The organism is Streptomyces sp. NPDC057010 (assembly GCF_042673805.1).
Lineage (GTDB): Bacteria > Actinomycetota > Actinomycetes > Streptomycetales > Streptomycetaceae > Streptomyces.
In genome coordinates this window covers 75415-124056 of the sequence record NZ_JBHUSC010000016.1, presented here as the reverse complement: position 1 = coordinate 124056, position 48642 = coordinate 75415, and the positions used below count along the sequence as shown (strand labels likewise).

Below are 48642 nucleotides of genomic sequence, written 5' to 3'. Positions count from 1 at the left end.
ATCGCGCCCGTCTTTCGGGGGGTGATGTGGCTCCCTCGTGAGCCCCCCCCCCCCCCCCCCCCCCCCCCGGCCCGCTCGAAATCCAAGCTCTCCTCGGCGGCTGCTGGGACACAATCACGAGATGATCGGCAACCGGATCACCCATCGCACCGCGGACGGCGTCCGCATACCCGGAACCTGGCGGCACGCCTTCATCCGCAACGGCGGCCGCTACTACCTGACCGACCTCTTCATCTACGCCGACGGACTCATCAACTGCTGGGGCCTGGTCACCATCGAGGAGTTCGAAGAGAAACTCCGGACCGGCTGGGTGGCCACCACACTGCCCGACGGGGCTGAGGCATCCGCGCACGATCTGGCGTACTGGAAGTTCAGCGAGCCCCGGAGCTGGCTCACCCCCGATGTGCTGGTTGCCGAAGTCCGCGACACCATCGACCAGCTGAACGGGCGGCCCGATTCGACCGGCCGTTGCCTGGCCGCCGTCGACGCGTTCCTCGCCGATCGGACAGAGGAGAACCGGGCCGCGGCCCGCACCGCTTTCCTGGCCATCCCTGTCTCGCAGCGCCGCTACGCGCTGGGCGACATGGACAGGAAGGACGGGCCGCTACGGGCTCTGGTGGCAGGGCCCGGAGGCCGGACCTACCTGCCGACCGAGCCGCCGGTCACGCAGGAGCAGTACGACAGTGCCCTCGGGTACTTCGAGGAGCGGGCCCGCTGGATGGCCGAGCGGCAGACGCGGGTCCCAGCAGACGGACCGGCGGCTCCGCACGCTCCGGCCGTCCACCTGTACCAGGTGTACCCGAATGAGCCGCAGGCAGACCCCGGCCGGCTCGGTTTGCGCAACGACTACCCCGCCCCGATCACCGTAGGTGAGGCCGTCTACCCCTCCGTCGCCCACGCCTACTGGGCCCTGTCGGTCGCTCAGCCAGGGCTCCGCGCCGCGATCGCGGCGGCGGACACCTTTGCCGAAGCACGCGAGATCGCGGCCGGAGCCCTGCGCCTCGAGGGCTGGGAGCACGCCCGCACCGCTGTCATGACCAGCCTGCTGCGCACCAAGTACGACCAGCATCCCGAGCTGGCCGAGATCCTGCTGGCGACAAACGACGCCACCGTGATCTACGACGACGCGGACTCGACCTTCTGGGGTGACAATGCCGGCCGAGGCCGCAACTGGACGGGACGTCTCCTCGAACTCGTCCGCTCCGAACTGCATCTGCGGCGAGCCGGGATCCCCGGGCTGTGACCGGTCCAGCTGTCAGCCGCGCGGCGGAGCCGGATCCATCCCCGCGCACGCGGGGGCCGGGAGCGGCTCTGCTCCTAACGCGGGCCATCCCCGCGCACGCGGGGCAAGCCGTGAAGATGACGTCGAGTCCGGCGTACAAGGGGCCATCCCCGCGTACGCGGGGAGTTGCTGAAGGCTTGGTGAGAACACCTCCGACGGGCCATCCCCGCGCAGGCGGGAGGTATTGCACCGGCCGAGACTAGCGCCCCGCGGCGCGGGACGGCCAGGCTGCGAGGGTGCCGGGCGTTACGCGAGTCCGGCGGCAGCCCCCGTATGAACTGCACTCCTCGGGCACCCGCCTGTCTTAGGCTGGAGGAGTCTGTGGGCGAGCGCAGGCGTGCCTGACTTCGGCAATCCTGGCTGCTTGCAGGAGCGTCCTCCCACCAGGTGGCCCCTGACCCGTGGCGACGAGTCAGGGGCCGGGTGAGAGTGGCGACCTCGGCTGCTGCTCGGCGTTTTGGGTACGTCGAGCAGCAGCCGTCACCACACCGCGTCGACCAGCTTGGCCATCACCGCGGAGATGAACCCCGCGACGACGATGGCCAACAGCCACACGACGCCGGTCCGCACAAGCCGACGTACGTCGGACTTCCGCAGCCTCTCCCTTAAGCGAACCCGCATGTCGGATGCCTTCCTGTGCTGAAAGGTCCTCCCAGGGTGGGCAGGACTTGCCAGCGCAGGACGCTCCTCCATGAGGGGTCTCATCCTCATGGAAGCACGAATTGGCTTGAGGTGTGGGCCACTTGAAGCAGTGAGCAAGAGGACATCACCTCCGAGTAAGCCCAAGTACTCGGATGTGTTGTGGCTACCGGACGGTGTCACTGCTGTGCGGATGCTGCTTCAGAATCGGCAGCGTGAGCAGGGCAGCGCGCCGCCGCTGCGGGTGGGAAGAGCAGGAGGGGATGACGATGATTCCGGAGAACCAGGGTCTGGCCTTCTCGCGGGATCTGCTGAGGCTCTACGCAGCCGCAGGCGGGCGCTCCGCGTTCGGGTACCAACGCCTCATTCGCCTCGGCGAGCAGGGCGGCTTCAAGGTGACCACCTCCAGCCTCAGCGAATGGCTCAAGGGTGACTCGGTGCCCCGGAAGCCGAGCAACGTTCACTACGTACTGAAGGTGCTCATCCCCTTCCTCGAAGGCCAGGCAGCCCAGCGCTCCCCGGAGCACCGGCGCACGGGCAACGAAACCTGGCGCGTCAGCCTCGCGGCGGCACAGGCCGTCAGCAAGAGCGGACAGGGAGGCCGCGGCCCGCGCGTCGGCGCCGCGTCGCCCGGCCGGCTGTACGGAATGCCCTCCCAGGCCCTTCAGGATGTGCTGCCGTACGAGTTCGTCGGCCGGGACGAGGAACTGGACGCACTGGCGGCCTTCGCCGCCGCCCCGGACGGCGCCCCGGGATACATGGGGTGGCAGGCGGATGCCTGGGCTGGCAAGACCGCCCTGCTCGCCTGGTTCGCCACACGTCGCCTCCCCGCCGGCGTCGATGCCGTTCACCACTTCGTCGCCGGTCGCCTGGGCACCAACCGCAGGGAGGACTTCCTCCTGGCGATCGGCGAGCAGCTCGCTGCGGTGGCCGGCAGGAAGCTCCGGGCGGCTGAGCGCGGGCAGCCGGGGCCCCTGCCCGCCCTGTACGAAGAGGCCGCCAAGGCCAGCGCAGGCCGCCACCGGCGCCTGCTGCTGATCGTCGACGGCCTCGACGAGGACGCGGACGCAGGCCCCAGCCGCCAGAGCATCGCGGCGCTCCTTCCCAAGCACCCCCCGCACGGCATGCGCGTCATCGTGTCCGGCCGCGCCCACCCACAGGTCCCGCATGACGTCGCCGACGGCCACCCGCTGCGGGATCCCGGCATCGTCCACCGCCTGGCTTCCTCGCCCGCCGCCCACGTCATCCGGGACACCGCTCTGCGGGAGCTGGACGCCCTGCTGGACGACGAGCGCACCGGCTCCCCACTCCTCGGCCTGCTCGTCGCCGCCCAGGGCGCCCTCACCGGCGCCGACATGGCCGCCCTTGCCGGCGTCAGGCCGTACGACGTCCAGAAGAGGCTCCGCAGCGTCGTCGGCCGCAACATGGCACCCACCGACACCGACCACCTCACCATGGGCGCACAGGCGCAGGCCGACGCCGAAGCCGGCCGGCAGACGTTCGTCCTGGCCCACGAGGAGCTGTACCGGGCCGCCGCCGAAGCCCTCGGCAAGGCCGAGCTCGACACGTACACACAGCGCCTGCACGCCTGGGCCGACGACCACCGCGACAAGGGCTGGCCCGAGGACACCTCGAACTACCTGCTCACCGGCTACACGCGGCTCGTGCGGCACAGCGGGGACACCGACCGGCTCGCGGACCTCGTCCTCGACCCGCGGCGCCAGCTCCGCCTCGTCCAGCGCTCCGGACCGGACGTCGCCCTCGCCGATCTCGCCCTGGTCGCTGCGCCCGATACGGGCCGCACGCCGCCGAACCTGGTCACGGCGGCGAGGGTGGCCGTGTCCCGGGAGTGGCTTCTCCCGCACACGCGGCCCCTGCCGCGATCCGTTGCACGGACGGTTGCCCGGGGTGGTGACGTCCGGCGGGCCAGGGCGCTGGCGGGGGCGTCCCCGCACGCCTCCGCGAAGGCGGTGCACTTCGCCGACGTGGCCCGCGTACTGGCGGAGATGGGACACAAGGAGGCGGGCGGTGCCGCGCGGGAGGCGGGGGAGTGGGCGCGTACGGCCCTTCGCCAGGCGGGACCCTTCGGGTACGCCGGCGACGAGGCGGAGGCGGCTACCGGCCAGGCAGCGCTCGCCCTGCTGGCCACGGACCAGGTGGAGGCAGGCCTGGAACTCCTCCGCACGACCCGCGGGTTGAGCACCACCCGGTACGAGGCTTGGGCGGCGGCGGCCCGCTTGCTGGGGCCGCACCGACCGGAGTCCGCGGCACACCTGCTCGACGAACTGGAGGAGCAGGCCGAGGATCTGGCCGAGGTGCTGGGGGAGGGAAGTGCGGTGGCCGTCCAGATCTGGGAAACCGTCGCGGCGGCGGCTCCGGACCGCGCGGACCGGCTCCACGACCGCGTCATGGAGCACGCCCGGGCGGTGTGGGAAGCGGCTCCGACTTTGGAGAACGTCTCCGTACTGGCAGACGCGGCCTCGGCAGTGGCGCAGGAACGGCCGGACGAAGCCGCGCGCCTCGCGAAGCTCGCCCGCGCCCACGTCGAGGCGCTGCTCCTCACCGGCACCACTCCGATGTCGGCGGCGGACGCCTTCCACCTGGAGTTCGGCTTCCACCACTCCATCGCCCGGCTCGGCCGGGCATTCACCGACACCGGTATGCCGACGGAACAGATCCGCCGTGTCCTGGAGCCGCTGGAACAGCTACTCCCCGGCGCACCGGGTGACCTGCCGGACCCGGACCACGTCGACCCCGTGGACGGAAACGAGGACTGCTCCGAGGCCGTACGACTGGCCGATGAAGCCTTTCGTCTGGCGGACCTCGGAAACGACGGTGAAGCCAAGAGCCGCTTGGAGGAGGCCTTGGCGCTCCTACCGGTGGCGGGGCTGGGCACGGATCGCGCGCCCCGGTGGATCCCGGCCCTGGCCGGAGCACTCGTACGGATCGATGCCGCAGACAGTGCAGAGTCCCTGCTCGATTCGTTTCCGGAACCGGAAGCCCGGGCTCGGATGCACGCCGCCATGGCAGTGGCCTACGCGGACGCCGGCTTGCTCACCGCCGCGCGCAGGCACGCGCACCAGGCGGCTCAAGCCTCGGGTGGTCCTGCCCCCGACGGAGCCTGGGCACACGCCGCGCAGGCGCTGGCCTGCGCGGGAAAGGCGGAGGCTGCGGAGGGCCTCCTGCGTCGGCACGTGGTCCCCGCCGACCGCAGCAGGAAAGCGGAGTGGAGGAAGGCCGACCGGCTGGCCCGCATCGCGGTGGCCGCAGGGCTCGCGAAGCACGATCCGCGGAGGTCGGGCGAGTTGAGCCTCCAGCTCCTCGAGGATCTGCACGCCGGCAGGAAGGCGCCCCGAGGGCTGTCCGCCCTGCTGGCGCGCTTCGCCGACCTCGCTCCGGCTACCGGCGACACCGACCCGTACGAGCCGCTCCTCCACGAGGTGAAGGAGGCAGCACTTGCCTACGCGGAGAAGGCGCCGGAGACATGGCTGCCCGAAACGGTCCTGGTGCACGCCCTCCTGCGCATCGGCGCGGGCGAGGACGCCGGCTCACAGCTGGACTGGCTGGCCCGCGACATGGCGAACCGGGGGCCCGACCACTTCCCCACGGCCGGATTCGCTGTGGTCCACGCGGCACGGGGCGACGTGGTGGCAGCCCGCCGGGTGGCCGAGAGGCTGACCGATCCACGGAGCCGAGCGGCAGCGCTCGCAGCGGTGGCGGGCCAGCTCGCCCGAGTCCCGGTTCACCCGCTGCCCGCGATCGACCCTGCCCAGCCGGACGACCCCTTCACGCGCACCGTCCAGCACCTGGCCCTGGCCGCAGTCCCGCACGCACCGGCCGACGAACGGGCGGCCATCGAGATCCTCCACCAGAGCCTGAACACCCCGGGCTGGTACCACGCCCTGCCCGCCCTGGCCCACATCACCCCCGAAGCGGTCGCCGGCATCCGGGACATCGCAGTCGTCCACGCCGTCCAGGTCCCGTGCGGTCAGCGACCGGACGTCGCGGACCTGGAGGTCTTGTGGGCGCGGGCGCGTGGAGGTGACCGACAGGTTGTCGAGCGGACTGACCGTGTGCCCGGCGATGCGCAGGGCCTGGGTGAGGGCTGAGCCGATGAAGCCGGAGCCGCCGGTGATCAAGATCTTCAAGGGTGCCTCCGGGGAGGTGCGGGCAGCGTAACGGCCCAGTGCCGTCCGCCTGCTGCCGACACCGTCCTACACGGCGCGCCGTGCGGGAGGGGGTTCGGCTCCGCTCGCACGCCCTGTCGCCGTGCGGCGACAGGCAGTGGTGTCGTGCGTCCCCGTCAGTGCGCAGGAGTTCGCCGCACTGCGTCGTGTCGAGCAAGAGGCTGCGCAAGAGGGTCCGGCGCCCGGCGCTGCGGGCGCTGACGTCGAGCCTGCTCTACAGTCCGGCACGCCTGCCAGGCCTTCGGGGGTTCGCCGTGCGTACCGGAGCCGTACTCGCCTGAGCCACCCGAAGCCCTCCCAGCGCCCGGGCACCCCCGCGGGGCACCGCTCCCGCTCCGGTCCTGCGGGATCTTGACCGCAGCCTTGCTGGGTCGTGACCGCGGCCCCGCCACGTCCCGCATATCACGTTGGAGGACGGGGCCGGGGTGCTGGTAGCGTCCGTCTGCTGATCGCCAGTCGGCGACACAGCGGTGTACAAGGGGGGAACAATGGCAACTCGTCGTGCCCTGCTGGCCTGTGCCGCAGCGCTGGCCGCCGGGAGTCTCGTACTGGGCGGCACCACGGCCGCGCACGCGGACAGCGGAGTCACCGGCATCACGGTCCAGGAAGCTCACAACGACTGGACCAACAACGGCAAGATCGTCCTGTCCTTGACCGCGCCGAGCGCCGTCAAGAACGTCAAGGTCAGCCTGTACTCGATGGAAACCCAGCAGACCGTGGCCACGGTGGGGAACTTCGAACTGACCTCCGGCACCGCCCAGAACGGTACGTGGAAGAACCGCGGGCGCATCCAGTTGCCGGCCCTGGGCAGCTACCGCATCGACGTGTCCGCCTCCGACGAGGGCGGCGACACGCTTTCCGCCGCCGGCGTGGGCTATTTCTACTACGCCGTGCAGACGAACATGAACGACACGAAGGTCGACCGCACCACGGTTGACTACCAGCACCGCAGCGTCACCATCAGCGGTCACCTGATGGGCCAGTGGCCGGGTTCCGGCGCCATCACCCCGATGGGCGGGCTGACCGTGGCGGTCAACTCGTACATGGAGTACGCGGAGGTGACGACCGCGGCGGACGGCAGCTTCTCCGCCACGCTCCCGGTAACCGACCAATACCAGAACGGCATCGAGGCGGCCTTCCGGTACGACCCGAACCACGTCTTCTACAACCAGTCCTCCTCGAAGACCTTCCCGATTACGGTGAAGAAGACCGCCACCAAGATCGTCGAGACCCCGAGCGAGCGGAAGGTCCCGTTCAAGGGCACGGTGAACTCGACCAGCGCCACCCTGCTCTGGAACTCGCCCACCGGCTGGCAGCCGCTGGCCGGCAAGACGATGAGCTCCAACTCCTTCGGCGACTTCGTCCAGCGCACCACGGACGCCGGCGGCAACGCGCTCTTCCCGGCGACCGAGCCGCTCTGGAGCAACTCCTCGATCGCGGTCGGCTGGCGCAGCGACGACCTGTTCCTGGCCGACGCCCTGGCGAGCGTCGACATCATGGTCGTGCAGCCCGCCGCGTTCCGGTCCCTCACCGCGACCCGCTCCGATGCCGCGACCGTGGAGGTCGGCGGCAGCATGAGGTTCGAAGGCAACCTGACGCCGGGCACGATCCCAGTGAACATCCAGTACTCCGCCACCGGCAAGGGCGGCTGGACCACCGTTGCCACCGTGCCGAACGCCAGGGGGAACGGTGAGGGCTACGCCTTCTCCACCACCGCCCCGCAGGCAGGGGCGGGTTACTGGCGTGCGACCTACACCGGCGCGCCGCAGTTCGAGAACGCCGTGAGCCAGGTCGTGTACGTCGCTGCCGCTCCCTGACGGCCCCGCGCGCCGGTCCGCGAGCACGGCAGGGCGAAGGCCCCGCCTGCGGTTGGGTTGCAGGCGGGGCCTTCGCGCGTCCCGCCGTCCCGCTGCCCGGGGGCGACGGCGCAGGACCTCAGAAGCCGAGATCGGTGAAGAACTGGTGGCCGGTGGGGTCGCCGGCGTCTGCCAGGCGAGGCCCTGGAGGAAGAAGCAGGCGATCAGACCTGGGGAGAGGTGGCGGTGGTGACCGTGACCGACACCGAGCGGTACGGGACGGCGACCGCGCAGGCCTGGGACCGGCTACACCCCCGGCTGACGCGCCGGGCGGCGTGGGGTGATCACGACGGCCCCTTGCCCATCATCGAGGGCACCGTGATCAGGTTGACGGTCGCGAAACTGCCCAGCGGCGGGGTGAACAGCCCGTCTGGCTCTGGTGGTCCCGCACCGGCGCCCGCCCCGAGGGCGTCGACCGATGCCGGCAGGCCTTCCTGCGAAGGTTCGACGTGGAGCACACCTTCCGCCTGCTCAAGCAGACGCTCGGCTGGACCCGACCCAAGCTCCGGGACTCCGCCGCGGCCGACCGCTGGACCTGGCTCGTCCTGGCCGCCCACGCCCAACTTCGGCTCGCCCGGCCACTCGCGCGCGACCTCCGTCGGCCGTGGCAACGGCCAGCGGAACCGAACAGGCTCACCCCCGCCCGAGTCCGCCGGGGGTTCAGGAACCTCCGCGCGAAGACGGGCACGCCAGCCCGTGCACCGAAACCCACTCGACCGGGCCCCGGCCGCCGGCCCGCCACCCGATATGACGTCGGACGCGTCCTCGCCACAGGCGAGTCATACGCCCGACCCTCACCTCACAAGGTCGGCACCAAATCTTGACGAATCGGATAGCCGGCAGGCTCAGGCGTTCCACCACTCGTCGGTGCCACATCCGACCTCGTAGTGCCACCATCCCTCTGTCTGCCCCTGTGCCAGGAGAGTCTTGATTCCGGCGAAGTCCGCGCCTGCCGGTGCGGTGAAGGCCACCATGGGAAAGTCCTCGCTGAAGACCTCGCCTCCGAGCTCGAACACTGAAAGGCGCTGATGCACCGCCTGCGGACTGCGTCCCAGGAGACCGGTGGGCACAGGTACCACACGGATCGTGCAGTTGCCGGACGAACTGACCCGCCCGACAGCCCAGTGGAGCCCGTCGGCGTCGGTCTGGTATCGCACTACATCGCCCTCGGCGACCCCATTCTGGAGAAACGGGATGTTCTGCACACACGCCGTGTCATTGCCGAGCGGCGTCGCCCACAGGCCCTCGGTGTCCTGGGGGAACCATCCCTCGCGAGGGACGAACCGGAACCAGACCTTGATCTTCTCGACTACGTTCTCCATGACGGCCATCATGCGCCGACTGTCAACGAGGCCTCGCACCGGTCCTGAGTTAAGGACAAGCTCAGCAAGGTGTCCCTGCGGAGGCGATCGTCAGGTCCGCGGCGAAGTTCATCGCCTGGTCGGGCTGCACTGTGACGGTCTTTCCTCCAGCCGTCGACAGTTTTGCGTTCACTCGGGTGTTGTCTCCGCCTTCCTGGTGCGGAACGGCATGCCGAACCTCGGGCTCTGGCACTGACGGATCAGAGATTTGATCTTCATACAAGGCGAACTGCACCAACCCGCTATCCGTTACGGGGTAGGGACGACTCATAGGCGACGCGGGCCGAAGGGATCTCACCCGGCACCGGCCTCGACCTGGGCTTAGGAACAGGTACCCACGTCGGCACGCACATCGTGCACAGGCTGCAGTTCCCGCCTGCATCTAGGAGAGGGGCGACTGGTGCCGGGGCGGAGGTATCGAGCGGAGCAGCTCCCACAGGGGGCGGGAGCCGGCGGCCCACTCGGCGAGCACCCGGCGGTCCACCAGGTGCAGGCGCTGGTCCTTGGCGAAATCCACGGCGTTGCTTGTGATCCGGCCGTTGGTCAGCATGACCAGGACGTCGCCGTGGTGGACCTGTCGACCGGTGCCGTTGAGGACGTGGAGATCAGGGGTGCCGACAGGCTTCCCGGACCAGCCCGCCTTGCGGTGCTTGCACTGGATCACCCAGCGCCGCCCGTACGGATCAGTTGCCTTCACGTCCGCGCCGTTGTCCCCGCGTCCGCCGACCCGCTACGCGTCCGCGCATCCGTCCCGGTGCATGAGGTCGCGCACTGCGAACTCGAACTGCGTGTGGTGCAGACGGTCCAGCTGCTCCACCGCGTAGCGCAGGCCCTGCGCGCGAACCTGCTCCCATCGCGCTGCTTCCCTGCGACGCCACAGCCAGGCCCCGCCGACCCCGGCCGCTGCCAGAACAGCGAGGACCATCACCCAGGGATGCTCACCGAGCCAACGCAGTGCCGCGGCCGCCAGGCTGAGCGCGACCGTGGCCCCGAGAGCGGCCAGGAGCACTTGCTCCAAGCGCTGGTTCTTCCGCCGACGGGACCGGTGTACAGGCCGACGCCGCCCGCTCACCGGCCCCTCCGCGCCGACGGGGAGCCCGCTGTTTGCCGCCCGAGCCCTGCGCGGAGAGAGTCGACCGGGGTCACTGGCCCGCCTGGGATACACCGCTGACGAGCTGGCTCAGGAAGCCGGCGATGCCCTGGCCCACGTCGGTGGGGGCGAGCATGATTCCCAGCGCCAGGACGATGACTACGGTCGTCTTCTCGTCGAACCGGCTCCGGGCTTCGGTGCGCCGACGCAGCCGCAGCACAACGATGATCATCAGCAGTACTGCCACGTTGATCGTCAGCAAGCGCCCAGCCCCCCGCCAGAATCGGGGCAGTGGACGACAGCCCCCGGCTTCTTGTGTAGCGGGAGGTCAGCGGTGGTGTGGCTGTATTGCCGGGGATTGGCGGTAATGCAACGTGCTGGCCGAATTAAAGTGACCGGTCACTGTGTTCCGGGCAGGCGTGTGACGCATCGGAATCGGGGCCTCGGGACCGCCGGGAAAGGGGCCTGCCGCGGTCTCCGCAGGCCTCCGGCTGGCCTCCGACAGCGGTGCGCGATCCCTGGGCCCACGTCCTCCGAGCAGGCGCCCACCCGCCCGTCCACGCCCCCGACGAATAGGGGCTGACCTGGCATTTTCCCTAAATCCGCCTAGGCTGGGGGCTCCGTTGGAGACGCCATTGGGGGACTTCATGCGTGACGCCGCCAACCCATACGGCGCCAGCCAGATCCAGGTGCTGGAGGGGTGGGAAGCCATTCGGAAGCGGCCCGGGATGTACATCGGCTCGACGAGCGAACGCGGCCTGCACCAAATGGTGTTCGATCTCGTCGGCCGGGCAGTGAACGAAGTCTTGGCCGGCCGTGCCAGCACCGTCGACGTCGCCCTCACGCCTGACGGCGGCATACGTGTCGCCGACGACGGGCCGGGTGTCCCCGTCGAGGCCGCAGGGGACACCGGCGGTCCCGGCCTCGAAGCCCTACTGACCCAAATGCACCCTGGGGCGGAGCCAGGCGGCCGTCACGCTGTGGCCATGAGCCTCTTCGGCGTCGGACCCTGCGTCACCAACGCCCTGTCGAGCCGTCTGACAGCCGAGGTGCGGCGCGAGGGGGTCCGCTGGTTCCAGGAGTACGCGCGTGGCGTCGCGCTCACCCCACCCACCACCGCAGGACCGACGACCAGAGGCGGGACCACCATCGCCTTCTGGCCCGATACCGACATCTTCCGGCCGCCGTGCGGCGGACCGCGTCGACAGCATGGCGACGGCGGTCGTCCGACGGACGCTGGGCACACTGCGGCAGGCGCTCTTTCCCTTGTACGGCGGCAGCCGGTCAGCCCAGCACATGGCTCGCAGCCGGGCGTCACACACGGCCGACGCTCAGAAACAGGTAGGGCTTTGACTGGCATCGAACCGTATTGCCACAGAGTGCCGAGGTCGCGGTCGATCCGTCTGGCTCGCTGCTCGCCCGTGGGCGAGAAGCGTCGAGCCGGGAACCCGCGACAGCGTTCCCGAACTCGCGTTACCCGATACGTGCACATACGACGGCGCTGAACGGCTGACTCTCACATGTCGGTCGGCCACCCTGCGACTCCTGACTCATACATTCAGCGCAAAGCCCAATCGGCGTGAAGTACGGGAGGTCGATGTGCGTACAACTCTAGGGACCCTGGTGACAGCCGCGGCGACGATCGCCGCTGTCGGTGGCTTCGGCGTCGGAAACGCCTACGCGGATGACGGGTTGCTATCCGGGCTCTTGTCCCCGCTGGTATGCGGCCTGCAGAACAACGTAAACGGAGATCACAACCAGGTCAGTCAGGGAGCCACCTGCCATCAATCATCGACGCCCGCACCCCCCACCAATGGCGGCGGGCTCACCGGCTACGAGGTGATCCGGTTCGATACGGTCACCCTTACTCCGAATTCCGCTGCATTCAGGACCGGCCAGTGTCCCGCTGGCAAGCGGGCCCTGAGCGGAGGTGCATCTCCCGTGCAGGGAACCTTCACCGACCCCCGCATTATCGAAAGCGCGCCCACTCCTGACGGAACCGGTTGGAGAATCGGCGTGTATAACGAGCCACACGAGGACTCAGTTACTTGGGACCTTTACGTCGTTTGCGCAAACGTCGCCAGCTGACTCTGCCCGCCCGACCACCCGCCAATGGGTGCCAAGCGCGCCCTGTCCCGCCGAGCCCCGGCCCGCACGCGCGGGGAGGGGGCCTGGCACCGCCCCTCTGCCGCCTGCCCGAGCCATCGTCGGCCCGGACCGCCACCGCTCCTGAGGCCTGGCCGCGCTCCCTCCCGGTGCACGGCTCAGGGCGACATCCACGAAGGTCGGCACACCCAGCCCCGACGCCCCACCGAAGAACGAGGGGCCTGTGCCGCCCGCTCAGTCAGCGCCGTCTGGGTTCGGGCTGCCGCTCCGGGAATTGAGCGTGTCTGGTCCTACCGCCCGGTGACATGTGCTGGAAGCGTCATGCGGGCCCATGCGCTTGCACGCCCGCTGGACGACCCACGCCTGTCGGGCCGGGGAGCAACGGTGCAGCAGGAAGGGCCCCGGTGGGCGGGGCAAGACGGGTCTTGCCGACCTTGTGACCCCGGGGATCCGAAACAGGCACCCAGAGCAGGCCGCGGCCATCATCGGCCGGATCATCCAGGGCGCCCGTCAGGACTGAGCAGCCGCGAACCACCCCCGCCGGTTTTCCGGGAAGGGAACCGGCAGGGGCGGTCGGGGCGGGTGCATCCGACGGCCGGCTATTCGCGCCGTCCGTCCGGTCGACGCGGAGCAGGTACCAAGCTTGTCTTTTGACCTCTGGGCCGGGTTGCGTGACCCGACGGGTATTGGGCTCAGGATGGTTGTTACGGTCGGTGGTCGTGACTGAGCCGCTTCCGGAGTTCCCGTATCATCCCGATCCTTTGGCCACCGGATCGGTGGTGGCCGCCGATGCGGCGTGCGCGTGCTGCGGGAAGGACCGCGGCTACCTCTACGTAGGACCTGTCTATGCGGTCGAGGAACCTGCCGGTCGCATCTGTCCGTGGTGCATCGCGGACGGAAATGCGGCAGCGAGGTACGAGGCTCACTTCAGCGGAGGCGCCGCAGGGGACGACGCGCCGATGGAGGTGCTGCGGGCCATCGCGGAATGCACGCCGGGCTTCACCGGGTGGCAGGACGAGCAGTGGCTCCTGCACTGCGGCGACGGTGCCGCCTTCCTCGGCCGCGCCGGGGCCCGAGAACTTGAGGCCCGCCCGGATGCGGTCGAGTTTTTGCGCTCGGAGGTCAGTGACCTCGGCTGGCAGCCGGAGCAGTACCTCGCCGACCTGGACAAGGACGGTCAGCCGACCGCGTACCTCTTCCAGTGCCGGGTCTGTGCGGTCCATCTCGCCTACTCCGACGTCGTATAGCCGAGTCTCTGAAACGGGACGACTCGTTTCGACGCCAGGGACGACGCCCCGCGCATGGCTTACCTCATGGGCGCCAGCGGCAGAACGCGCCGCGGCCGGGAGCTGTGAGCTCGTACCGGTCGCATCGGGTTCGTCAACCAAAGGACCATTGCATCAAGGATGTTTGACGTGATCTAGTGTTCCCGCAGGGCGCGGAGCGCCGGACCTTGGAACCCTCACACCCCGCCTGGAGTGTTGATGAGCGATGGGTACGACCATCTTGTGAAGACCCTGGAGGTCCTCGACAAGCTGCTGTCCGAGATGGGCTTGGAGCGTGCGGACGTCCTCGATCTCAGGAAGCTCTCCCACGAGACGTGCCTGCGCGAACCGACCGTGAAGGCCCTTCTCGCCGGCCGGCGCCTTCCTGAAGTCGAGTTCCGGTACGTGGTCGTCGACAAGATCAAGTTCCTGATGGAGACCCGTCTCAAGACGACCAGGGACGCCAACGGAATCGAGCGTCTTCAGCCCTACAGTGCGGCGGAGATCGCCCGAGCCGTGTACAAGACACCTCAGTGGCTCAGTCTCCTTCTGAAGAAGGCCAGCGCGCCCAGCCTGGAGACGACGGGCATGCTGTCCAAGTTCTTCGACGTACCGTCAAGTCTCCTGGTGGAGTGGCCTCCGGAGTCCTTGGCCAGGGTTCTCGGCGATCGCGTCATTCCGGAGATTCGCGAGGCTCTCTGCTGTGGTCCCGAGGGGGAGCGTGTTCCTTCTCAGGCGATGAAACTCGCCCTGCGGCTGGGAGACACCAAGCTGAAGCCCGCTCAGGAGGATGCTCTGAATCTCTTCATCGACAGCATGAAGGCAGGCCTGTAGGAGGCCCGACCGACTGCCCGGCTCACGCCGGGACCGTGGCGGCGGCGCCGCTCTTCGATGTACGAGCTTCCGGTGGGGGTATCCATGATCAAAATGGCGGGACTGCGCGAGCTGTTCAGGGGCGGCAAGCGCCCCATGGCCCGGCTGTGCCGCGAGATCCTCGAGGGGGTCGAGCGGCCCGTCCCCTCCGATCCCGACAGCCTCTTCGAGGTCCTTCGGGTCTATGTCGAGAAGCGACGTGCGGAGAAGGACGCCATGGACGGCCTGCCCTTCCGGCCGCTCCACCTGCTGTTCCGGGAGTTCCCCCAGGGCACGGCCAGCGGCTTGTCCCTCGACCTGGAGGACAAGTGGGTGATCGTCGTCGAGAGCAACACCAGTCCCATCCACCAGCTGGTGATCCTGGCTCACGAGGTTTGGCACGTACTCAACGGGCACTGCACGGAGCACGCCTCTCACCCCGCCAACATCAGCGCCGCAGCCCGCTCGCTCGGCGGATCGCTCGGCGACGCAGAGATACAGGCACTGGCTGCCCGCGCTCACTTTGACGATCAGAAGGAGGCGGATGCCGAGGCGTTCGGCCTCTACATGGGCGATGCCTTTCGCGGCTACCTCGAGGCGGATGCCCGCCGCGTACCCGAGAAGGGCATCGCGGGCCGGATCCAGACGAGTCTGGGGATTCGTTCCTCATGACCGGGGCGGACTACTACATACCCGCAGCGCTCATGACCACGGCGATGCTGGTGAAGCTCCCGAGCTTACGACGCGACCACGGCTCTGCGACGACCCCGGCCTTCGTCGTCATCCTCGCCACATCCGCAGCCGGATTCGCTTTCGCGGCGCCCCCCACCGTGGAAGCGGTGAACCACGCCACAGGCGTGCCCAACATCTCCGCGCTCATCGTCTACTGCATCCTGTCGCTCTTCTCGTGCGCGTCTCTGGTGCTGCTGATGCACTGGAGAGGCGGGCCTGAGGGGGTGGTCCGGCGGCACACCCGCATGTGGATGGCGGCCACGGCCGCCATCGTGGTGGTCTTCTGCGTTCTCTTCGCGCTCAGCAACACACCGGTTGAACGAGCCCGCGACCTCGACACCTACTACGCGAACACCCCGTACATACGGGAAATGATCACCCTTTACCTCCTGGCGCACACGGCCACGACCCTGACCGTGATCACGATGTGCTGGGGCTGGATACGGGGGCTCGGAAGCGGCTGGACCCGACGGGTCCTGCTGGCCCTCATGGCCGGGTATGCCATGAGCCTGGCCTTCGCCGTCCTCAAGGGCATTGCCGTGAGTGCCCGCTGGTGGGCAGCCACGGATCGCTGGGACTGGCTGAGCACGGATGCAGCACCGCCGTTTGCCGGCCTGGGAGCTCTCATCTCCACGGTGGCGTGCCTGGTTTCGGAGTACGGACCGCCGATCGGGAACCGATGGAGGGCATGGCTCTCGTACCAGCGTATGGAGCCGTTGTGGCGCGCACTTGCGCCCTGGGGTGGCTCGGGCCCGCCGATGAAAATGCCTCGGTTCACGGGCATCGAGGTGCTGGAGATGCAGCGCGCCACGGACATCAGGGACCGTCTCCTGCGCTTGTCTCCTTACCTGAACACCGCCCAGCTGCAGGCAGCCCAGCGTCTGGCCGCAGTCGAGGGTCCGGCACGCGCGACCGCCCTGATCGAGGCCGAGGCCGCAGAGATCTACGCCGCCCTGGCCACCGTGCCAGTCGTCCCGAGCCGGGGTGTCCACGGTCTTTCGGACACGATTGCGCCTCCGGCATCGGGCACTGTGCCCCTGGCCGGCACCCACCGGCTCGCTGAGCTCAGCCAGGCCTTTTCGGCCCTGAGCAAGGCCCGGCCATCGACCGCCGCTTCGGAGAGCCGCTGATCATGACCCCTCTCTCCCTCCGTCCTGTGCACACCCCGGTCCGGACTGCCGGGCGGGCACAGCTGCGGGGAATCCGATGAGCACGACAGCGGGATACATCTGCTCCGCCACGTTTCTCTTCATGGCGATGCTCCTCAAACTTCGGGCCCTGCGCAGGAACCCGCAGGACAACCTGCTCCGAGCCCTGTGCGCCCTGCTGGGCGTCGCGGGGCTGCTGTTCGCGACGTCCGCGCCCCCGATGCAGCGTCTGGTCAATGCCTGGACCGGCGTCCCGAACCTTGCCACGCCGCTGGTCTACGCCGGCCTCTTGGCCGTTGACTGCGCCATCATCGTCCTGCTGATCCACTGGCGTGGCGGCGAGGACCCGACCCGGATCCGCCGTGCGACCCGGTGGTGCATCCTCGCGTACGGATCGGTGATTGCGGTCATCGCGGCCCTGTTCGCCATGGGCGACGCACCGGTCGAGCGACTCCGGGACCTGGACACCTACTACGCGACCACTCCATGGATCCGCGAGATGAACATCCTCTACCTGGTGGCGCACTCCTTCGCGGCCTTCACCCTGATGGTCCTGTGCCGGCGGTGGTCACGTCAGGTTTCGGGCATCCACCGCTTCGGCCTGCTCATCATCGCGGTCGGAAACGCGATCACCCTCGCCTACGCCATCACGAGGTACACGGCAATCGGCGCACGCTGGGCCGGCCTCGACTGGGACTGGCCCTCCACCCAGAGCGCGTTCAGCCACGCCGGCATCGGCGCCTTCTTCATGGCCGGCGGCTTCCTGCTGCCACCCGTCGGCCGGGAAGCAACCTGCCGGTGGACGAACTACCAGCGGTTTCAGCTGCTGAGGCCCCTCTGGGAGGAGATCCAGCCCGAGATCCCACCCACAAGCAGGCCCCCGCTGCACTGGTGGAATCCGATGGGCCTGCGCCTCATGCAACGCGAGCGGGACATCCACGACGCCGTTCTACGCCTGAGCCCCTACTTCGACGCGGTCACCGGCCGCGCGGTGTACCGCCAAGCCGTCGCGCAGAACACCGAAGAGCGGCAAGCGGCGAGCGAGGCGGACGCAGCCGTCATCGCGCACGCCGTCAGGACGAAAAGCCCCGACACCCAGCCGCTCCCGGTCGCGGACAGGTGGACGGTCAGCTCCACCGACTGCACCGACGACCTCCTCAGCGTATCGAGCGCCCTCGCCTCCTCCGCACTGGTCAAGGCAGCTCGGAATTCCGTTGCGCCCACTACACCCGGCTGCCGACCAGGCCCTCCAGACTGAAAGACGGTCATGAGCATCACACGACCCACCCGCGTTGAATCCATAGTCATCGGCGGCGGATACACCGGCCTGCTCGCCGCCTCGGTCCTCTCCAACGCGGGCTACGACGTACTCATCATTCCCGGCCCCACCACAAAGCCGGCGGCCCGCCCCGGCGAGGTCGTACACCTCGGGGGCCTCGACGACCTCGACGACCTGGTCCACGATGTGAGCCGCGCACTGCGTGAGCGCGGAGCCCTCTCCTTTCCGGACCGGGGCGAAGACAGCCACGGCCAGGCCGACCCGCAGGCCTGGCCGCGCCGGACCCGCCTGACGTGCAGCCACGAGCTCCTCCTCCAGGTGGTGCGAGAGACGGTCCTGGCGCGCCCTGGCCGCGAGCGCGAGACCCTGTGGTGGGACGGCTCGCAGGCAACGGGACTCGTGGGGGACGCGCAGCAGGTGCGCGGGGTCCGCATCAGCCTTGACGATGGCACCGAGCACGTCGTGGCTGCCGACCTCGTCGTTGACGCGAGCGGTGCGGGATCCTCGGCCACGGCCTGGCTGCGGACGCTGGGGCAGCCTTCGGTGGCGTCGTCGAAGCGGCCCGCAGCGCCTGCGGCCAGCCGCCTCTACCGAGCTCCGGCACTATCCGCGGACACCGGCGTCACAGAGGTTGTCGAGGGCGACCGTCGTGCCGTGCTGGTGCCCGTAGAGGACGGCATGTGGATGGTCACTCAGACCTGCCTCGAAGGCGAGGACCTCCCGGTCGCGGAAGCCTTCGAGACGGCAGCCCTGCGCTTCACCAACCCGGCCGTGGGGAAACTGGTCGCCGACGCCGAACCGGTCGGCGAAGTACGTCTGCACGCGCCGGGTTCGCTCGTGTGGCATCGCTTCGACCAGGCCCCCACGCGCGGACTGGTCGTTCTCGGAAACGCGTTCGCGGCCTTCAGCCCGCAGGACCCCGACGGGCTGAAGGCCGCACAGGCCGGAGCCAGGGCGCTCCGGGCCGCGCTCGACCAGGGCATCACCCACCCGACCCTGGCAGAACGCGCCCAACGGGCCGCAGCCGAACACCTCTTGGAACTGTGGGGCCACCCCCGTACCGGAGATCAGCCCGTCGGCAGGCACCATGGAACCCGGCTCCAGCAGGTAATCCGCACCGCTGGGCGCTTCCTGCGGGCAGGCACACCCTGATCTGACCGCCGAGGCTCAGCTCGCCACGCCCCGCCACCTCATGCGGCCCGCTGCCGCACACCCGCGTGCCCGGCCCGCACCGAGACCAGCCCGTCATCTCCAAGGGGAGCCATGAACCTGTTCACGCCGTTCGAATTGCCCTGCGGGGCCAGTCTGCCCAACCGCGTGGCCAAAGCGGCCATGGAAGAGAGCCTCGCCGTGCAGCCCGGGCAGCTGCCCGGGCGCGACATCATCGACCTGTACCGGCGATGGGCCGAGGGTGGATGCGGGCTGCTGATCACGGGCAACGTCATGGTGGACCGGAGAGCGCTGACATCCGCAGGCACCATCGTCCTGGACAGCAGTACGTCCCTTGAGCCGTTCCGGCAATGGGCGGCGGCCGCGCACACGGCACGTGCCGCCATCTGGATGCAGATCAACCATCCGGGCAGACAGGTAGCCAGCGCCATGCCCGGTATCGCGTGGGCGCCCTCTGACATCGGCGTGAGCCTCGGCAAGCACACCAAGACGTTCGCCCGTCCGACGGCGATGACCGAGGATGACATCGAGGCGACCATCGGCCGGTTCGCGGTCACTGCGGCCAGGGCCGAGGAAGCAGGCTTCGACGGCGTGCAGATCCACGCCGCCCACGGCTACCTTTTCTCGACGTTCCTCTCGCCCCTCGTCAACCGACGCTCCGACCACTGGGGCGGGAACCTCACCAACCGCGCCCGAATTCTCACCGACACCATCCGCGCGGTCAGAAAGGTGGTGTCACCCGGCTTCGCGGTCGCGGTGAAGCTGAACGCGGCCGATTTTCAACGCGGAGGCTTCGACGTCGAGGAGGCCGCCGAGGTCCTCGACCTGTTCGACGGGCTGGGGGTGGACCTCGTCGAACTCTCGGGAGGCAGCGTGGAGAGCGCGGCCACCATGGGACGGACTGCCGATCAGCGCAAACTCGACCGGGAAGCCTACTTTCTGACGCTGGCCGGGGAGCTCGTCGAGAACTCGCCGGTGCCGCTCATGCTCACGGGCGGAATCGGCCGTCTCAGTACGGCGGAGAAGGTACTGGACCGCGGATTCGCCGTAGCCGGCCTGGCGCGGGCGCTGGCCTTGCATCCGGAGCTGCCCGCCCGCTGGAAGGAGGGGGAGGACCTTCGCGTCACAGCCCCTCGACTGAACTGGAAGGACCAGGACCTCGCCGCGGCCGGGGCGCTGGCCTACACCCGGGCGCAGATGAAGCGGCTGGCCGGCGGCAAGAGACCACGCACCCGTGGGTCCGCGCGGCTGATCTTCGGCGCTGACCTCGTCCGTCAGCGTGGTCAGGTCCGCCGCTACAAGGCCTGGCTCGCCGCACATCCACTCGGGCAGGTGCCGGACGCTCCTGGCAACCGCCGCAGCGGGTGAGGATCATCCCTCCTGGGGCGGGGCCACCTGGCTCTCGCCGGTCGAATCCGGCTCCCACCGGTAAATGACCCGACCGGCCTCGGTACTGCCCTGCCGCACGTAGCGTCCGGCGCTCTGACCGTGAAGGTGCGCCGTCGCGGAGCTGCTGTCCACGTCCGGAATCTCGGTCCCGTCGAGGGGACCGCCTACGAAGCACATGGCGATCATGAGCGAAATCGTAGGCGTGTCCCTCGCGTCACCGAACCCGAATCTCCCGTCCCAGCCGCCAACTCGGCTGAGGGGCTTCCCATCAACTCCCGGACTCACCCCCCACCTTGACCATTCGTCGCTCGGATTCCGCCTTCGGCCGGCCGTCCGGGTCGCCAGAGAGAAGGGCCCATGACCTCCCACTCCGACAACCCCCGCCGAGTTCTCATTTTGGGTGGTGGCCTCGCCGGCACACTCGCAGCCGCTGCCGTCGCCTCCTACTGCGACGAAGTCGTCATCGTCGAACGGCACACACTGCCCGACACCCCCGAGCCACGGCGCGGCCTCCCCCAGGCGCGTCACGCACACATGCTGTGGTCCGGTGGAGCCGCCGCCATGGACGACCTTCTGCCCGGCACGATCGGAGTCTGGCTGGACGCGGGTGCCCACAAGATCCCGCTCCCGAGCGGCATGGTGTCCTTCTCCCCCTGCGGCTGGTACCGCCGCTGGCACGAACCTCAGTACTCCGTCGACAGCCTCTACCTGATCGGTGCGAGCCGCGACCTGATCGACTGGGGCGTACGGACCCAGCTGAAGGCCGACTCCCGGATCCGGATCGTCACCGCCGAACCCCTGCGCCTCCTCGGCGACCACAACCGGATCACGGGCGCCGTGATCCAACACGGGCCCGGACAAGAAGAGAGCCTCCACGCCGACCTCGTCATCGACGCCATGGGCCGCGCCTCACGCACCACCAGCTGGCTCAACGACCTCGGCGTACCCGCGATACCCGAAACCACCCTCGACGCCGGCGTCACCTACGCGAGCCGCCGCTACAAGGCCCCATCCGGCACGAATGACAACTGGCCTGCCATCACCATCCAGCCCGACGCCAGACTCCCGGTCCCCGGCACTGCCGGCTCGATCATCCCCATCGAGGGCGGACTCTGGCAGGTCGCCGTCTGCGGCACCCGGGGCGGCGAGCCCACCAGTGATCCTGAGCAGTTCGAAGAGTACGCGCGCCACATGCGCCACGGCCTCGTCGCCGACTTCCTCGCCTTCGCTGAGCCGGAGACCCCGGTAAGCCTCACCCGCAACACCGCCAGCTACCACAGGCACTATCTGAAGGTCCGCATGCCGGCCGGGTTCCTGGCCATCGGAGACGCCGCAACCGCGCTCAACCCCTTGTACGGGCACGGCATGTCGGTCGCTGCGCAAGGAGCCCGGGCCCTCCGCGACGTCGCATCGAAAGCGGGCGGAATCACCGCCCCCGGATTCACCCGCCGAGCTCAGCGCGCGATTGGCCGGCCCGCCGCCGCGGCCTGGCTCCTGGCAGAGGGGCAGGACAAGTTCTTCCCCGGTACACGCGGCAAGAAGCCGACCCTCGCAGATCGCATGACCAGGGCGTACACCCACCGGCTCATCCGGACTGCCGCCTCGAACTTTTCCGTCGCCGAGGCTCTGACCCACGTCATGACCCTACAGAGCGGAGCGGGGGTCCTCGCTCACCCCCGGGTCCTCCTCGGGGCGATCCGCGGGCCCCGTCTCCCGTCCCTCGAATGTCCCCCTCTCACCACGGAGGAGGACGCCGTCAGACAGGGCCGACCTTCCCCCACACACTGACTGCGAGCGGCTCATCCCGCACTCAGGACCGCCCCGGCAGTCTCAGAAACCGCCCTGCTGTCGCACGTACGCGCGCAAGACGTGTGGAGAGGCTCGAGGCGACGGGCTTGAGCCGCCCCCCGCCCAGCCGGCCCGTCTGGGGATCGGACCACAGCCGGGCGACCTCTTCGGCGATCGCCTGCTGAGCCCTGCGGGACGCCGTGGGGTGGCTGATGCCACGTCCGAGAGCCACGCGCAAGGCCCTAGCGGCGGCTTCGGCCGCCAGCGGCCCTCGCGCGTCGAGGGGGCTGAAGGTCGCCAGCGCATCCCCTATGACGACGAAGCCGCGGGGCCCGCGGATACGCTCGTACCGGTGCCAGCGCAGGGCCAAAGCGGGTGAGACGACCACGTCACCCGCAGGCTTCGCCTCGGCGATGAGCCGGCCGACGCTGGGGTCCGGCAGGGCCAGTGCGGCTTCGGCGAAGGCGTCCGCGCCGGCGATGCGCTCACGATCCGGAGCGGTCTGGGTGACAGCCCACATTCCGTCCTCCACCGGGACGAGGACCGCACTGCGGGCGCCGTCCACCACCGCTGTGAGGGGGACATCCCCCTGTCCCTCCGGCTCCAGGTAGAAGCGGCTGGCTGAGAAACCGGACGTGGCGCGTGTGGTGACCGGCACGGCGGCAGCGCCGAGTTCCCTCAGCCAAGCCGCGGTGCACGCGTCGGAGCCGCTCGCGTCGACGACGAGCTGGGCGGTGACCTCCTGCTCCGTCCCGTCAGCGAACCGCACGCGGGCGCCGAGCACCGCGGACTCGTCGCCTATGAGCCCGACGGCCTGGGCGCCATCCAGAATGGTGGTCCCGCGATCGCATGCGGGGTTGGCTATGACGACCTCGCGCAGCACGCTGGTCAGGAGGTCGCGGCTGCACGTCAGCAGCTCACGCGTCCCCCAGGCCCGCGGGCGTGTCCGGGTCAGGTGGTCGTCGGCTGGGAGGGGGAACGTTCGAGCACCACGATGCCGAAGCATCGCGCCGGACCCGTAGGCCAGATCGTTGACGTCCCACATGCCCCCGACGTGAAGGACCTCGCCGTGCTGAGCGCGTCCGGAGCCCGTTTCCTTCGTGTGGGTGGCGGGTGTGCTGCCCGCGAGCACGAGAACGTCGTAGCCGGCCAAGGCGACCATGGATGCGGCCAGCAGGCCTGCGTAACCCCCGCCGATGATCAGGGCTTCGACGTGCTTCGGGTGTGTGGTGGTCATGTCCATCTTTCTGTGAGCTTCTCTGTGCGGCGGAAGGGAAGCGGGCTCGCAGCCTGTTCGCCGTCGTCATGCACGGTGCTCGGCGCGTGCCGTGGACTGCCGCGTCGACTCCACTCGCGTAGAGCGCAGCATGGCGGCGGACAGGTTGAGGAGGTCATCGGAGTCCTCCGTGGAACTGACCGTCCATCGAAGCTCCGGCATGACCGCGGGCGCTGCGCAACTCTTCCGGATGACCGCCCGGGCTATCACGCAGGCATCGGCCTCACTGCGGGCTCGGCGGCTCTCGGAGTGCTCGGCCAAGGCGAGCGCGTAGACCTTGGCGCCGGTCGAGTGGTCGAACCAGGGCGTCAGCCGCAGTACCGCGTCGAAAATGTCCCTCTCACGCTGCATGAGGCGGTGCTCGATGGGCTGCCACCACGGCATCGGCGGGGGGCTCGTGGGAGGTATCTCCGGACGGATCTCCAGCCAGAGAGGCTCGAGATGGCGAAAGTGGCGAAGGGCCCGGTACCGGGAGGCGACGCCTTGTCCGATGGGCGGGAGGAGGAAACCGGCGGAGACGAGGAAGGCGCTGAAACCGGCGAGGGAGAAAGCGACGTTGGTACTCAGCCAGTCCCAGTTGTGGCCGAGCCAGCGGGCGACGATCGCCGTGTATTTGAACAGGTCGTAGGCGAAGGTGCCCGCCGCGCCGGCGGCGATCAGCAGCAGCCCGACCTTGAGGGTTCCGGGGACCTTCCTCGACCAACGCCAGCTGAGGACGACCATGGTGACGGCCGCCACGCTGTGCGCCGCCAGGTAGAGAAGGATCATCTCGCGGATCCAGGGCGTGCCGGCGTAGTAGGTGTCCAGGTCACGGAGTCGCTCAACCGGAGCGTCGCCGAGTGAGAACAGAACGCAGATGGCCACCATGACCGTCGCGTAGGCCGTCAGGCACAGCCGGGTCTGCCGCAGGGTGACACGCGAATCGTCGTTTCCTCGCCAGTGGATCAGCAGCACGATCGTGACGCCGTCGAACGCGGTCAGGATCGAGTACACGATGGGTGCGGCGATGTTCGGTACGCCGAACATCGCGTTAATGGTCGCCAGGTTCGGGGGCGCAGCGGTGACGAACAGGAGTGCGCCGACGAAGAGGGTCGCGGTGACGGCCCTCAGAAGCGGGTCTCGCGGGTTCTTGCGCAGCGCCCAAAGTTTGATGGTGGTGGCGACGAGCAGGCCACCGCCCGAGCTCAGGTACGCCGTTCCCGCGTTCACCGACGGCTTCCATGAGTCACGTCTGGGGGAGTGCCCGTCATCAATTGCTCTTTGAGTGGGTGGCTCCGGCGGGAAGACCGAAGTGGTGGATCTTGGAGAACTGGATACTCAGTCGGGCAAGACCGTTCGTTCCGGAGACGTGGGTGGGAATCGCCGCGCTCGTGTCGACGACGACGGGCATCTGCCCGGATGCCGGCCCCCCGGCGACCTCCGCAGCGAGCAGGGCCGCGTGGATCGTTGCCGCTTCGGCGAAGATGATGGCGGCATCCGGCTTACAGCCTTGCGAGGTGGCGTACCGCTCGGCTGCCTCGCGGTGGCTTCTGTTCAGGTGGGGTGCCAGATTGAGCAGACGGTCGGAGATCTCGGTCGACCTGGCCATCGCCCGGATTTCCAGCGACGCGGTGGCAGGAATCCGCATGGGCTTTCCCGGCCCTGCGAACGGTTCGAGCGCACGCCAGAGAGGCTCCATCGCCCGGTAGGCCCGCCAGGACACCCAGATCGACTCCAGCCGCGGCCCGACGACCGGGACCAGGAAACCGACCGTAGTCATGGCGGCGCCCAGTCCTGCAAGGGGAGGCGCCACGTCGGTGCTGAGCGAGTCCCAGGTGTCCGTACCGGCCCAGCGGGCACCGACGGCCAGGAACTTGACCAAGGCGAACGACAAGGTGAGACCGAACGCGGCCACGAGGATGAGAAGGCCCCAGTAAGTCCATGCCGCCTGGAGGTCCCGCAGTTCACGTGCCCACCGCCAGCACTTCACCGCCACCACGAGGCTCGTGGCCGTGTGCGCGGTCAGGTAGAGGATGATCATCTCGCGCACGTAGGGGGTGTTCGCGTAGAAGGTGTCGAATTCGCGCTGCTGCTCGAGGGGCACGTCGCTGAGTGAGAAGAGCACACAGTACGTCGCGATCACTGCTGCGATCGCCGTGATCCACATCCTGGTGTGCCGCCGGACGGTTTCCTCGGTCCCCCCACGCCAGTGAATGAGGAGCACCATCGAGCCGCACGACAGGCACGACAGGAGGCAGTAGACGATGAGCGCCGAGATGTTCGGGACACCGGTGATCCGGTTGACCCGCTCGATCGTCGGCGGAGCAGCGAACACGAAGCCCGCTGCCGAAGACGCGAGGATCGCGAAGATCGATTTCGACATCGGCGAGTGCCAGGTACGCCAGAACGAGGGCGACTTCACCACCAAGGCAATCGCCAGGACCATGGCGGGTACGTAGTAGTCCGTTCCGGTCATGCTCAGTGGCCCCGGCCCATGCTGGACTGGATCCGGCCCGCCAAACCGGTGATCGGCACAGAACCGGCACCTTGCAGGTGTTCCCGCAGTCTGGCGCCCAGCTGCAGCCCGAACTTCTCCGCGTCGCCCTCTTCCCGGGTGTTGACGTGGCTTCTTGCGGCGAGGGCGATGAGGTCGTCGCTTGCCAGTTCCCCACCGAGTGACCGGGCAGCGGCTGCGGCGACGTCGCTGTGGGCCCCGTGGGACAGGCATTCCCCCATCAGGGCATGCCACATCTCGTGCGCGAAGATCACGAACTGGTGAAGCGTGGTCGTCTGACTCTCGACGATGATCACGAGTCGGTCGTCGAACTTCGCGGTGAGGCCGCTGGCCGTGTCCTCGGGAAACTCCCGGAAGTACAGGTGGACCGGGCGGTACGGGAGTGCCCCGCGGTCCTCGTTGAAGCGCCGCTCGACCTCGGCCCTCAACACCTCGAACAAGCTGTCCGGATCCGAGGGAATCGGCCTGTCGAGACCCGCGAGAACCTCGTCGCAGAACCTCGCGATCCTCCGCTCGGCCGACCGCCGCGCCAGGTGGGTCCTCGGCGCAGCGAGCAGGCTCTCGGAAGGCCTCAGCCTGCCGAGAGCCGCGAGTACCCCCTCGCGAAAGTCGGTCGTCTGCCGCTCGTTCATCCGAATGCCCCCACTCTGGGTTCCCTCCGATGGGTGGTGAAGCCGAGGCCTGCCCGCCTTGCCGCTGCCTGTGACTGAAGGTCAGGTCAGTCGCCTGCATCCCCGCCCGCCCGACCTCAGGAGCCGGCGCCTTCTCGTGTGAGCGCGTCCACGAAGGCCATCAGCGCCGTCTCCAGACTCGGCGGCAGCTCTTTGTCACCGAGACGCAGCTGGATCTGCAAGGCGTGACGATTCTTCACAGCCTCGGAAGGGTTCATGAGAAACGCCATGAGCTCCGGGATGACCTTGCTGTGCAGAACCCTTTTCACGGCCTCGGGAGGCGTGTGGGTGAAGTACTCCATGGGGACGTCGAAGAACCTGGCCAGGCCTGCGCCGTGCCAGATGTTCGGCGTGCTCCGGTTCAGCAACTTGCCGTGCCACTGCGGGGTCATGCCACTGCCGGCGGCAATCTCCGCGGTGGTGTACTGACGTCGTCTGCCCGTGTCCCTGTCCACGGTCAGGCGGGTTTCCCTCAGGAACGCGATGCGGCGGGCGAGCTCGGCCGGGCCGCTTGCCGGCGGTTCGACGACCTCGCCGTCGAGCAGCCGCCGGATGTCAGCCTCCGGGAGGGAGGTGTGGAAGGAGAGCTCCTGCAGGTTGAAAACCGATGCTCTGTCGAGCCCTGCTCCCGTCCGGAGCGCTTCGACTTCTCTCACGGTCTCGGCGAGCTGCTCGTACCCGTCGCCCATAGACCCTCCGGGCAGGATGGAAGGGGAATCTGCGGTCCGGATGAGACCGCGACCTGCGCCGGTCACTAGATCATGGAAACGGTCGGATCCGCAATGAAACGATCGTTTCCTGAGACGGAAATGAGTCGGCGAGGCCGGGCGTGATGAGGGCGCGCGGAATGTCGGCCTCCCGGAGCCGTCCGGTACCGGTGCGGCTGAACCGGTGAGTCGGCAGGATCAGCCGGAGGCCGGGGTCGCGGAAGTGGCGCCATCGCCCTGGGGTGTTCCTCCGAACATGTCGGCGACCCAGCGCATGAGCTCAGCGTTCTGGCTCTCGCCCTCGGCGCCGCGGGCCACCATGGCCGTGAGGCCGATACGGGCGGTCCGCAGGCTTGCGACGACGGCCGCGACGTCCGCGTCGACGGTTTCGAAGAAGATGGCGGGCACGTCGAGGGCGGCCGCCAGAGCCTCCAGGACCTCAGGGGCGGCGTGCGTCGCCTGGCCGAGACGCAGGCTCGTCACGAGGGGACCGCTGAGGACCGTCCGCCCCACCCGCGCGTTGCCGAGATCGGCGAGTTGGGCGTCTGTGGGGCGCTCCTGCTCGGGGGTGCCCTCGAGCAGGGCGGCGATCTTCTTCGCGATGGTGTGCGGCCCGACGGGTTGCCGGACCGTGGGGTTCCGGGGCACCGCGGGGGCGTCCTCGTCGAAGGAGCGCTTCTCCGCGGCCAGGAGTTCCTCGACGCTGACGCCGTACGCTTCCGCCAGAGGCCCCACGTAGTGAGGGGCCAGTTTGCGCCGTCCCCCTTCGGCCGCCCGCACGGGAGAACACGAACTGGTCTGCGTGACGGCCGCGGTGTCTTTCTGCGTCATGCCCGCGTCGCATCGGAGATCCGCGAGAGTGGGAAGGCCGGGCCGGGGAAACAGGTCGTCCACGCGCTCGCCCAGCAGCGCCGCAAGCCGAGGCAGCTTCTCCTGAGGCGGAGACGCGTCTCCGCTCTCGTAGCGCGAGACCACGGACTGGTCCTTGATTCCGAGTGCGGCAGCCACCTGCGCCTGGGTCATGCCCTTCACGACACGTGCGCGGCGGAACCCGGGGGCGTCAAAGCGGCGTTCGGGCATCGGTACTCCACGGTGCGGGGCAGGGAATGGCTACTTTAGCTACTTGATCAGATCACTAGCTGCATATAACTTGCACTCAATGATCTGAGGGTGGGTGCCCACGTACGTCGACCTGCCACGCCATCCAATCTTCAATCGACCGTCCCCTCAAGGGGCAGAACAACCGGACCCGGCCGCAGTATCTGGCGTAGGAACCTGTCGCGGCCAGGCCCGGTGTGCGTCCTCAAATGGGAGATCCCAATGAATGTTGCACCACACATGGCCGGCGCGTCGAGGCGCGATGGACACGCACGTCCTGATGTGCCCGACCAGACGCGTGCGCCGGCCCTGATCGCCCGCCGCCGTCTGAGCACTGGCTGAGGCTGCTACCCCCCGTCACGAGTCCGACAGCTCCAGGGGCCCTCTGACGAGGTGAACTCGACGACGCCGGCCCCGATCCGTGCGGGACCTGCGCTCAGGTCGACGTCGCCCGCGACCACCCTGTTGCCCGAGCGATCCGACAACGAGCGCGTGCGGGCGATGTTCCGAGGCTCCCGTCCGGTCATCACTCGGCCGACCAGGCCCCGGCCGCCTTGCAACCTCGCCCTGGGCCTCCTGGCTGCAGACAAGTCGCCCACCTGACGCGCCTCACCACAGGACCGCCCGCCTCTGGGCCTCCCCAGCCGCTGGCTCTCCCGAGGAACCCGCCCCAACGGCCTCCCTCCTTGACTGGCCGCTCCACGGCTCCACCTACCGAAAACCCAGACCTGTGACCCGTCACGCCACAGGTCTGCTTCGCGCACGCCGAAAAAACTGGACTTCCTGTGCCCACGCCCGCTTCCTCAGACACCACCACGCACCCCGCCACCGCCACGGGACACCACCAGGTGGCCTCTCTCACGGCACTCGGCCCATTGCTCCCGCCGCTCATCTGCACCCGATGCCGGCCCGGCGCCATCAGACAGCGCACGTGCACCCACAGCCCGGCCCGACGGGCGCGGCGGCGGTGAGCGCCATGGCCCCGGAAGGCACGGGCGGAGCGCCGGCTCAACCGCCGCGTGTCCGCGCGCGGATCACCCACGAGCAGGCGGGCCCCGCGCCCCTGCGCGGTCCCGGCCGCCCGCTCGCCCTGGGTCCCGTCGCACGCGCACGGCTGGGCGGTGCCGTTCGTACCCTCATCGAGGCACACGGAGCGGTCGGTGACGCGATCCGTCTCGCCGCCGTCGTACTCGCCGCGCGCACCCCCGCGGCCACCGGACGAGTCGAGATCCGCACCCGGGAACTGGGCCGCTGGCTCGGTTTGTCGGAGTCCTACGTCGCCTCCGTCGTCATCCCGGGGTTGCGCCGAGCCGGGATCGCCGAGATCACTTCGATCGTGGGTCCCAGGGGCGAGACCCGCGGTCTGCAATGCAAACTCCTGCCGATGTGGCGGGCCCAGACCATCCCCGGCCACGCCCTGGCTCTGAACCGCAAGGAACTCGCCACCCTGCTCCGCCTCCTGGAAGGCCTCTTCGCGCCCGGCTGGTCCCACTGCGACGGCCGTGTCACACCTGCCGGCCTGCTCGGTGCCCGCACGGGACGGGGAGCCGCCACCGACCGCCTCGCCCTGTTGCTCCTTGTCCTGGAAGCGACCGAGACCGGGAGAGTCCGCATGTGCGCCGGCAAGGTCGCCCCCAAGCGAGGGCGAGCCGCCGTCACCCTTGCCCGGCGCCTGGGCTGCTCCGACTCGGCCGGCGAGCGCATCCTTGCGAGGCTCGCGGCAGCTGGGGTGATCGAGAAGCGGCGGATCCGCACCGCATCCGGCCTGGGGTCGCGGACTCATCTGATCCTCCCGGCCGTCGCCGCAGCGCACGCTGCCGGTGCCAAAAACACTCGTATTGTCCAGATATTTTCTCCCGACGGTACGGCAGGACCGGACCAGGATTCCCACACGGAGGTAAACATGCAGCTCAACACCCTGCTTGGTGCCGAAGAAGCCGTGATCGCAGACCCCGACGCTGCGGCAGCCCTTCACCCTTACCACCCTCCTGTGGCTGAGGCAGTTGATGAAAGTCCAGGTAATCGCTGCTTATCCGGCGACGCCGTCGTGGGGAACGGCCGTCTCCCGGAGCGCGCCAGCGCGCGCGAGGAAAACCGGCGCACCACGCCCGACCACCGGCTGCGGTCCGTCTCCGATGCCGGAGGCCCGCTGCGCGGGGCAAAGCACCAGCGCGGCATCGATCAGGCGGACCAGGGTCGGCAACCATGGCCGGCGCCAGGGGCAGCCTCCCGAGCGGTAGAACGGCCGCAGCGCCCCCGGACTCCTCGTCCGCCCGACGACCTCTTGTCCGCGCTCGCCCCCGTACATCCCCTCTGGCGGAAGCTCCACCGAACCGGAGCCCGACGCCGAGTGCTGTCCGCCGTCCGAGCTGAGCTGGCCGAACTCACCGGCCTGGCCGGCCCCGAGAGGGCCGCGGACCTCCTGGCCGACCGGCTGACCCGGCGCTTGGCTGAGCAGGGAGGCCCGGACACAGTCGCCGATCCGGTCGCCTGGATGCTCCGGCGAGGCCTTCCACGGCGCGGCTGCACCGATGTGCGCTGCGACGAGGGCGCCCGACTAGACGACGGCTCGGCATGCGGCCTGTGCGACCTGCGCATCTCGGCCCGCCGTCAACACCGCCGCCAGACCGCAGCCGCGGTTCGCGCCGAGAGCCACCACCTGGACACCGACCAGACGCGTGCCGAAACCGAAGCCCGCCTTCGGCGCGCGACACTCCGGGACATCGCCGAACAGCAGCTCCGCCATCACGCATTTGCCGAAACCCACATCCCCCGCAGCGCATGCAGAGAGTGCTCCGGTCGCATCCTCCTCGCCGGCGAAGCTCTGGCCACCGGCCTGTGCAAACCCTGCCGGGCAGAGCACGCCACCTACCGAGCGCCTGGTCCAACCGGCCAACTTCCTGGTCGCCGAGAGAGTGGCCGACGACACCAGCCATGAGGCTTGTCCGTCCTGCTCCGGGAGGTATCCGTCGCCGTCCAACGAGCGAAGACCTGGAAGCCCGCCGGGCAGCGCGCCCGCGACGGCGTGCTGGGGTAGCCACCGCCAGCCGACGAACCTTGAAGGACCCGCACTTGTCCAGTGGGAGAGCTCCGGCTCGGCGGCGACCGGCTCTTCGTACTGTCCGGCCAGTAGGTTCCACGCGCCAGCCATGGGGCGCAGCGCGCGAGCCCGCTCAGAGGGTGTGGCTCGGAGGAGGTCAGCTGCGCGAAGGTGACTGTCATATAGTGCTTCGATTGCAGCGTCGCCAGTTTTTGGACAACGTGGCGCGGCAGCCGCAATCGGTACCCCAAACGGGCTGACCTGCGATCGGAAAGTCTGACTGCATGAGGCCATTACTCCTGCAGTGTTTAGCTGGTTATCGACCGCAGCAGCGGGATGGTTCGTGGATCCCGTCGCACCAAATCCGCGGCCGACCCAGAACAATCCGTCGGGGCGTGCTCGATGCACGCCCCGACGGCTTTCTCTTATTGATTCGAAACGCTTCGATTCTCACCCGCAGGCACGTGACCAGCAGCGAAGCACCCGAAGAAGCGATGCCCCAAGGATTTAAGAAGAGGCGCTCCAAGCATTTCGAGTATATGCCTCACTGCAGGAAAGTTCGATGTCAGTGACTCACCAAACTATTCATCGACTGTTGCAGGAATTCACTAGTATACGACTGTCTATAGCTCCCACTCGAAAGCCCAACGGCCCTTGCTTCATCGCCATCAATCAGCCTGACATCCCCTGCGGGCGTTTCGGCTGCACCAAACTCTCCAAAATCACGCCCCGGCCATACCGGGATCGGCGAGTGGTAAATTTCGGGTTCATCAGGGAAGGCCGAGAGTAGGGTTTCATCACGCCTGACCACTTCCCACGAACCATTCAGAACCTGCGCGTCATCACTGTAGACAGGGAATTTACACGCGCTGGAATGTTGAGGATTTACGGACGTCAAGGAATCAAACTTCCCCCGGAAGAGTCCGAGCGCGACCCCGAATCTGTTGCGTGCCACCACGATCACTGCGTACCAGCCGTCGTCAGCGGGAATTGCCAGGATGTCGCCAGCTTCGGGCTTGGCGGCACTTCCTGTCGCTGCGATTGAGAGCTGAGCAACCTCTCCGCTGGACACATCCAGTAGATTCGCCGCTTCGTTATTGATGAAACGCAATAGGATGTCCGCCAGATCGGATGGGGGCATAGGGCTCCCGGTTCTCCCATCGGACAAACCGGCAAGGAGATCGGCCGCGTCGGTAAACATCGAATCGCTCAATTCGGGCACCCTGGAGCCTTCTGGGCCGGAGTAGGTCGTTCCGTCCACCAGGGTAGCCTCAAACGCGAGAGGTGCGGAATAGATGCTATTCGACGACCACTCCAAGAGCTGCAGGAATTCCTTCAACGACGGAAGACTTCCAGCTCCTTCGGAGAATTCCAATACGATCGCCGCTAGTTTGACATTTGTGCGGTCGCCATTCACGGGCATCCTCCATTCTTGAACCTCTCGTATGCCAGATAGCCGGGCGTCTTTTTCGGGTCCATAGGGTTCTGGCGATTACCCCTATAGTTGGCGCCATCCTCTCCGATGTAGGTACCGAAGAAGTCTGTCATTCGCTGTTCAAGGAGACGGGATTGACCGTAGGTCCGTGTGCCCGGAAATACGTCCATTCTGTCGCCGTTTGCAGGGTTGTATCGATTATTGTTTCCAGCGTGGCGCCCCTGAACGGACGCCGGCGTTTCGTTCGGGCCAAACATGCCGCTGTAATAAGGTACGTTATTCCGATCCACCAGCACGTAATTGCTGTACCCTGGGCGGTCATATTTATCGAGGTCGAAACCTGCCCCGCCCGCGTTGTGAACAAGGATCGGAGTCTGCCCCGCCAGCACATAGTACGTGTGGACGTTCGCGATCGTCAGGTTGTGGACGGAAGCCTGCTGGCTTCGGCGCTCGATGCGCGAGATCCGTGCCTCTGTACCGTCCTCGGTGCCCAGAGACTGGCCGGGCATCAGGTCTGCCGCGTCGACCCACTGCTTGAGGGCCGGGATCCAAAAGGGGTGCTTGTCAGTAGCGGTGATGACGTTGGAGCCGGACCCGGTATCGATAGTGATTTCGACGAGGCTCTTGGTGCCTTGGCCGCTGATCCGAGCGACAACGTCTTCCGTGGAAGTTTCTCCGGTCTCGGGGTCAGTGGCCTGTACCTGATCCCCCGGCTGGATGTCCTCGATGGCCTTCGTCGTGCCATCTGCCAAGAGGACTAGCGTATGGGGCGAGAAGCTGTTGCACGAACCTATCTTTAGACGTCCCGGACCGTGAACGCCTCCGGTCTTGCCGTGCCCCCAGAGTTCCCCAAGGAACCCTGGGATCTGGTACCAGTCGGTTTCGGTGTTGACGCCTTGGCTAGCTATCCAATTGTCGAAGTCGCCGCCATAGTCGCAGCCGGGAGCGCCAGCTCCGCCATTCCAACAGTCACCGTCACCCAACCAGCCAAACAGTGATGAGGTGTGCGCGACACTGCTGATCGCTCCGTAGAAGAGCTGATCGACGAAGGTCGAGGGAACCTTCTCCTTTTTTAGCTTAACATCCTTAATCGCTTGCTTGAGATTCTGCTTAAGCGCCTTCTTTATATTGAACCGAGCTGGTGCATATGTCTGGTAGTACCGCCGCTGGCTGGATTGACTTGCGTACGTGATCTCGTGGGAGTTGGATGCGGTGATGACCGTGTGTCCGTGGCAGTTGTAGAGCGTTCCGCATTCTTCGCTCTTCAGGCCGCTCGGGTCGGCGCCGGTGATGGGGTTGCCGCCCGAGTAGGTGTAGCCGTTCATCTGGAGGGGGTCGGTGATGTCGATGATGGGGTCGACGGAGATGAAGCGGCCGGTGGTGGGGTCGTATTCGCGGGCGCCGATGTGGGTCAAGCCCGTGGTGGGGTCGTCTACGCCGGTGCCGAGGAAGGTTCGGTTGCCGGGCCAGTCGGAGGGTTGGGTGCCGCGGGGGTTGCCGTAGGGGTCGGACTTGCGGCGGGTGATTGCCTGGCCTGCGGCCTGGTCGACGCTGGCGGTTGCGGTGTTGTGGTGGTCGGTGAGCAGGACCGAGAGCTTGTGGCCGGTGGTCTTGCCGTTGGTGCGGCGGACTGTGGTGGGGCTGCCGGCGCTGCTGTAGTAGCGGACGGCGTCGATGGCCTGGCCGGCCTTGTTGACGGTGATCTCGGCTTCGCCGAGGTAGAGGGTGCGGGAGCTGCCGGTTTCCTCGATGAGGCGGTTTCCGGAGGCGTCGTAGAGGTAGGTGGTGGTGTCGGAGAAGGTCCACTGCTGCGCGGCGGAGCCGGTTACGCAGGTGTAGATGTCGAGGTTGTTGCCCTCGGTGGCGTTGTCGTTGGGCACGGTGACGCAGGCCTTGGCCTCCGTGCTGTAGAGGGTCTTGTCCTCGGCCCGGTAGGTGAACTTCTGCGTGGCCCTGCCGTCGCAGGCGTACAGGCGGGCCTTTCCGCCTTCGGCTGTGAGGCACTTGCCGAGGGCCTGGACGGTGTCGCCGGTGATGCGCCACTGCTGGGACTTCGTCTCGTTGCAGGACAGCAATTGGACCGGGGTGCCGTCGGCCGTGTTGCCGTTCTCGACGTCGAGGCATTTGCCGGCGAGGCCGGTGACGGCCGTGGCGCCGATTCCGGGACTGGTGGCAGAGGTGAGTTGGTTGAGGCGGTTCCAGCTCAGGGTCTGGGCGTCGCCGTCGATGCGCCGGGTCTTGGTGTTTCCGGCCGCGTCATAGGTGTAGGTGGACAGGGAGTCGACGGTGGAGCCCGCCGTCTTGGTCGTCTTCTTGACCTCTGCCAGCGCGTGGGGCTGCTTCTTGACGGGCGGCTGGGCTCCTCCCCCGAGTTCCACGCCGTACTTGTACGTCGTCGTGTCGTCCAGAGACGCGTTGGTGACGTCGCGGTCGATGAGCTGGGTGCGGTTGCCGATCGCGTCGAACTGGTACTCCTGCCAGTAGCCGTCACCGTCCGGTCCTGCGGAGACGTCTGCCAGGGTGGGGCCGGTGCAGTCCGCCGTCTTCCCGGTCCAGGCCTTGGTGAGCTGGCCCATCGCGTCGTAGGAGAAGCACTCGTGCTCTGTGCGGGGGGCGGGCTGGGCGTCGGTTCCCGGCTGGGTGTTTGTGATGGTGGTCGGGTTGCCGACCGTGTCGTACTTGTAGGTGAGCGATGAGATGAGGTTGGTGGGCGCCGAAGCGGGGCTGGTGCGGGTCTCGCGGTGGCTGCTCGCTTCGGTGATCCGCCCGGTGTGGGAGTTGAACTTGTTCGTCGTCCACACCCGGTTGGGCGCATTGCCGGAGGCAGTGCGCAGGACCTGGCCGAAGGGACTGTAGATGGTGTCGGCGGTGTACCAGGACAGCCCCGACATGGTCTGCACCATGCCGTCGGTGTTGTACCGGGTGATCAGTTTCTCGGCGGCCAGGCCGCCCGGGGTGGCGGGGAGGGTCGTCGACTGGACCTTGCCTGTGGGGGTGTAGGTGGTGCTGTAGGCGTAGGTGCCGGCGAGCCCCTTCGTGGCGGCGACGTCCGGGATCGTGGTCTTCGATCCGGTGGGCCGGTACTCGGTGTCGTAGCCGGTGACTTCGCTCGTGTACGCGGCGCCGGCCCAGTAGCGGATGGAGGCGACGGGTTGTCCCTTGGCACCAGGCAGGGTGTCGTAGGTCCAGGCCGAGATGAGGGAGCCGGCCGCGGTGTCGGCACGCACGTCGGTCTTGCGGCCGAGCACGTCGTATGCGGTGAACTGGGCAGCGCCGGCGGCGTTCGTCGTGGAGACCTGCTGGTCGAGGTCGTTGTAGGTGAACTTCGACGTGCCCATGTCGGGGTCGGTGGACGAGGTCATCCGGCCGCGGGCGTCGTAGGCGTACGTCCAGTTGTTGCCGGCAGGGTCGGTGACCTTGGCGAGTTTTCCGCGTACGTCGTAGGCGTAGGTCGTCTTGTTCGCTGTGGGGTTGGTGGTGGGGTCGAGGTTGGTGGTGGTGTAGTGCGCGACCTCGGTGGTGCGGTTGAGGGCGTCAGTGGTGGTCTTGACCGCGCGGCTGCCCGAGAGCGGGGTGGCCCCGCTGGGGGACATGGCACTGCGGGTCAGGGTCCAGTCGCCGCCGTACTGGGTGATGGCGGACTGCTGGGCGATGCCCTTCTCCAGGGTGGTGGTGCGCACGGCGCGCCCCAGACCGTCGTATGCGATCTGGGTGGAGTTGTGGACCTCGGTCATCGACTGCGGGACGAAGATGGTCGTCTCCAGGCCGCCTTCGGCGTGGTAGCCGTTGTTGGTCTGGCTGACGGTGCCGTTCGCGGTGTGCAGGGTGTCGGTGATCAGGCGTCCGCCGCCGGGGGCTTCCGTCTGGGTCTGGCGGGGGCGCAGCAGGCCGTCGTAGATCGCGATCGAGGTGCTGTAGGTGCCGTTGTCCTTGAGCGCGTGGGAGGTGACGACCGGCGCCTTGAGTTCGGCGATCTGGTACTCGAACTTGTAGGCGGGCTTGTCGGTCGGCTTCTGCGACGGTGTCCGGACCTCGGTGGTGCGGCCGAGTTCGTCGTAGGTCGTGGTGACCTTGCGGTCGTTGGCGTCGGTCGCCTCCAGCACGCTTCCCCGGGCGGGATCGAGCTTGGTCGTCACCGTGTGGCCGAGGGCGTTCGTCGCGGTGACGGTGAACGCAGGTCCGGTTGCCGGGCTGAAGGAAGAGGTCGAGGGTGTGTTGGCGGCGTCGAAGGTCTTGACGGGCCGTCCCAGCGCGTCGTATTCGGTGCGCCCGGAAGTCACCCAGCCGGTGCCTGCGGCGTCGAGGCTGTCCACCTGGTAGGGGAGGCCCTTGGTGGGGGCCGTACCGAAGGCGTTCACCGCGTCGTAGGACGTACGGGCGGCGCTGAGGAGCGTTCCGGCAGCGATGCCGGCGTCGGTGCAGTCGCCGGTTGTCTCGCGGACCTCGGACGGCAGGCCGATGAGGTTGCTCGCGGTGTTGTGGACGTAGGTGGGTTTGCTGCAGGACTGCTGGATGGTGGTCCAGCCGGTGCCCTTGTTCTCCATGACATCGGTCTGCGTGGTCTTGAGCAGGCCGTACGTGTCCTCGGGAACGTTGCGGGTGCGCACCATGCGGTACTTGCCGCCGCTGACCGACTGGATCTCGTCGGTCCGGTCGACGCCCTTGCGGTAGGCCACCAGATCGGTGGTGCCGGGCCGGGTGCGCCTCGCTGTTTCCTTGCTCTGTGGCCAGGTCAGGTGGCGGTTCTCGACGGTGCCGCCGGCCTTCGTGTACACGATGGTTTCTGCGGCTTGTCCTTGGTACTGGGGCAGGTCCTCGCCGAGGTCCTCGGTTCCGGTGGAGTCCTTGACCGTGATCTTGGCGGCGGGGGTGGACATGCCGCGGAAATAGCGGGTGCGGGTCTGCGACTGCTCGGTGGCGGTGGGCTTGCCCGCGTTGGCGGTCTCGCCTTGCGTGGTGACGACGCTGGCGTAACCGTGCCACCGGCTGTAGGTGCGCAGTACGGGCTTGGTGAACTCGTCGTCCTCCTTGGCCCAGCCTGCACCACCTTCGTAGGTGTAGCTGGTGGTGACGTCTGTCTGGCGGGCGACGCGGTCCCTTTCGACCACCCGGTCCACGACGTACTTGTTGAACCACTCGATCGGGGTCTTCTCCGGTTCCAGCTCCGGATCCGGGGACCAGTGGACGGGGAAGCAGCGGGTGGTGTTCGCCTCCGGCGCGGGGTGGCTGGTGCCTACCGGGCAGGGGTCGGAGTAGTCGACGTAGATCTCGCCGCCGGTTTCCGTGCGGATGGTCTCCACGCGCAGGCGATCGAAGTCAGGCGTCGCGTCCGGCTTGCCGGTCTTCGGGTCGGTGCCCTTCGACACCCGGTTGGGCATGTCGACCTTGTTGGCGAGGAAAGAGACCGCCGGCAACGACACGCCGCTGGTGCTGTCCTTGGGGCCGTATCCGGTGCGGGTGATGGACTCCAGCCACAGCGGGGGGTGGGTGTCGGTCCGCTGTCTGGGAAGCGACTGGGTCAGGGCCCACTGATCGACCTTCGTCAGGGCCGTGGTGCCCTCGGTGCGCTGCCCGTACGTGGTGACGGCGGACAGGCGCTTACGCGACCAGAAGGTCGGCGAGGAGACGTAGCAGTTCGGCGCGTCCATCTTGCAGTGCAGGGTGGTGGGGGTGTCCCACCACCCGCGCGTGTCGTCGGCGTTCTTGGAGTCGAACTGCGCATCGCCGCACTTGGTGTCGCGGTTCTCGAAGCAGCGTTCCTCCACCTTGAACTCGACGCGGCCGGCAGGGGCTCCGGCAAGGTTGTCAGCGCGCAGGCCGTAGAGGATGCGGGTCGGGTAGCCGCCGCGGATGTAGCCGACCTTGGCGCGGTCCTTCTCCGTGAACTTCTCGTTCTTGGCGTACCGGTTTTCTTCCTTCGCCCAGTCGATGACCATGGCGTTGCCGTGCACGTCCTCGACGTAGTCGAGGTTCCAGCGCCAGGCCTGGGTGCAGGAGGAGTTTGCGTACGCCGTCTGGTAGCAGGGCTCGCCCGGGTGGTTGCCGAAGACGGGAACGGTGAAGACGGAATCGGTGACGGTCCGCGGCGAGGTGCCGTCGCCGTGCGTTCCCACGTTGTGGCGGCCGTAGTGATAGCGCATGCCGTCGCGGGTGGTGACGACCCAGTACTCGCCGTCCTTCGCGCCGTTGGTGCTGCCGGTCTTGAGCTCGACCCTGGAGCCGTCATCGGACGTGGGAATCCACTTGCCGGTTGCGGCGTCGTGGACGAGTTCGGTCGTTGCGCCGCCGAGGGACAGGACCACGTTGTCCCCGGCCCAGCAGAGGTCCCCCTTCTTCTTGTCGGTGGCGTTGTCGTTGTTGGGCTTGCTGGGCGTGGCCTCGCGGTCGTCGGCGCAGGGGCGGTAGCGGCGCTCGATGAAGCCCGGGTTGTAGTCCCAGCCGTCACCGACCCAGGAGGCCTGGCCGTTGGTCACGGACGTCTTGCCGTCGACGGCCTGGGAGGAGTACGAAAACGCGATGGAGGGCGTGGGACCGGCCGGAGCCGGGGGGACGGCTAGCGGATAGGTCCAGGAGAACCCGCCCCCGCTACCGCCGGCCGTCCAGGAGCCGGAGGGGGACAGGGACGTGGCCTTGTACGTACCACCCGCACCCGCCGCGCCATCGGAGGCGGCCAGGACCATGGTGCCCGCGGCACCGCCCGTCATCGTGCGCAGGCCCTGCACGGGCGCGCTGGTCGGATCGACGGTCGCAATGACCTTCTTCTCGGACGGCAGGTTGGTACTCGGGACGTCCCTGGAGACCGAGCACTCAGGGAGATCGGGGGTGGTCAGGAAGCACTCGGGAAGCTGCTTCAGCTTCAGACGGCTGGCCCACTCGGTGCCGTAAAGGTCCCTGAACTTCGCGTAGTCCAGCTTGACGTCGACCGGAGTCGACGCGTCGGCAGGCGGAGTGATCTTGATGAGGGCGCCATCGACGTTGGCGGCCTCGGTCACGGCGCGCGCCTCGACGGCCACCGACCAGGTACCCGACGGTGCGGTACCGGTTCCTTCGGTCTTCCCGAGACTGACGGGAAGGGTGCCGACCTGCGTGAATTCGACACCGGCGGTAGGCACCAGGGCGACGCTGCCAGAGCCGGCGGCCGGCGGCGTGACCTGCGAGGCCTCGTAGCCAGGAGGCGGTGGGGCCGCTTCGCCTTCCCAGCCCTTGAGCTTCGCGGCCTCGACCGCGTCAAGTTTGGCCTTGAGGTCCTGTTGGAGGCTGGGCAGTTCGACGCCGGCGCGGTCGCCCGGCGGCGCCGCCCAGGCCTCGATCGGTAGCAGAGATGCAAGCAGCATCACGGACAGCGTGATGCCGGTGCGCCCGGCGAGGCGCGCGCGTTTCGCGCGCGCTCTCCTGTTTCCGGGCAGGCGGAAATTGTTCGCCGAGAACGGCGACATGTGGACCCCCCCACGCTCTGCCGCCGCGGCGATGGCACACGGCCGACAGGGAACTGACAATTAGCCAGCTGATTCTGCGGCCCGTGGATCAGAAAATCTACGGTTCCGATATCACGTGTGGGCTTTGTCACTTTACCGACTGCATACCCTGGGGCAATCGAAGCAAATCGGGTGCAATTGGCAGGTCGATTGGCCATCTCGGGGGGTGAAGATGTCAGACCGATGGTTCATGCTTGCTCGCACCTCTTTGCGTGAACGGCGGGCGGGGAGCATGCCTTTCACGTCTTTTTAGGCCAGTGGCCGGAATCATTTGTGAGTGCCGAGGGCAGCGGAAATACGCGCCCGAGGGGGGAGAAGTACACCTGTGTCTGTCAGTGAATCGCTGGACGACAGTCCGCCAACGACTGTTGTGGAAAAGGAAGTTACCGCGCAGCGGATACGCCGCTGGTTCCAGCGGCGCCGGACGGTGGGCGGCCTCGCTGCCCTGCTCGCGGTGGCTGTGGCTGTGCCCGTCGGAGTGCATGTGGTGGGACGCGGGGCGCAGAAGCCTCGGGCCGCCAACGAGGGGGCTCCCATCGCCGAGCCGGAAGCGCGCCGCCTGGCCGAGAAGAGCGCCAAGGAGGTCGAGGTCACCGCCGCGCGAAGTGCGAACACCACGACGTGGGCGCGACCTGACGGGACGTTCCGCAAGCAGATCTTCAGTGCCGCCTTCCGTGCCAAGGTGGGCGACCAGTGGAAGCCGATCGACACCGCCCTCGAGCGTGTGGAGGGCGGATACGCGGCCAAGGCGGTCAACGGGCGCGTCGTCTTCAGTGCAGGTTCCGGCAAGCCGGCCGATGGCGGGAATCGTGCGTCGCGGAGTGTGAGCCGGGTGTCCCTGACGCAGGACACGCCTGGTGAGGTGTGGACCGATCTGGTCCGCCTGAACACCGATGGGCACGACATGGTGGTCAGCTGGCCCGGAGCCCTGCCCGAGCCGGTGATCGACGGTCCGCGGGCGCTGTACGAGAACGTGCGGCCCGGGATCGACCTGGTGATGACGGCTCAGGACGGCGGGTACTCGCACGTGCTCGTCGTCAAGGACAGGCAGGCCGCGGCCGATCCCCTGCTCGGGCAGCTGAAATACCGGCTCGCCTCGCCCGACCTGGCGTTCCGCTTGGACGGCCCCTCCGGCGCGGTCAGCGCCCAGGACGACAAGGGCACCGAGATCGCAGGCTCGCCGACGCCCATGATGTGGGACTCCAGCGGCAAGGTCGCCACCACCGACGACGAGCCGGCCTGGATTGCGCCCGAGGCCGCCAAGCAGCATCCGACGCTGGGGCTCACCGGTCTGGCGGGAGCGGAGGGCGCCCGGCTCAAGCCCGCAAAGGCCGGGCTCGCCGACGGCATTCTTTCCCTTACCCCGGACGCTTCTTTGCTGAGCGCTCCCGAGACGGTGTATCCGGTGTTCATCGACCCCTCGTTCAAGGGGCACAAGAACTCCTGGACGCTGCTTTACAAGACGGAAGGAAACTCCTCCTTCTACAACGGCCAGAACTACAACGCGAGCGGCACGAACGAGGCCCGCGTCGGATACGAGTCCACCACCGGCGGCACCTCGCGGTCCATCTTCAACTTCGATTTCGGCGGCGAGCTCCACGGCGCCGGCATCATTTCGGCCAACGTACGTGCGCTGCAGACATATTCCTGGTCGTGCGAGCAGAAGCGGATGAACATCTTCTCGACTCCGTACATCACCTCCTCGAGCACCTGGAACAGCACGAACAACGCCGACTATTGGGCGTGGGTGGTCTCCAATGAAATGTCGGGGTACGGCTACAACAGCTCGTGCCCGGACAACTGGATCGCGCCCAGCATCAAGGACCTGGTCGGTCACGCAGCCGCCAACGGCTGGGGCGGCCTGTCGCTCGGTTTCGCAGCCCCGGACGAGTCGAACGAGTACTACTGGAAGAAGTTCATCGCCAACGGCGAGACCGCCCCGTACATCGAGGTCGTCTACAACACCCCGCCGGACACCCCCCTCGCGTTGAACATGCTCACCGTCCCGGGCGGCCCGTGCCTGACCAGCGGCTCCGGTACCGCCATCGGCAAGACGAACGTCACCTTCCAGGTCAAGGGCACCGACCGCGACGGCAACCTCCAGCAGGTCCAGATCGAGGTGTGGGACGCCGCCAGCGGCGCGCAGGTCTTCAAGCAATGGCTGTGGCCGAACTCCGACGGCGTGGTCACCCAGGAACTCCCCTTCGACGCCTTCACGTCCGGCAGGAAGTACTACTGGCTGTCCCGCACCATGGACTGGGACGGCTGGATGTCCCCGGGCAGCGGCCCGGCCGACTCCGGGGGCGGCGGCTGGTGCACCTTCACCGTCGACCACACCGTGCCGCCCAGCCCTGCCGTCCGCTCCACGCACTTCCCGGCGCCCGGCCCCGACAGCGCCGAGTGGAGCGTGAACCCCGCGAGCACGCCCGACCAGGTGGTCGAGATCCTGGGCAACGGCGTCAAGGCCGAGGACATCGGCGAGTACCAGTGGAGCCTGAACCGACCGATGTGGGACCACAAGGCCGTACCGACGGCTGGTGACCTCGCCACGATCAAGCTCCAGGTCGACACCGCAGGCCCCAACGTCCTCTACGTCCGCACCCTCAACAAGGCCGGCAACATCTCCGGCCAGACCGAGTACCTGTTCTACGTCCGCCCCAGGCCGGGCCTGGACAAGCCCGGCGACGCCACCGGTGACGGCTTCGCCGACCTCTTCGCCATCGACAAGGACGGCAACCTGCGCTCCTACGCGGGCGACGCCGTCGGCGACACCGACGCCTACATCCTCGGAGCCGTGGACAATGGCAAGCCCGTCGCCCCCGGCTACTGGAAGGACCCGGCCACCGGAAAGCCCGCGCTGATCGGACACTCCACCGACTGGTTCCCCGGCGACGGCCTCACCGACCTCATCGCCCGCATGCCCGACGGCAAGCTGTATGTCTACCCGGGCCTGGGCATAGGGCAGTTCGACGTCGGCCGCCGCATGGAGGTCCTGCTGCCACAGGGCGCACCCGATCCCGCGACGCTGACGCAGATCGTCGTCACCGAGGACGTCACGGGCGACGGGCTGGCGGACATGTTCGCCCTCGGCGCCGGCGGCGACACCTTCTGGGCCTTCACCGGCTACACGGGCGCCAGCTTCACCTCCGTCAAGCAGATCGGCAATCCGGGCTGGAAGGCGCGTGACCTCATCGGTGTCCGCGACGTCTCCGGAGACGGCATCGCCGACCTGCTCTTCCGCGACGACGCCAACCCCGACCGCGGCCTCATCCTGCGCAAGGGCAAGGCAGGCACCAACGGCGGCGTCGACCTCAACTCCCTCGCCACAGCAGCCGCCTCCAACGGCGGCAAGGACATCACCTACGCCACCTCGGGATGGGGCCGCGCCAGCTACCCCATGCTCCTGGGCACCCGCGACGCCACAGGCGACGGCATCCCCGACATCTGGGTCGTGGGCACCTGGGGCCACCAGTGGCTCTACCAGGGCACCACCACCGCCATCGGCGGCCCCACCGGCCGCGACGAAGACGGCTGGAGCACCTTCCTCACCATCGGCTAGCAGTACCTGCTACGCCACAGCGGCCCGGCTTCACTCGAAGCCGGGCCGCTGTGGTCCGCACGGCCAAGTCTGTTGTCCAGACTCCTCAGCCGACCCAAGGGGTTGCGGGGGGACTGAGGGGGCGGGCGCGAGTGCCATGAGTACGGTGCCCGCTTTACCGGCACCGTGGCTGCCTACGCCCCCCGCACCGGAGCGACTGCACGAGGGATGGGACAGCCGGTGCCGGGAACGACCGAGTTGTCGACGTTCGCGCCTACGTGGTCCGGAATCTACGCGTAAGGCCCCAGCCAGAGAGGGTCCGGCTGCATTCGGCATCGGTGGTCGCGCGGATCTGCCGGTCATGATGGGGGGCATGAGCAGTCATCAGACCCTTGTTGTCGCAGCCGCGCAGGCGGCCGGTTCTTGTCCGGTAGGGGAGGAGTCCGCGTGGCAGGCGCGGGTACGGGGGCTGGCCGTCGACTTGTTCGTGCTGGGTGACGTCGTGGCCCGGGACATTCAACGGCTGGCTGCGGCGACGCGGTTTCCCGCGACGCTGTTGGGCGTCACGGTCGAGGCGTCGAGCACGCGGGGTGTTCTGTTGTTGCGCAACGTCTCGGGCGAGCTGGAGCCGGCCATCCGTACGGATCGGGGCGACACGGATGCGGGGGCGGCGATGATTGCCAGGGCTCAGGGGCTGGTGGGGCGGCGGGTGCTGGTCTACAAGGAGATGGAGGCCCTGGCGTCGAACCCGATGCACAAGGCGCGGGTCGTGGTGCACTTGATGGATCTTGGCCCGGAGACAGAAGTGATCGGCGAGGACGAGGCCAAGGGGCACGTCCTTCAGGCAGCCGACGGCAACAGGGATCTAGCGCTGCGCGCCTGGCAGGAGGCCGCTCTCCCGGAACGCGGGCCGGTGACCGCAGCGCAGTTGGGTGGTGCCCTTGCCGGCGTGCAGGTGGTGGGGCAAGGGTAGGACTCCGCTCCCCGGATACGCGGGGATGACTCCGGCTTCATCATCAAGCAGCTCGCCCTGACCCGCTGCTCCCCGCCACCCCGCGGGGATGACCCCAAGCCCGCCTACTTCGTCCGGGTCTCTCCTGCGCCCCGCAGATGCAGGGATGACCCACTCTCGCGACCCTCAGCCGGTACTGCTCGCATACGCCCAGTCGACGGGCGGCTGACCGCGCCCGATTGCCGTCGGGTGGTAGCCGGCATTGGTGAGAGGAGGGAGAGACGATGTGCCCCTACGCTCACCGTCATGGCTGATCAGATACAGAAGATCGTGACGGACTTGCCGACGCTGATGAACGTCGCCGGCGTGTGGGAGGTGGCGGACAGCCGCTTCGCGCAGGGGGATGCTGCCTTCTGCGCAGACCTGGGCATCGCTCTTGCCAAGGAGTACGGCGCCCGTGGCGCGCAGCTGTGGCAGTACCGAAGTGTCTTCGACCATCTGTTGAAGCTCCTTGCCACCACGGCTGGCAGCCGCGGGAATGTCGTCCAGACACTCCGGCTGGTCACATCGTCCGAGATCAGGAGCCGGAAGCTGGACCGCTACACCGCCTCGTTGCTGGCATCCAGCCATGAGCCGAAGGATTTCGCCCCGGTGTTCAGCGGGAGTGCTTCCGAGGAGCTTCGCGCCTGTCTGGTCCACGAGCTGGTACTCAGGGATGTCGTCGTGGCGGAGGCGCCGGGGGTCGCGGAGTGGGCGACATCGCCGCATTGGCGTCATCACCCGCTGGGATGGCTGCCCTTGACTCTGTCCGATGTGGAAGGGCGACCGGATCTACCCACCTACAGCATCGGCGGCCGCAGCCACGCGATGCCGTACGGTGCCTCGGACAGCCGCGAAATGGCAGTGGTCGCCAGCGTGCCTGTTCCATCGGTGGTGGAGACGACCACCGACGCCGAAGCCGCTCTGATGGCCAGGGCCGTGGCAAATTGGGCCGAGGAGTCCAACGGGCGCATTGAGGCGCGGGTCTTCGCTCTCGGGGACCCTCTGGGCGAGGCGGCGGTTCCGAACCTGCTCCTGGCTCTGGGGTTGGAGAGCCTGAACGGGGTGGGCGGGAAGTCCCCGCTCTCCGTCGCCGTCTGTCCGCCGGCTCATGCATGGGAAGAGCTCTTCGCTGCGGCGTCCACGGGAGGGGCGTACAACTCCGGTTCTCACGGTGCGTACGGGCGCCTGGCGGCGTGGCAGTCCCTGGCTGGGCTTGCCGGAGTCATGGAGGGCGCCGCCTTCGGCGAGGTCGAGGCGCGCGTACGGGAATGCACGTGGCTGGGTTTCAGCGCGGACACGGAGTGGTTCGAGCGTGTGGCCTGGGACATCGGTGTGGTTGCTGTCTCCCCGGACCGCCGACGTGTGGCGGTGCTCGCCGCTACGGATACGGACTGATGTGTTGGTGTGCCGGGTGGTGAACGTCGCTCGGTTCCCTGTCGCGGAGGGGCTGAGAACTACGGTCGAGCCCGACTGTGGAGGTCAGAAGGGCTCTTCGGGGTCGGCGTCGAGTCTGGCTTCGAGGGTGCTGGCCCAGTGGCGGGCCCAGGTTCGTACGGCCGTGATGGCGTTCTGGTCGAGGCCGTAGGCGGCGAATTCCTCGTCGTCGTACCAATCGGCGCCGGCGAGGCGGTCGTGCAGGTCGTCGAGGCGGAAGTTGTCCCGGCCGTGGCGTCGGCCGAGGCGTTCGAGGTCGGTGAGGGTGCGGTGCTGGGCGGCGGCGTGGACGTCGATGATGTCGCGGACCGCCCCGCGGTCGGCGAGGGCGCGGACCTTCGTGCCGATGACGTCGTCGAAGGCGAGGACGGGTCCGTAGGGGGTGGGCTCGGGGGCGGCCCAGAGGTTCTCCTTGAGTACGTCGACCTCGCACTCGGCGCCGTCGGCCGGGTCGGTGACCATCAGCCGGGCGGAGAGCGGGTCGACGCCGATGACGGCGATGTGCCAGCCGCGGGCGGTCAGCTGGCGGGCGAGGTCGGCGGCGATGTCCGCCATGGGGGCGGGGTTCTCGGTGGCGACGTCGAGATCCTGGCTGAGCCGGTCGACGAGGCCGTGGGCCTGGACTGCGTATCCACCGGTGATGACCAGCGGGTACGGGCTGCCGATGGCGATGACGTCGGCGAGCAGCCGGCGGTGGAGGTCGGTCAGGTTCACGCAGCGGCGCTCGAGTGGTCCGTCAGCCGGGGGAAGGCGTCTTCCCACACCTGCCGGACGTGCCGGCTGACCAGTGTGCGCAGGACGGGCCACTGCGCGGCGAGGAGGCCCTCGTCGAGGAGGGCGGTCAGGTCCTCGCGGTGGCCTTCGGCCAGGACGGTCCGGTAGAGGCTCATGCGCTGGCGCGGCCGGTCGAGGTCGTACGCGCGCATCCCGGACCAGGCCACGTGGAGGGGAAGCTCGACGGTGCCGGAGACCGGCCCGGCCAGGTCGGCCAGGGACGCGGGCAGGCGCGCGGCGTAGCGGGCGCGCAGAACGTCGGCGGCGGAGGCCGGCGGTACGGGCGGCACGGGCGGGCGGGACATCGTGGCCATGGGCCCAGTATCCCGTGCCACGCGGGTCTCCCGCAGCACTCCGGCGACGCTGTGCGCACGATCCTCACCGGTGGCGTGGTTTGCGCAGGTCACACGGCTACGGGTGACCGGTGGCCGTCAGGTGCCGGCGGGGTCGGCGGGGCAGAACTGCTCGAGGAGGAGGGGGGTACCGAGGGCGAGGGTGACCAGGCGGCGGTGTGCGGCTTCGAGGGTGCGGCGGGCGGCGGGGAGGCCGGCGGGGGGTGTGGGGCGGCCGTCGCGGGGGCGGCCGGGGGCGGTGGTGACCCAGAGCTGGTGGACGTCGCCGCCGTGGAGGGTCTTGCGGTGGCCGGCGGTGAGGGCGTGGTGGGTGTCGTGCCAGCGGGCGAGGGCGTGGCGGCTGGCGGTGTCGAGGGGGTACCAGGCTCCGGCGGCACGGGCACGGGGGAGGGGGCGTTCGAGCTGGACGTCGTCGAGGGTCATGGGCTGTAGGTGGGCGAGCCCGTGGCCGGTGGTGACGGCGAGGGCGATGAGGGCGACGGTGCGTTCCCAGGTGGCGGGGAGGATGCCCTCGGGCGGGTGGGCGGTGAGGAGCCTCAGGGTGCGGTGGGCTTCGGTCGGGGTGAGGCGGGGGGCGAACTCGGGCTTGGGCACGGTGAGGGCGAGGGGGCGGCCGGCGTGTGCGGAGAAGGTGTTGAGGGTGCTGGTGCGCGCGGCCATGGAGTTGGCGGAGGCGGGGGCCGCGGGTCCGCGCAGGCTGTTGCGCCTGCGGGTCTCGCCGCGGGCGGCAGCGTCGAGCCAGGCGGTGGCGTGGGCGGGGTCGAGGAGGTCGGCGAGAGTGAGGTCGGCTTCGCGGCAGCCGCGGGCGGTGGCGAGGTGTGCGGCGTACTCCTGCAGGTAGGTGTGCCGCAGGGAGCGGGTGGATGTGCCGGGGAGGGAGGAGAGGAAGGAGGTGAAGGCCGCGCGGCCGGAGCCGGAGGTGTGGCGGGGTTCCGGTGCCCTGCTCATGAGAAAACCTTCCAGGGTTCGTAGCATTCGCTCGTCCCAGTCAGAATAAGAGCAAGATGCTTGCGCCGCACCAGGCCCCCCGTCGCAGCTGGCCTATCGTTTCGGTTCGTGTCGAGCCGATTTGCCTCGTGCAGTCCCGTACCGGACATCGCGCGCCTCTCCGCTCCCGGAACGGGAGCCAACCAGGGGAGGCGACGGGTAATGGAGGAGCCACGCTTCTTGCTCTTATTTTCCTCGACGGCTGCCGGAGGGGTCAGGAAC

Annotated in this window: 28 protein-coding genes and 2 pseudogenes; 15 read left to right on the top strand and 15 right to left on the bottom strand. The window is 68.3% G+C overall.

Translation table 11 applies throughout. The features are described from left to right. Positions 1–121: 121 nt before the first annotated feature. Entirely contained in the window at positions 122–1243 is a 1122-nt protein-coding gene (locus ACFTXQ_RS16935) for an NADAR domain-containing protein (RefSeq protein WP_382641414.1), read from the top strand. Positions 1244–5469: 4226 nt separating this feature from the next. On the opposite strand, the gene ACFTXQ_RS16930 is transcribed toward ACFTXQ_RS16935, so the two are convergent. Beyond that, complete coding sequence (locus ACFTXQ_RS16930) at positions 5470–6060, bottom strand: NAD-dependent epimerase/dehydratase family protein (protein WP_382641418.1); 591 nt, start codon at positions 6058–6060, stop codon at positions 5470–5472. A 536-nt stretch (positions 6061–6596) separates the two neighbouring features. Here ACFTXQ_RS16930 and ACFTXQ_RS16925 point away from each other — a divergent pair. After that, positions 6597–7925 carry a hypothetical protein gene (locus tag ACFTXQ_RS16925; RefSeq protein ID WP_382641412.1) on the top strand — a complete coding sequence of 443 codons (1329 nt, stop codon included), beginning with the start codon at positions 6597–6599 and terminating at the stop codon, positions 7923–7925. 195 nt (positions 7926–8120) lie between these two features. Continuing rightward, positions 8121–8788 (top strand): annotated as a pseudogene (locus tag ACFTXQ_RS16920) (transposase); the annotation flags it as partial. A 21-nt stretch (positions 8789–8809) separates the two neighbouring features. On the opposite strand, the gene ACFTXQ_RS16915 reads toward ACFTXQ_RS16920, so the two are convergent. The 3 genes and pseudogenes from ACFTXQ_RS16915 to ACFTXQ_RS16905 form a co-directional block, all read right to left on the bottom strand. Continuing rightward, entirely contained in the window at positions 8810–9298 is a 489-nt protein-coding gene (locus ACFTXQ_RS16915; protein WP_382641410.1) for a DUF4265 domain-containing protein, read from the bottom strand. Between the two features lie 409 nt (positions 9299–9707). Further along, positions 9708–10250 (bottom strand): annotated as a pseudogene (locus tag ACFTXQ_RS16910) (restriction endonuclease). A 217-nt stretch (positions 10251–10467) separates the two neighbouring features. Then, a complete protein-coding gene (locus ACFTXQ_RS16905; RefSeq protein ID WP_382641408.1) occupies positions 10468–10677 on the bottom strand; it encodes a hypothetical protein in 210 nt (69 codons plus the stop codon). A gap of 2563 nt (positions 10678–13240) precedes the next feature. Between ACFTXQ_RS16905 and ACFTXQ_RS16900 the strand changes: the two genes are divergently transcribed. From ACFTXQ_RS16900 to ACFTXQ_RS16865, 8 genes are all read left to right on the top strand, one after another. Then, positions 13241–13768, top strand: a complete 528-nt coding sequence (locus tag ACFTXQ_RS16900; protein ID WP_382641406.1) for a CbrC family protein — start codon at positions 13241–13243, stop codon at positions 13766–13768. Between the two features lie 237 nt (positions 13769–14005). Next, positions 14006–14620, top strand: a complete 615-nt coding sequence (locus tag ACFTXQ_RS16895) for a hypothetical protein (RefSeq protein WP_382641404.1) — start codon at positions 14006–14008, stop codon at positions 14618–14620. A gap of 84 nt (positions 14621–14704) precedes the next feature. After that, positions 14705–15310 carry an ImmA/IrrE family metallo-endopeptidase gene (locus ACFTXQ_RS16890; protein ID WP_382641403.1) on the top strand — a complete coding sequence of 202 codons (606 nt, stop codon included), beginning with the start codon at positions 14705–14707 and terminating at the stop codon, positions 15308–15310. Positions 15311–15342: 32 nt separating this feature from the next. After that, a complete protein-coding gene (locus ACFTXQ_RS16885) occupies positions 15343–16500 on the top strand; it encodes an MAB_1171c family putative transporter (RefSeq protein WP_382641401.1) in 1158 nt (385 codons plus the stop codon). A 76-nt stretch (positions 16501–16576) separates the two neighbouring features. Further along, positions 16577–17776: an MAB_1171c family putative transporter gene (locus tag ACFTXQ_RS16880; protein ID WP_382641399.1), complete on the top strand. Its 1200-nt coding sequence runs from the start codon at positions 16577–16579 to the stop codon at positions 17774–17776. A gap of 9 nt (positions 17777–17785) precedes the next feature. Further along, entirely contained in the window at positions 17786–18949 is a 1164-nt protein-coding gene (locus ACFTXQ_RS16875; RefSeq protein WP_382641397.1) for an FAD-dependent monooxygenase, read from the top strand. Positions 18950–19060: 111 nt separating this feature from the next. Then, complete coding sequence (locus ACFTXQ_RS16870; protein ID WP_382641395.1) at positions 19061–20335, top strand: 2,4-dienoyl-CoA reductase; 1275 nt, start codon at positions 19061–19063, stop codon at positions 20333–20335. 582 nt (positions 20336–20917) lie between these two features. Then, positions 20918–22144, top strand: a complete 1227-nt coding sequence (locus ACFTXQ_RS16865) for an NAD(P)/FAD-dependent oxidoreductase (protein ID WP_382641393.1) — start codon at positions 20918–20920, stop codon at positions 22142–22144. Positions 22145–22166: 22 nt separating this feature from the next. Here ACFTXQ_RS16865 and ACFTXQ_RS16860 read toward each other — a convergent pair whose 3' ends face one another. The 6 genes from ACFTXQ_RS16860 to ACFTXQ_RS16835 form a co-directional block, all read right to left on the bottom strand. Beyond that, positions 22167–23387, bottom strand: a complete 1221-nt coding sequence (locus ACFTXQ_RS16860; protein ID WP_382641391.1) for an FAD-dependent oxidoreductase — start codon at positions 23385–23387, stop codon at positions 22167–22169. 60 nt (positions 23388–23447) lie between these two features. Then, positions 23448–24629, bottom strand: coding sequence for an MAB_1171c family putative transporter (locus tag ACFTXQ_RS16855; RefSeq protein ID WP_382641389.1), 1182 nt, complete (start codon positions 24627–24629; stop codon positions 23448–23450). A 40-nt stretch (positions 24630–24669) separates the two neighbouring features. Next, a complete protein-coding gene (locus ACFTXQ_RS16850) occupies positions 24670–25845 on the bottom strand; it encodes an MAB_1171c family putative transporter (protein WP_382641387.1) in 1176 nt (391 codons plus the stop codon). Between the two features lie 32 nt (positions 25846–25877). Continuing rightward, positions 25878–26546, bottom strand: a complete 669-nt coding sequence (locus ACFTXQ_RS16845) for a toxin-antitoxin system, toxin component (protein ID WP_382641385.1) — start codon at positions 26544–26546, stop codon at positions 25878–25880. Positions 26547–26662: 116 nt separating this feature from the next. After that, the gene (locus ACFTXQ_RS16840) at positions 26663–27274 is read right to left on the bottom strand and encodes a hypothetical protein (protein ID WP_382641383.1); all 612 of its coding nucleotides are present in this window, start codon (positions 27272–27274) and stop codon (positions 26663–26665) included. A gap of 216 nt (positions 27275–27490) precedes the next feature. After that, positions 27491–28372 (bottom strand): helix-turn-helix transcriptional regulator, encoded by an 882-nt coding sequence (locus tag ACFTXQ_RS16835; protein ID WP_382641381.1) that lies wholly within the window; start codon positions 28370–28372, stop codon positions 27491–27493. Positions 28373–29357: 985 nt separating this feature from the next. Here ACFTXQ_RS16835 and ACFTXQ_RS16830 point away from each other — a divergent pair. Next, positions 29358–31328, top strand: a complete 1971-nt coding sequence (locus tag ACFTXQ_RS16830; RefSeq protein ID WP_382641379.1) for a hypothetical protein — start codon at positions 29358–29360, stop codon at positions 31326–31328. Between the two features lie 667 nt (positions 31329–31995). Here ACFTXQ_RS16830 and ACFTXQ_RS16825 read toward each other — a convergent pair. Together ACFTXQ_RS16825 and ACFTXQ_RS16820 are read right to left on the bottom strand one after the other, a co-directional pair. Continuing rightward, a complete protein-coding gene (locus ACFTXQ_RS16825; RefSeq protein WP_382641377.1) occupies positions 31996–32847 on the bottom strand; it encodes a hypothetical protein in 852 nt (283 codons plus the stop codon). Further along, positions 32844–40199 (bottom strand): polymorphic toxin-type HINT domain-containing protein, encoded by a 7356-nt coding sequence (locus ACFTXQ_RS16820; protein ID WP_382641375.1) that lies wholly within the window; start codon positions 40197–40199, stop codon positions 32844–32846. The genes ACFTXQ_RS16825 and ACFTXQ_RS16820 overlap by 4 nt, the downstream gene beginning before the upstream one ends. 511 nt (positions 40200–40710) lie before the next feature. Between ACFTXQ_RS16820 and ACFTXQ_RS16815 the strand changes: the two genes are divergently transcribed. The 3 genes from ACFTXQ_RS16815 to ACFTXQ_RS16805 all read left to right on the top strand — a co-directional run bounded on the left by ACFTXQ_RS16815 (position 40711) and on the right by ACFTXQ_RS16805 (position 46267). Beyond that, positions 40711–43899, top strand: coding sequence for a VCBS repeat-containing protein (locus tag ACFTXQ_RS16815; RefSeq protein ID WP_382641373.1), 3189 nt, complete (start codon positions 40711–40713; stop codon positions 43897–43899). 352 nt (positions 43900–44251) lie between these two features. After that, complete coding sequence (locus tag ACFTXQ_RS16810) at positions 44252–44851, top strand: hypothetical protein (RefSeq protein WP_382641371.1); 600 nt, start codon at positions 44252–44254, stop codon at positions 44849–44851. A gap of 285 nt (positions 44852–45136) precedes the next feature. Next, positions 45137–46267, top strand: coding sequence for a DUF6183 family protein (locus ACFTXQ_RS16805; protein ID WP_382641369.1), 1131 nt, complete (start codon positions 45137–45139; stop codon positions 46265–46267). Between the two features lie 84 nt (positions 46268–46351). On the opposite strand, the gene ACFTXQ_RS16800 is transcribed toward ACFTXQ_RS16805, so the two are convergent. The 3 genes from ACFTXQ_RS16800 to ACFTXQ_RS16790 form a co-directional block, all read right to left on the bottom strand. Continuing rightward, positions 46352–47020: a nucleotidyl transferase AbiEii/AbiGii toxin family protein gene (locus ACFTXQ_RS16800; RefSeq protein WP_382641367.1), complete on the bottom strand. Its 669-nt coding sequence runs from the start codon at positions 47018–47020 to the stop codon at positions 46352–46354. Then, positions 47017–47394 carry a hypothetical protein gene (locus ACFTXQ_RS16795; RefSeq protein ID WP_382641365.1) on the bottom strand — a complete coding sequence of 126 codons (378 nt, stop codon included), beginning with the start codon at positions 47392–47394 and terminating at the stop codon, positions 47017–47019. The genes ACFTXQ_RS16800 and ACFTXQ_RS16795 overlap by 4 nt, the downstream gene beginning before the upstream one ends. A 117-nt stretch (positions 47395–47511) precedes the next feature. After that, on the bottom strand, positions 47512–48381 hold the full coding sequence (locus tag ACFTXQ_RS16790) for a hypothetical protein (RefSeq protein WP_382641363.1): 870 nt from the start codon (positions 48379–48381) through the stop codon (positions 47512–47514). Positions 48382–48642: the final 261 nt, after the last annotated feature.

Bases quoted from the DNA above. Each gene is read 5' to 3' on its own strand.
- ACFTXQ_RS16795 (WP_382641365.1), bottom strand. From the start codon at position 47,394: ATGGCCACGATGTCCCGCCCGCCCGTGCCGCCCGTACCGCCGGCCTCC.
- ACFTXQ_RS16790 (WP_382641363.1), bottom strand. From the start codon at position 48,381: ATGAGCAGGGCACCGGAACCCCGCCACACCTCCGGCTCCGGCCGCGCG.
- ACFTXQ_RS16820 (WP_382641375.1), bottom strand. From the start codon at position 40,199: ATGCTGCTTGCATCTCTGCTACCGATCGAGGCCTGGGCGGCGCCGCCG.
- ACFTXQ_RS16885 (WP_382641401.1), top strand. From the start codon at position 15,343: ATGACCACGGCGATGCTGGTGAAGCTCCCGAGCTTACGACGCGACCAC.
- ACFTXQ_RS16915 (WP_382641410.1), bottom strand. From the start codon at position 9,298: ATGATGGCCGTCATGGAGAACGTAGTCGAGAAGATCAAGGTCTGGTTC.
- ACFTXQ_RS16840 (WP_382641383.1), bottom strand. From the start codon at position 27,274: ATGGGCGACGGGTACGAGCAGCTCGCCGAGACCGTGAGAGAAGTCGAA.
- ACFTXQ_RS16870 (WP_382641395.1), top strand. From the start codon at position 19,061: ATGAACCTGTTCACGCCGTTCGAATTGCCCTGCGGGGCCAGTCTGCCC.
- ACFTXQ_RS16895 (WP_382641404.1), top strand. From the start codon at position 14,006: ATGAGCGATGGGTACGACCATCTTGTGAAGACCCTGGAGGTCCTCGAC.
- ACFTXQ_RS16935 (WP_382641414.1), top strand. From the start codon at position 122: ATGATCGGCAACCGGATCACCCATCGCACCGCGGACGGCGTCCGCATA.
- ACFTXQ_RS16845 (WP_382641385.1), bottom strand. From the start codon at position 26,546: ATGAACGAGCGGCAGACGACCGACTTTCGCGAGGGGGTACTCGCGGCT.
- ACFTXQ_RS16865 (WP_382641393.1), top strand. From the start codon at position 20,918: ATGGACGACCTTCTGCCCGGCACGATCGGAGTCTGGCTGGACGCGGGT.
- ACFTXQ_RS16925 (WP_382641412.1), top strand. From the start codon at position 6,597: ATGGCAACTCGTCGTGCCCTGCTGGCCTGTGCCGCAGCGCTGGCCGCC.
- ACFTXQ_RS16805 (WP_382641369.1), top strand. From the start codon at position 45,137: ATGGCTGATCAGATACAGAAGATCGTGACGGACTTGCCGACGCTGATG.
- ACFTXQ_RS16890 (WP_382641403.1), top strand. From the start codon at position 14,705: ATGATCAAAATGGCGGGACTGCGCGAGCTGTTCAGGGGCGGCAAGCGC.
- ACFTXQ_RS16810 (WP_382641371.1), top strand. From the start codon at position 44,252: ATGAGCAGTCATCAGACCCTTGTTGTCGCAGCCGCGCAGGCGGCCGGT.
- ACFTXQ_RS16850 (WP_382641387.1), bottom strand. From the start codon at position 25,845: ATGGTCCTGGCGATTGCCTTGGTGGTGAAGTCGCCCTCGTTCTGGCGT.
- ACFTXQ_RS16860 (WP_382641391.1), bottom strand. From the start codon at position 23,387: ATGGACATGACCACCACACACCCGAAGCACGTCGAAGCCCTGATCATC.
- ACFTXQ_RS16880 (WP_382641399.1), top strand. From the start codon at position 16,577: ATGAGCACGACAGCGGGATACATCTGCTCCGCCACGTTTCTCTTCATG.
- ACFTXQ_RS16835 (WP_382641381.1), bottom strand. From the start codon at position 28,372: ATGCCCGAACGCCGCTTTGACGCCCCCGGGTTCCGCCGCGCACGTGTC.
- ACFTXQ_RS16875 (WP_382641397.1), top strand. From the start codon at position 17,786: ATGAGCATCACACGACCCACCCGCGTTGAATCCATAGTCATCGGCGGC.